This is a genomic window from Pseudomonas sp. C1C7, from assembly GCF_013359595.1.
GTDB lineage: Bacteria > Pseudomonadota > Gammaproteobacteria > Pseudomonadales > Pseudomonadaceae > Aquipseudomonas.
Genome location: NZ_JABFMP010000042.1, coordinates 1 through 47,937 on the forward strand (window position 1 = coordinate 1; position 47,937 = coordinate 47,937).

Here is a 47,937-nt window from a genome sequence, read left to right on the forward strand (position 1 = left end):
AGATTAAATTCCGAAACCCCAATTGCGAAAGCAGTTGGGGTTTTGTTTTTGCGCGAGAAAAATGGTGCGCGAAAAAAGGGCAGCCCAACGACTGTCCCAGCACATCAGTGAAACTTCGGCAGTACGTGTTCTGCGATCTCCTCGATGATCTCCCCGACCGGACGTTCGCTACGGCGTAGATGCAGGCCAATATGCTGCACTCCCGCCTCTCGCAGTGCCTGGAGTTCATCAATCAGCGCCAGGCGCCCGGTGCTTGCGCCGAAGTGAATACGCCGCATCGGCGCATGTGGATTGGCCGCCAGATCCAGATGCACAAAGCTGATGTAAGGCTTGTCACCGCCCACCTCACGCCACAGCCCGACCCGACGACGATGTTCATCCGGCGTCCCCGGATAAGCCAGCCAACCATCCATGTGCTGACCAATCCAGTCTGGAGATTGCTGCCCAAGACCCGCCACCAGCATAGGCGCCGACTGCTCGCGCTCCGGAAGCAGACGCGCACCCGCCGGCAAACGACCTTCCCCCTGACTGCGCAACAACTCAACCGTCTCGCGAAAAACTTCGCCACGCTGATCGTAATCCACGCCAAACAATGGATATTCCATCGGCCGATCACCGCTGGCCACGCCCAGCAGCAGGCGTCCATCGCTCAACTCATCGATGCTATTGGCCGACTTGAGCGTCAACCAGGCCTGCCGCAACGGAAGCACGACCGCCGCCGTCCCCAACATGATGTTGTCGGTAATCCCGGCCAAATAACCCAAGTATGAAAAGGTCTCGAACACCTGCGCAGCATCGCCGAAGTGAGGGTCGTAGACCGGTACATCCCGAACCCACAAGGCACGGAATCCGGATTGGTCAGCCAGGCGCGCCAAGGTGGAGTGCTGTTTCAGATCAGGCACACCAAAGGGGCGACCCTCGGCAACCCGTAATCGCTGGCCATCACTCGACCAGTCATTATCAAGCGGTAGCTCAAGTCCGATGGAAAACCCTTTCGAACCCAGTAATCGTTGAAATCGTGGATGCATGAACGTCTCCAAAAAACGCAATAACAGGCATCCAGTATCTCTAGCGCAATCACCAGGAAAAACGCACGAATGGGAATATCAATCTTGAGTAAATCGCACGAATCTCGACACCAGGTACATTAAAGAAATCTCACAAAGTGACCGGACCGTTTTTGCTATGGTGCAGCTCATTTTTTCCACGGAATGATTCAAGCCCCAAGGATTGGCGCCTCCTTCAAAAGAGTTGCAACAGAAATGCCCGAAGCAATCCCCATCAAGGACCACGAAAAAGAGACTCGCCTGGTCAACAAAAGACTGATGGCCTGCGCCCTGTTCGTTGTCGCCATTACCTGTGCGCTGGTAGTGCGCATGTATGTCCTGCAGGTGGTCGAGTTCGACTATCACTCCACCATCTCCGAAAACAACCGCGTCCACGTCCTGCCGATCACTCCCACCCGTGGGCTGATCTATGACCGCAATGGCGTGGTGCTCGCGGACAACCGCCCCAGCTACAACCTGACCATCACCCGCGAACGGGCCACTGACGTCAAGCAGGAGCTGGACGAGGTGGTCAACCTGTTGCACCTGCCGCCTGAAGATCGCACGGTCTTCGACAAGGCCATGAAACAGGCCCGCCACCCATTCGTACCGGTGACGCTCTTCTACGAGTTGACCGAAGAGCAGATCGCGATACTGGCCGTAAACGAATTCCGGCTCCCGGGCATCGACGTCGAACCGCAATTCGTGCGCCATTACCCGTACGCAGAACACTTCGCCCATTCCATCGGCTACGTCGGCCGCATCAATGAGAAAGAATCCAAGACACTGGATTCCGTTGAGTACCGTGGTACGCAATCCATCGGCAAGACCGGCGTGGAAAAATTCTACGAATCCGAACTGCACGGCCACGTTGGCTACGAGGAAGTCGAGACCAACGCCCAGGGCCGCGTGCTGCGAGTGCTCAAGCACACCGATCCGATTCCGGGCAAAAACATCGTACTGAGTCTCGACGTCAAACTGCAGGAGGCCGCCGAGCAGGCCCTGGGCGATCGTCGCGGCTCTGTCGTCGCACTCGATCCGTCGACCGGTGAAGTGCTGGCCATGGTCAGCAAACCCAGCTTCGATCCGAACCTGTTCGTCACCGGCATCAGCTTCAAGGAATACGCCGCGCTGCATGACTCCATCGACCGGCCGCTGTTCAACCGCGTGCTACGCGGCCTCTACGCCCCGGGTTCGACCATCAAGCCGGAAGTGGCCATTGCCGGACTGGACGCCGGCATCGTCACCCCACAGACCCGCGTCTTCGACCCCGGCTACTACCAGCTCCCCGACTACGATCACAAGTACCGCAACTGGAACCACAGCGGCGATGGCTGGGTGGACATGGACGCGGCGATCATGCGCTCCAACGACACCTACTTCTACGATCTGGCCCACAAGCTGGGAATCGATCGCCTGCATGACTACATGGCGATGTTCGGTCTGGGTGAGAAAGTCTCCCTGGACATGTACGAAGAATCCCCGGGTCTGATGCCTTCCCAGGCCTGGAAGCGCGCCACGCGCCGTCAGGCCTGGTTCCCCGGCGAGACTGTGATCCTCGGCATCGGTCAAGGCTACATGCAGGTCACGCCGCTGCAACTGGCCCAGGCCACGGCGCTGATCGCCAACAAAGGCGTGTGGAACCGTCCGCACCTGGCGCAGACCGTCGATGGCGTCGCGCCTGTGGACGAGCATCCGATGCCGAACATTCTGCTCAAGGACCCTCGCGACTGGGAGCAGGTCAACCACGGCATGCAGATGGTGATGCACGATGCCCGCGGGATCGCCCGGGCAGCGGCGGCGGGGGCGCAGTACCGCATCGCCGGCAAGAGCGGCACGGCGCAAGTGGTGGCGATCAAGCAGGGCGAGCGCTACAACCGCGAGAAAACCCGCGAGCGTAACCGCGACAACGCCTTGTTCGTCGGCTTCGCTCCGGCGGAACATCCGAAGATCGTGATTTCGGTGATGATCGAAAACGGTGAGGCCGGTGGTCGCGTTGCCGGCCCCGTGGTGCGGCAGATCATGGACGCCTGGTTACTCGATCAGGACGGTCACCTGAAACCGCAATACGCCGCCCCGAGCAAAACCCCGGGCGATCCTCACGTGTAAACAGACGAGAGCTTCACAGCACCGGCTCACGAATACTGAGCATGTGCTGGAAGCTCTCCAGAAACACCGTTTCCGCCTGACTCATCTTCTGCTCGCGATTCCACAGCAGCTGGATATCGAAATCCACCACGCCATTTTCCGGTGGCAAAGGCCACAGCAGGCCCTGTTCCACATCCCGGCGCACCAGATGCGTCGGCAAACAGCCAATGCCGTAACCTGCGCAGATCAAGCGGTAAATTTCCTCGAAACTGGTGGAGGAGGCGACGATCTTGCCGGTGAAGCCTTGTTGATCGCGAAACAGTGTCAGCGGTGACAGATTGCCGCCCAGCTGATCACTGGTGAAGCTGACGAAGTTCTCCGCCGACAACTGCTCCAGGGTCAGGTTCTCCTGCCCGAACAACCGATGCCGCTGGCCACAGAAGTAGGCGTAGGTCTCACGAAACAGCACCCGTTGTTCCAGTCGCGGTTGCGGCAAACGGCACAGACCGACGCCGACGGTCGCGGTCTTTTGCAGCAGCGAACTGATGATGTTCGAGCTGCCCATCACCTCGACTTCCAGTTCGATTTTCGGGTGGGTTTCATGGAAGTCCGCAAGGAATTCATCGTAGTGCCGCGCCTGCACGCCACTGACGGTGAGGATGCGGATCTTGCCCACCACGTCGTCATGACGGCTCTCCACCACCGTGCCCAGACGCGAAATATCGCCATAGATATCCGCCGCAATGCGCAGCACTTCCTCACCGGTTTCCGTGAGATCGAAGCGTCGCCCGCTGCGGGCAATCAGCACGCATTCCAGCTGTTCCTCAAGCCGTTTTAGCGCCTGGCTCACCGCCGACTGCGTGATGTGCAGCCGAGCGGCGGCGCGGCTCATGCTGCCTTCCTGACCAATCACCAGATAGGTGCGCAGCAAATTCCAGTCAAGCCGGTCATTCAGAAAACGCCGGCCGACCCAAGGGTTGGCGCCAGAAGACATAAAACTCCATGTAGTAGCAGAGCTAATAGTAAGGATAAGGATTTGAAAATTGACTAATCCTGGCACGGAAGCGATAAAGCCCACAAGCGCCACAGAGCGCAACCGTCAGCCGCCTTAACACCTGCCCAAAACTATAAGTACACAGGGTCCTTGCATGCACACTACGCCCCAACCGCGCCGAGCCGCGGCCGCCGCCTTCATTGGCACGACCATCGAGTTCTACGATTTCTACATCTACGCCACCGCGGCGGCGCTGGTGCTTGGGCAAGTGTTTTTCCCCAGCAGTGATCCGGTGATGAGCACCCTGGCGGCCTTTGGCAGTTTCGCCGTTGGCTTCATCGCCCGTCCCATGGCCGGGATGGTGTTCGGGCATCTGGGCGATCGCCTGGGCCGCAAGAAAATGCTGCTGGTGACCATGGCCCTGATGGGCGTCGCCACGGCGGGCATCGGCATGCTGCCCAGCTACGCCAGCGTCGGCATCTGGGCCCCCGTGGGCCTGATCGTGCTGCGAGTGATCCAGGGCATTTCCGTTGGCGGCGAGTGGGGCGGTGCGGTGCTGATGGCCAGCGAACATGCGCCGGTCAAACGCAAGACCTTCTACGCATCGTTCGCCCAGCTCGGCAGCCCCGCGGGTTTGCTGCTGGCCCTGATCGCCTTTCGCCTGGTGACGTCACTGGAGCCGGATGAATTTCTCGCCTGGGGCTGGCGTCTGCCGTTCCTGTTCAGTGGCGTGTTGATGATGGTCGGGCTGTTGATTCGCTCCGGGGTTCACGAGTCGCCGGAGTTCGCCAAGGCGCAGACGAACAACGAGACCGCCAAGTACCCGGTGATGGACGTGATCCGCACCTGCTGGCGGCAGATCCTGTTCGCGGCCGCCGCCGTGACCATCGGCTCGGCCGGGTTCTTTTTCACCAACACCTTCATGATCACCTACGTGACCCAGTACCAGGGTATCGCGCGCTCGACCATTCTCGATTGCCTGTTCCTGGTGACCATCATCCAGCTGCTCTCCCAACCGATCTCGGCGCTGCTGGCCGAACGCATCGGCGAAGACCGTTTCCTGAAATTGGTCGCGCTGCTGTGCATGGTCACGCCGTACCCGATGTTCCTGCTGGTGGGCACGCAAAACATCCTGCTGATGACCCTCGGCATCGCCATGGCCGTGGTGATTCTGTCGGCGCTGTACGCGGTGATCGCCGGCTACATGACCCAGGCTTTCCCGGTGCATCTGCGTTACTCGGGGATTTCCATCGCTTACCAATTGGCCTGCGCCGTGGCCGGTGGCACCACGCCGCTGATCGGCACGCTGCTGGCCAGCAAGTTTTCCGGACAATGGTTGCCGCTGGCGGTGTTCTTCACCTTGCTCTCGGCCCTGTCCCTGATCGGTGTTTGCGGCCTGGCCCGCCTGCGCGCCAACCCGGTCGTCACCCACGCTGTCAAAGAGGTGTATTCGTGAGTAAACCCGCACACATCGACCCGGTCGAATGGCAAGCACGTTGCGAACTGGCGGCACTGTATCGCCTGGTCGCGCACTTTCGCATGACCGATCTGATCGACACCCACATCACCCTGCGCATACCCGGGCCGGAGCATCATTTCCTGATCAACCGCTACGGGGTGATCTTCGACCGCATGCGTGCTTCGGATCTGGTGCGCATCGACCAGGAAGGCCGCGTGGTGGACCCTGAATACACAGGCCATCGGGTCAATGCCGCAGGCTTCGTGATTCATTCGGCGATCCACATGGCGCGCCCGGACCTGAACTGTGTGATCCACACCCACACCGCTGCGGGCATGGCGGTGGCGGCGCAGAAACAGGGCCTGCTGCCGATCACCCAGCACGCGCTGAAGTTCTACGGCAAGCTGGCCTATCACACCTACGAAGGTATCGCCTTGTCGCTGGACGAGCGTGAGCGTCTGATCGCCGACCTCGGCCCGCATCGGGCGATGATCCTGCGCAACCACGGCTTGCTGGTCGGTGGCTCGAGCGTGGCCCAGGCCTTTCAGGAAATTCACTTTCTGGAGCGTGCCTGCCAGGCGCAGGTCCAGGCGCTGGCCGGTGGTTCGGAGCTGCATTACCCCTCGCCGGAAGTCTGCGCGCACACCGCCGAGCAGTTCGACCGCGATGAGCAGGACAACATCATCGACCTGGCGTGGCAGGCGGCTTTGACCCTGATCGAATCCCAGCGTGAGTCCTATCAGTCATGAATACCGTGGTCCTGCTGTCCCGCGACAATGTGCTGCTCAAGCAACTGCAGGCCGCGTTCGCCCGCAGTGCACCGCAACTGACCACGGTGCTGGCCGATGACCCGCGGGCCGTCGACGCACAGATGGCCGCGTGTTGGTTTCCGTTGCCGGGCAGCCTTGCAGTGTTGCCCAACCTGCAGGTGATTCACTCGGTGGCGGCCGGCATCGATCACCTGGATCACGACCCGTCGTGCCCGGACCTGCCGATCTGCCGCGTGGTCGATCCCGGCCATCGCCAGGGCATGACCGAGTACGTGCGCTGGGCGGTGATTCACTATCACCGGGGCTTCGATCAGGTGCTGGCGCAACAGCGCGAGCAGCGCTGGGAGCGGCCGCTGCAACAGACGGCGGGGCAGTTCAAAGTCGGCGTGATGGGGCTCGGTTCGCTGGGCAGCGCCATCGCCCTGGACCTGGTCGCAGCCGGTTACGACATACGCGGCTGGGCGCGACGCTGCAAGGATCTGCCGGGCGTGCGCACCTTCGCCGGGGCGCAGGAACTGAACGGTTTTCTCGACGGCGTCGAGTTGCTGATCAACCTGTTGCCGCTGACCAATGAGACCCGCGGCATTCTCGGGCGCGACACTTTCGAAAAGCTGGCCAACGGCGCGGTCCTGGTCAATTGCGGTCGTGGCGGTCACCTGAATATCGACGACCTCGAACAGGCACTGACCCGAGGACAGCTGCGCGGCGCCTTGCTGGATGTCTTCGAGCAGGAACCGCTGCCGGTCGACGACCGCCTGTGGACGATGCCCGGCGTCACTATCACCCCGCACATGGCCTCGGCAGCTTCCCATGACTGCATTGCCGAACAGGTGGCGGAAAACTTCCGTCGATTGCATGTCGGCGAGCCGTTATTGAATTGCGCCGACCGCCTTTTGGGTTATTGAACTCACTGTTATTGAAGCAAGCGTTACTCCAACAACAACCAAGCCCTGCGAACTCGCCCACTTAATTAGTTGGGCGAGCCATAACAACACACTTCGCCTCAACCGTTTTACTGCCAGTTCAAAACAATTAAATAAATTCCTGGAGACAGTGATGAGCGATCTATCGTCCGCAGAAAAGTCCGGCGCACCGCCGCACGTTGCCATCAGCATGAAGAAAGTCGCGGTGGCCAGCGTGATCGGCACCACCGTGGAGTGGTACGACTTGTTCGTGTTTGCCACGGCCTCGGCGCTGGTATTCAACAAAGTGTTCTTCCCGGATTTCGTGCCGCTGATCGGCACGCTGCTGGCCTTCGGCACGTTCGCGTCGGCGTATCTTGCACGGATTGTCGGCGCGGCATTGTTCGGGCATTTCGGGGACCGTTTGGGACGCAAGTCGATGCTGTTGATTTCGCTGCTGACCATGGGCGCCGCCACTTTCGCCATCGGCCTGTTGCCAGACTTTGCCACCATCGGCATCTGGGCGCCGATCCTGTTGCTGCTGCTCAGGGTCGTTCAAGGATTGGCCCTGGGCGGCGAGTGGGGCGGAGCGGTGTTGATGGCGGTGGAACATGCGCCGGCCAACAAGCGTGGCCTCTACGGTTCCTGGGTGCAGATCGGAGTGCCCGCCGGGACCCTGATCGCCAACCTGGCCTTCCTGCTGATTGCCGCCTGCATGTCCCCCGAAGACCTGTTGGCCTGGGGCTGGCGCATTCCGTTTCTGGCCAGCGTGCTGTTGATTGCCGTCGGTTTGTACATCCGCCTGAACATCTCGGAAACCCCGGCCTTCAACAAGGTCAAGCAAGCCGACGTGCAGGTGAAAATGCCGCTGGCCGAAGTGTTCCGCAAGTACTGGAAGCAAGTGGTGCTGGGCGGCGTCGCGACCATGTCCACCGGCGCATCGTTCAACATCATCGTCGCCTTCGGCCTGACCTACGGCACGCAGAACCTGGGCTTCAGTCGCAGCCTGATGCTCGGCGTGGTACTGCTGTCCTGCGCCTGGTGCATCGTCATGTTGCCGGTGTTCGGTGCGCTCCCCGACCGCTTCGGGCGCAAGCCGATCATCGTCGGCGGCATCCTCGCCGAAGCGCTGGTGGCGTTCCCGATGTTCTGGTTGATGGACACCAAAGAGCTGTCCTTGGTGGTCTTCGGCTACCTGTTGCTGATGACCGCGTTTGCCGCCAACTACGGCCCCATCGCGACTTTCCTTGCCGAACTGTTCGGCACCCGCGTGCGCTATTCCGGGTTGTCCATCAGCTACATGCTCTCCGGCCTGCTCGGCAGCGCGGCTACGCCAATCGTCACCACCGCCTTGCTGGCCGCTACCGGCAAAGGCTCATCGGTGGCTTGGTACATGATCGGCGCCGCGCTGATTTCCCTGGTGGCGCTGTTGCTGCTGACCGAGACCTTCAAGCAGGACATCAGCGAAATCCCCGAAGCCGCCGCCAAAGACGACACGACCCTCGACAAACCTTTCAAATCGGCTGCGGCCTGACTCAAGGAACCCATCAGCATGCGCAGAATTCAATCGGCCCCGGGCTACATCGGCCCGGTCGGTCCTTACTCACAGGCGGTGGTCAGCGGCCACCTGGTGTTCACCGCCGGGCAGATTCCGGCCCGCGACAACCTTGACGAGCAGCCCGCGGATTTTCCCGAGCAGGTGCGGCAAACGCTGCGCAATCTGGAAGCGATCCTGATCGAAGCGGGTTCGGATTTCAGCCACGTGATCAAGGTCAACGCCTACCTGACCGATCCGGCGCAACTGGAGCCGTTCAACGCGGTGTATCGCGAATTGCTCGGCCACGCGCCACCGGCCCGCACCACTGTCTGCGTGGCGCTGTGGGGCGTTTCGCTGGAGATCGACTGTGTCGCCGAATTGATAAACTGGGAGCCGCAACATGGATGAGTCGCAACTGATCGAACAGCTCAAGGCGGTGAGTTTTCCGACCCTGGGGCATTTTCTCGAAGAGGGTTTCGCCGACCCGCAACTGCGCGCGATGGTGCCCAACGTGAAAGTGGTGGGCCGCGCATTGACCCTGAAACTGAGGGGCGCCGACGCCATCGCCGTCAATCAGGCCCTGGCGCAAATCAGACCGGGGGATGTGCTGGTGATCGACACCGATGGCGATCATCGTCACGCTCCGGTCGGTGCGGTCACCAGTTGCGCGGCGCAATGCGCAGGGGCGGTGGCGATTGTGGTGGACGGTGCGGTGACCGACCTGTTGGAACTGCGCGAAGGCGGGCTGCCGGTGTTCGCCCGTGGCACCAGCCTGTTGACCACCAAGCAGCACGGTCGCGGCGACAGCCTGATCAATCAGCCGATCCACTGCGCGGGCGTGATGGTGAAGGCAGGGGATTGGGTGTTGGCTGACGACAACGGCGTGTTGTTCCTCGACACGGCAACTGCAGCAGAAGTCATCGAGCGGGCCCTGGCTTCGGATCGCGCCGAGCCCCGCCTGCTCGAACGCCTGCGGGCTGGTGAGCCGATCGGGCAGGTGTTGCGCGTCTAGTCGGTGAGCCGTTGCTGCAGGCTTTCGAGAAAGATCGTCTCGGCACGGCTCATGCGCTGTTCGCGGTTCCACAGCAGATGAATGTCCACATCGGCAATGCCTTCGTGGGGCGGCAGGCGCCAGAGCAATCCGGCGTCGACGTCGGCCGCCACCACGTGTTCGGGCAGGCAGCCGATACCGAAGCCGGCGATCACCAGTCGCCGGACTTCCTCCAGGCTCGGCGATGAGGCAACGATGCGTCCGCTGAAGCCCTGCTGATCACGAAAGATCGTCAGCGGCGAGAGCATGCCGCCGATCTGGTCGCTGGTGAAGCTGACGAAATTCTCCTTCTGCAAATCCCCTTCGACGACGTTCTGTCGGCCGAACATCCCATGGTGCTTGCCGCAGAAAAACGCATAGCGCTGGCGCAGGAACAAGCGCTGTTCCAGACGCGGTTGCGGGCGGCGGTTGAGGCTCAGGCCCAGGGTCGCGGTCTTTTCCTGAAGGGCGCTCACGATGTCGGAGCTGCGCATCACCTCGACCTCCAGATCGACTCGCGGATGTTGTCGATGGAAGTCGGCGAGGAAGTCATCGAAGCGCTCGGAAAAGATCCGGCTGATGATCAGCAGGCGTACCTTGCCCATCACTTCGTCCGCTGGCTGTTCCAGCGCGCTGCTGACCTGGGACAGCTGGCCGTAGATCTCACCGGCCAGGGCGAAGATCTGCTCGCCGGCTTCGGTCAGGGCAAAGCGCGGTCCGCGACGGGCGATCAGTTGCCGGCCCAGCTGTTCTTCCAGACGCTTGAGCGCCTGGCTCACCGCCGGTTGCGTCAGGTGCAGGCGGGCGGCGGCGCGGCTGATGCTCAGCTCCTGGCCGATCACGCGGAAGGTGCGCAGCAGGTTCCAGTCCAGGCGGTCGTTGAGCAGGCGTTGCATAGGCGGTCATCAAAATCCGGGAAATGAAGGATCCCCGACCCGTTGCAAGCGCAGGGGAGGGTCGCAGGATCCTAGCATTGTCAGGCGTGCAGCACAGGGGGATTCAGTTGGTGACCAGCAGCTCGGGGCCCAAGTAGGCGTTGATCTGATCGATATCGTCATCGCCCAGACTGCCCACCGAAGAGGCCAGGCGCAGGCGCGACATCAGGTAGCGCAGCTTGGCTTCGAACAGATCGTGGCGGGCGACGAACAGCAGCTCTTCGGCGTTGAGCACGTCCGAGTTGGTGCTGGTGCCGCCTTCCTTGAAGCCCTTGCGGGTCGAGGCCAGTGAGCGTTCGTTGGACAGCACGGCTTTCTCCAGCGCACGCACCCGTTTGGCGCCGCTCTGCACGCCGGCATATTCACGAGTGGTGCCGGAGATCACTTCCTGACGAGTCGCGTCGAGTTCGTCCTGGGCCTTGTAGCTGTTGGCGGCCGCCTGGCGAGTCAGGGCGCTGACACCGCCACCGCTGTACAGCGGGAAATTCACTTCCAGGCCGATCGAGCCATAGTGGTTGCGTTGATTGATCTCGGTGATCGATTGGCTCTCGCCCGCGGTATAGCCGGCGATGAAGTCCAGTGTCGGCCAGTGCCCGGCCTTGGCCCGCTTCACTTCTTCATCGGCGAGGTTCTGACTGTAGCGACGCGCATGAATCAGCGGGCTGTCGGCCTGGGCCTTGACCAGCCAGTCCTGCAGGTTGCTCGGCATCAGCGGCGGGGTGTCGAAGCCCGGTTGCAGGGTGGTCAGCGATTCAGGGGTTTCGCCGATGTATTCCACCAGCTTGCGCAGGGCGTTGACCAGGTTGTCCTGGGCTTCGATCAGTTCGGCGTCGGCCAGGTCACGGCGCGCGGCCGATTCGTCGACATCGGTGATGGTGCCGGCGCCCAGTTCATGGCGGCGTTTCGCCGAAGCCAGCTGCTCCTCGAAAGCGGTCAGCTTGGACCGGGCCAACGTGATGGTTTCACTGGCCAGCAGCGTATCGAAGTAGCTTTGCGCCAGACGCACCGCGGCGTCCTGGCTCTTGGCATCGAACACCGCGACGCTGTAGTCGGCGCGTTGCTGACCCTGGCGGTACTCGGCCATTTTCTGTTTGTTGAACAGCGGCTGGCGCAAGCGCACGTTGGCGCCCTTGGAGTCGTAGTGCAGATCGTTGTCGACGCCGTTCTGGCGTTGCGAGCCATTGACCTTGTTGTTATACGCCGAGGCGTTGACCTGCGGCAGCAGGCCGGCGGTGCCGATGGCGCGGTTTTCCGCACCGGCTTGCTTTTCGTGGATGGCGGCCTGATAGATCGGACCCTGGTACTGCAACAGATCCCAGGCTTGCTTGAGGTCCATGGCGGGGGCTGGCAGGGACAGCCCCAGAAGGCAGAGGAGCAGGCAATGACGTTCCATTTCATTGTTCCTTGAAGGAGCTGTCCACACGTTCGAGCATCGGTTTGAGAAGATAGCTCATCAAATTGCGCTCGCCAGTCTTGATGGTGACGCTGGCGGGCATGCCCGGGCGAATGTGATTGCTGCCCAGCAGATTCATGCCGTCGGAAGTGACCTCCACCTGGGCCAGATAGAAGGGTTGCTTGCTTTCCTCGTCCATCAGGCGGTCGGCGGAAATGGTTTTTACCCGGCCGGGAATGTTCGGCGTGCGGGCATGGTTGAAGGCCGGGAAGGAGATGTCCACGTCCAGGCCCGGGACCATCTTGTCGATGGCCTGCACGGGAATCATCGCGTCGACCTGCAGCGGTTCGTTGACCGGCACGATTTCCATGATCTTGAAGCCCGGCTGGATGATCCCGCCGACGGTGGCGATGCTCAAAGACTGGACCATGCCGTCGATGGGCGAGCGGATCACCGTGTGGGTCACTTCATAATCCAGCGCGCGCAGGCGGTCGGCCAGGGTGGTGTTTTCCTTGGCGGTATCGGTCAGCTGCGATTCGACTTCTTTCAGGTAATCGTGCTGGCGCTGCAGGATGCGTAATTTGATTTCGGTGGTCTGGCTGCGCACCCGGGCGATGTTGTTGAGGTTCTCGGCCTGGTTGGCGGAGAGGTCGGCATTGCTGCGTTCGAGTTCCAACAGGCGGTTGCGCGGCACATAACCTTCGGCCGCCAGGACGCGGGTGCCTTGCAGTTCCTGGTTGAGGAAATTGATCTGCGAAGCGCGGGCGCCATACACCTGTTGCAGGCCCTTGAGCTGCACCGCCGAGGCCGCGAGGTTTTCCTTGAGGATGCTGATCTCGCCGGCAAGACCGGCGCGCCGGGTGTCGAGCAGGCGCTGTTGCAGGTCCATGGCGGCCATGAGGCGATGGTCGCCCTGGTATCGGCTGAGCAGCTCGGGGTCGTAAGTCACCTCATCGCGATCGTCCCGCTCAGCTTCCAGGCGATTTTCCACGGTCTTGCTGACGATGTACTGGGCGCTGATCGCACCCTGTTCGGCGATGGCCCGCAGTGAATCGAGGCGCACCACCTCCTGGCCTTTTTTCACCACATCGCCTTCGCGCACGAGGATCGCTTCCACGGTGCCGCCGGTCAGGTGCTGCACCGCCTTGCGATTGCTGGTGACCTTGACCGTGCCGGTGGCGACCACACCGGCATCCAGCGGCGCCAGCCAGGACCACAGCAGGAAGCCGCCGAAGCCGGCGATCACCAGCCACATGCCCCAGATCGCGGGCCGGGCCGCGTTCAGATCCACCAGGCTCTTGGCGTCGGCGGGAATCATCTCGGTGTGTTGAGTCATCTGCATGATCAGTCACTCCCGTGCCTTGGCCGAAGCCAGCGGGGTCGGTGCGGCGGCAGGCATGACAGCGGCCTTGCGCAGCGCGGTGAATACTTCGTCGCGGGTACCGAGCATCTGCACGCCGCCGTCACGCAACATCAGCACTTTGTCGACGGCGCACAGTACGTTGGGACGGTGGGAAATCAGAATGACGGTGGCGCCGCGGTTCTTCAGTTCGGCCAGCGCGTCGACCAGGGCTTTTTCACCGACGTCGTCGAGGTTGGCGTTCGGTTCGTCCAGCACGATCAGATTGGGTTCGCCGTACAGCGCTCGGGCCAGGGCGATGCGTTGCTTCTGGCCGCCGGACAGCGGGCTGCCGTCGGTGTCCAGGCGGGTGTCATAGCCTTGGGGAAAGCGCAGGATCATCTCGTGGACGCCCGTGGCCTTGGCGGCGCGAATGACCGCATCGCTGTCCACTTCACCGAAGCGCGCGATGTTGTCGGCGATGGTGCCCTCGAACAGCTCCACGTCCTGTGGCAGGTAGCCGAGCCAGGGGCCGAGCTCGCTCTTGTTCCAGTTGAAGATGTCGGCGCCGTCCAGGCGCACCTTGCCGGCCTGCGCCGGCCAGACGCCCACCAACAGGCGGGCGAGGGTGGATTTGCCCGAAGCGGACGGGCCGATCACCCCAAGGCTTTCGCCCGGCACGAGGCTGACGCTGACGCCGCGCAGAATGGTGGTGTTGGTACCGGGGGCGCCGGCGTACACATTCTCCACGGCGACCATGCCTTGCGGCCGTTGCAGCGACATGCTCGGTGGCCGCCTCGGAAACTCGAACAGCATGTCGTTGAGCCGGCCCCAGGCCGAACGACAGCCCAGCAGTTGCTTCCAGGAGGCGATGACCTGTTCCACCGGACCCAGCGCGCGGCCGGTGAGGATCGAGCAGGCGATCATCATCCCCGGAGTGATCTTGCCTTCGATGGCCAGCAACGCACCGGCACCGAGGATCAGCGACTGCAGGGTGATGCGCACGAAGCGTCCGGTGCTGCTGATCAATGCGGCGCGGTCGGAGGCCAGGGTCTGCATTTCCAGAATGCGCAGATGACTCTGGAACCAGCGCTTGCTGATCGACGGCAACATGCCCATGGCCTCGATCACTTCGGCATTGCGCAGGTTGTTGTTGGCGTAGAGCGAAGAGGAGAGGGCGGCATGGTTGGCTTCGGCCAGCGGTTTTTGCGTGGCCTTTTCGGTGAGGTAAGCCAGAGCCACCAGAATCATCGAGCCTGCCAGCGTCAGCAGGCCGAGCAGCGGGTGAATCAGATAAGCCACGAACAGATAGATCGGCGTCCATGGCGCATCGAAGAACGCGAACAGGGCATTGCCGGTCAGGAACTGGCGAACCTGCGACAGGTCCTGCAGGGCCTGGGCCGGATTGCCGCCGGCGCGGCTGAGGTTGCGCTCGAAGGCAGCGGTGAAGATGCGTCGGTTGAGTTCCATGTCCAGGCAATTGCCGACCCGGATCAGCACACGGGTGCGGACCATTTCCAGGGTCGACATCAGCAGGAACAGACCGATGACCAGCACCGTCAGCATCGTCAGTGTGGTGACGTTGCGACTGACCAGTGCCCGATCGTAGACCTGCAACATGTACACGGCGGGTGTCAGCATCATGATGTTGATCACGCCACTGAACGCCGCCAGTGAGTAAAAACTGCGGCGCAAACGAAAGAGCGCATCTGCCAATTCGGAGCGAATGCTTGGCTGCTTTTGCATATGGCCCACCCCTCATCAAAGAGCCAGCTGCCCCTAATGTGCAACAGCTAACTAATGTCAAAAGTAACTCCTTCTCATTCGGGTCGCTCTGGTGGCGATACTCCGAAAGCGCTGCGTTGCTCCCATAAGCTGGAGCGTAGTTCCGGCGCGGTATTGTGAAATATCTTTTCGCTCTAAGGCCTCTCTCATCTTTCTATAAGTCTTTTGAAAACAGCTATTTGTCAGACTTAATGCCGATCGTCAGGTTTTACGCCATTGAATTGACAACCCTTTGCTATGGAACTTTAGTCTTATGTGTTGGGCGAGCCATCCGCCTGATGCCTGCCATCTTTCTGGCGGTGCGCTGTGAGGTGGTTTTCCCGCGGGAGCAGAACATGTCGATCATTTCGTTGGTTCGCAGAGTGAAGGGGCATTTCAGTACTTTCGCCTTTGCTTCCCGATTCCATGGCCCGCCAAGGGTTCTCTTTCGCTTTGCCTGATCGCTAAGCGAACGCTCATTTTTCGCAAATTCCAGGTGTGTATTCCGGGTGCCCGCTGACGGCCTTCCCGCGACAGCCTTCGCCTGAAAATTGATTCAAAAAACAAAACAAAAGCCAGCAACTGACGGGCGTGAGCGGTTATTCCGTTCAGTGCCCTTTTTCCGGATATAGCGAGGGAAATCAAAATGGCCAACTTCACCAAGGCGGACCTGGAGTTCATCCTCAAGCAGATCTTCATTGCCGAGGCCCATGCCAGGGGCGAAGATCTCACTGATCTGCTCCCAAACAGCCAGGTGCCATGGGGGCTGCGGACTGTCGACGGCAGCTACAACAACCTCGTCGCCGGACAAAGCGAGTTCGGCGCCTCGGACAATTCCTTTCTGCGTCTGCTCGATCCCCAGTATCAGTCGCCGGCGTACGCCGGTACCGGCAACGTGGTCGACCCGGCGCCACGGACCATCAGTAACCTGATCGTCGACCAGACCCCCAACAACCCGGCAGCGGTTGCCGCCAACGGTGGCGCACCGACGGTGATGAGCCCGGGCCTGGATGGCGTGTTCGGCACCGCCGACGACAAGCCGGTCTTTCTCATCCCCAACCAGTCGCCGGACGTTGGCCTGACCGCCAGCTTCAACGCCTGGATGACCTTTTTCGGCCAGTTCTTCGACCACGGTCTGGACCTGGTCACCAAAAGCAGCACGGCCATGGTGGTGGTGCCGCTGCAGCCGGACGATCCGCTGTTCGTACCGGGCAGTCCGACCAACTTCATGGTGCTGTCGCGTGCCGTGCATACCGCTGGCGCGGACGGTATCGTCGGGACCGCCGACGACGGCCAGCAGAACACCACATCGCCCTTCGTGGATCAGAGCCAGACCTACAGCTCGCACCCTTCGCACCAGGTATTCCTGCGTGAATACATGCTCAATGCAGCTGGCGAGCCCGTTGCGACCGGGCGCCTGATTACCAATCGCGACCTCGGCGCCGACGGCATATTCGGTACGGCCGATGATGGCGACGCCGAAAACGGCGGCATGGCGACCTGGGCTGTGGTCAAGGCCCAGGCCCGCGACATTCTCGGTATCAACCTGACCGACGCCGATGTGCACAGGGTGCCGTTGCTGCTGACCGATGACTACGGCAACTTCATCCCCGGCGCTAACGGTATGCCGCAAGTGGTGATACGTATCAGCAATGGCCCTGACGGCATCGCGGGGACCGCCGATGACGTCACGCAGCTGGTCGAAGGCAACCGGGCCTCACCGATCAGCCTGGCCAGCGCCATCAGCACCGGCCATGGCTTCCTCGACGACATCGCCCACAATGCCGAGCCGGTCATTACCGGCGGGGTTCTGCAAGCCGATGGCGACACCGATGTCGGCAATGCGCAACCACCGGGCCCTGGCGGCACCAACCTGACCTACGACAACGAACTGCTCGACGCCCACTACATCGCCGGCGATGGCCGGGCCAACGAAAACATTGGCCTGACCGCCGTGCACCATGTGTTCCACTCCGAGCACAACCGGCTGGTCCAGCAAACCAAGGACACCCTGCTGGCCGCTGGCGACGTCAACTTCCTCAATGAGTGGCTGGTCGATGATGTCGCCGCGATTCCAACCACGGCGGAAGGCATCGCCGCGCTGGTGTGGGACGGCGAACGCCTGTTCCAGGCTGCCAAGTTCGGTACCGAGATGCAGTACCAGCACCTGGTGTTCGAAGAATTTGGCCGGACCATCCAGCCACAGATCGACGAATTCCTCGCGCCCAACGGCTACGACACCTCGATCAATCCGGCCATCCTCGCCGAGTTCGCCCACGTGGTGTACCGCTTCGGGCACTCGATGCTGACCGAGACCGTCGACCGCTTCGATCCCGAGTTCAATCCACTGATCAACGATCCGGACAATCCGCAACTGGGCCTGATTGCCGCCTTCCTCAATCCGCTGGCATTCGCCAGCAGCGGTGCGACGGCGGATGAAGCCGCAGGCGCGATCATTCGCGGTGTGACCCGTCAGGTCGGCAACGAGATCGACGAGTTCGTCACCGAGGCGTTGCGCAACAACCTGCTGGGGCTGCCACTCGACCTGCCGGCCCTGAACATTGCCCGCGGTCGCGATACCGGTATTCCCACGCTGAACGAAGCGCGCCGCGAGTTCTTTGCAATGACCGGCGACAGCCAACTCAAGCCGTACATCAGTTGGGTTGACCTGCTGGAACACCTCAAGCACCCCGAATCGCTGGTCAACTTCATTGCAGCCTACGGCACCCACGGCGCATTGACCGCGGCTGACGTCAATACCGTGGACGAGAAGCGTGCGGTTGCCGCTGCGCTGGTCCTGGGTGGCAGCGCGGTGATCAACGTCGGTACCCCTGAAGAGCGTGTCTTCACCGCCAATACGGCCGATCGCCTGGCATTCCTCAACAGTGAGGGCATCTACGCCATGGTCAATGGCGTCACCACCACCGGCGTCGATGACATCGACCTGTGGGTCGGTGGTCTGGCCGAAGAGAAAATGCCGTTCGGCGGCATGCTCGGCTCGACCTTCAACTTCGTGTTTGAAACTCAGATGGAGGCCCTGCAGAACGGTGACCGGTTCTACTACCTGTCACGTACCGCGGGGCTGGATTTCGGCGCCGAGCTTGAGAACAACTCGTTCGCCAAGTTGATCATGCTCAACACCGATGTCGCCCACCTGTCGAACACCGTGTTCCTGACGCCAACCTTTACCCTCGAGGTCGATCAGACCAGGCAATACACTGGCCTGGGCGCGGATGGCCGCGCCGATCCGACGGGCGGCCTGGAAATCAACGGCGTGGAAATCGTGCCGCTGGTGATTCGCGACAACCCCGACACCCCCGGCGCCGACACCAACTTCCTGCACTACACCGGGGAAGACCATGTCGTGCTTGGCGGTACCGCCGGCAATGACATCATCATTTCCGGTGACGGCGACGACACTCTCTACGGTGACGAGGGCAACGACCGCCTCGAAGGCGGCGCCGGTAACGATGCGGTGCTCGGTGGCGACGGCGATGACATCATCACCGACGCCTTCGGCGACAACCGTCTGGAAGGCAACGGCGGCAACGACGTGATCATCGCCGGCGCCATGCTTGTCGGGGGCAACCTGATCCTGGGCGGCGACGGACAGGACTTCATCGTCACCACCGAAGACATCACCACCACCTTCGGTGGCAAGGGTGACGACTTCATCCTCGGTGCCAAGACCAACCTGCCACCGACCGGTAACGAAGGTGACGACTGGATCGAGAAGGGCACCCAGGACGGTGCGCCCGGCGATAACTTCTCGCCATTGCTCAATGACGATGTGATCGGCAACGACATCTTCGTCGGCGGCGGTGGCTTCGACGAAATGATCGGCGAGGGTGGCGATGACATCTTTGTCGGCAGCGATGCCCAGGACAAGATGGACGGCATGTCCGGCTTCGACTGGGTGACCTACAAGAATGACAAGATCGGCGTGACCGTCGACCTGAGCCTGGCCGCGCTGGCGCAGCCACATGGCAACGCGCCAAACCAGAACGCCGGGGTGTTCAATCCGGTCGGCGCCTCGCCGGCCTCGATCCTCGACCGCTTTGCCGAGGTCGAAGGGGTGTCCGGTTCGCAATTCGGCGATGTGATCAAGGGCGATGACGTCGATGCGGTCACCATCCTCAACCACGGCGGTACCACGGGCAGTGCGCTGACCAATGTGGACCTCATTAACGGTCTGCGGCAGTTGCTCATCGATGCCGGCTTGCCCACCACCGGTTTTGCCACCGGCAACATTCTGCTGGGTGGCAATGGCAGCGATTTGATCGAGGGCCGGGGGGGCGATGACCTGATCGAGGGTGACAAGTGGCTCAATGTCAGGATCGCGGTCTATGCCCCGGGCGACACCAACCATACCGGTCCGGAAATCGCCTCGTTCAACAGCATGGAAGACATGATCTCTCTCATGCTCAACGGCACCTATAACCCCGGTCAGCTCAAGGCCGTACGGGAAATCCTGCCCGGCACCTCGACCGGCGGGGCGGCGTTCGACACCGCGATTTTCTCCGGGCTTCAGAGCGAGTACACGGTTACTCAGGACACCCGCGGCACCGCCAGTCTGGCGGACGATGTATGGACAGTGACAGACACCGTCGCCGGTCGCGACGGCACTGACACCCTGCTGCACATCGAACGCCTGCAATTCGCCGATGGCCAGCGAGTGCTGGTGCCCGGGCTCAACGCACAGCCGGTTGGCAGGCCGACCATTACCGATGTCAACGCCGGAGCAATCACCGTAGGCGACATGCTGACCGTCAGCGTCGCCGGCGTCACCGATGCCAACAACCCCGGAGGCAGTCTCGCCAACTCCTCGGTGTCCTACTACTGGCAGTTCGAGGCCGATCCGGGCAGCGGCGTGTTCGAAGACATCATCCTGCTGCCGGCCGGCGACCTGGCGTTCCAGAGCGCCGACGGCACGTCGTTCAAGGTCTCTCCCGACCTTGCCGGCTTGTCGCTGCGGGTCAAGGCGATTTACCAGGATGCCCATGGCACCACTGAAATCGTGTTCTCGCAGCCAACTGCCGCGGTAGTGCCCGGCGCACCGGTGGTACCGACCACGCCGACGTCCGTGGTCGATGCCAGTGAGGGAGGCGCGGGGCTGCACATGGTGCGCTCCGACCTCAACTTCATCCTCGCGCAGATCAAGATTGCCGAGGCTGATGCGGCTGGCGCGGACATCCTCTCGCTGATCCCCAACATCCGCGCGCCGCTGGGCTTGCGCACGGTCGACGGGTCGAACAACAACCTGATGAACCTCAACGGCAACGACCACACCGAATTCGGTGCCGCCGATAACACCTTCCCGCGCATCAGTGATCCGGTGCTCAATCCGGCGGAGGCGGGAACCTCATATACGCAAAACAGCGGCCTGGTGATCGACTCGCAACCGCGCACCATCAGTAACCTGATCGTCGACCAGACGGCGAACAACCCGGCGGCCTATGCCAACGCATACGACCCCGGCGCGGACGGGGTGCTCAATTTCGGCATACCGGCCGGCCAGCCAGGCAATGACGATGTGCTCAAGGATGGCGTGCGGATAGTCGCCAGCCCCGGCCTGGATGGTCAGTTCGGTACCGGCGACGACCGCGACGTGTACCTGTTCGAGAACACCGCGCCGGATGCCGGACTGTCGGCACCGTTCAACGCCTGGATGACCTTCTTCGGGCAGTTCTTCGATCACGGTCTGGATCTGGTTACCAAAGGCGGTTCGGGTACGGTCTTCATTCCTTTGAAAGAGGATGATCCGTTGTTCGTCGACGGCAGCCCCACCAACTTCATGGTGCTGACCCGTGCGACCAACCAGCCAGGCGCCGACGGCGTACTTGGCACGGCCGACGACATCCATGAGCACACCAACACCACCTCGCCGTTCGTGGACCAGAACCAGACGTACAGCTCGCATCCGTCGCACCAGGTATTCCTGCGCGGATACGTGATGACGGACGACGGCCCCATTGCCACCGGCCGACTGATCACCAACCGGGATCTGGGCGACGATGGCAAGTTCGGTACCTCGGACGACACCGAAATCGGCGGCATGGCCACCTGGAAAGTGGTCAAGGCGCAGGCCCGTGACATTCTGGGCATCAACCTGACCGACGCCGATATCGACAGCGGCCCGCTGCTGGCGACCGACGCCTATGGCAACTTCATCAAGGGGCCGAACGGCTTCCCGCAAGTGGTCATTCGGGTCAATAACGGCGCGGATGGCATTGCCGGTACCGCCGACGACGTCACCACCCTGGTCGAAGGCAATCCGCTCAATCCGGTCAACCTGACGAACGCAGTCCGTACCGGCCATGCCTTCCTCAACGACATTGCTCACAATGCCGTGCCGGTCATTTCCGGTGGGGTTCTACAGGCTGATGGCGACACGCTTGTCGGCAATGATCAACCGGTCGGCCCGGGCGGGAACAACACGACCTACGACAACGAACTGCTGGATGCGCACTACATCGCTGGCGACGGCCGGGTCAACGAGAACATCGGCCTGACCGCCGTGCACGCGATCTTCCACTCCGAGCACAACCGCCTGGTCGCCCAGACCAAGGACACCGTGCTCGATTCCGGTGACGTGGCCTTCCTCAACGAGTGGCTGCTCGATCCGGTTGCTGCGATGCCGGTCAATCAGGCTGAGATCGACGCACTGGTGTGGAATGGCGAGCGCCTGTTCCAGGCCGCCAAGTTCGGTACCGAGATGCAGTACCAGCACCTGGTGTTCGAGGAATTCGCGCGGACCATCTCCCCGAACGTCGACCTGTTCTTCGCCCCGACCCAGGTCTACGACGTGGACCTCGATCCTTCGATCGTCGCCGAGTTCGCCCACACCGTGTACCGGTTCGGCCACTCGATGCTGACCGAGACCGTCGATCGCTTCGATGTGAATTTCGACGTGATCAGCGATCCGAACAGCGCCAACCCCGACCAGCAACTGGGCTTGATCGCGGCGTTCCTCAATCCGCTGGCGTATGCCGCCAGTGGCGTGACGCCAGAGGACGCGACCAGTGCCATCGTGCGCGGGGTCACGCGCCAGGCCGGTAACGAAATCGACGAGTTCGTCACCGAGGCGCTGCGCAACAACCTGTTGGGCCTGCCACTGGATCTGCCGGCGATCAACATCGCCCGTGGCCGCGACGTGGGGATTCCCTCGCTCAACGCGTTCCGCCGCGACATCTACAGCCAGACCGGCGACACCCAGATGAAGCCGTACACCAGCTGGGTCGACCTGGTGCAGCACCTCAAGCATCCGGAGTCGTTGATCAACTTCATCGCGGCTTACGGCACTCACAGCACGATCACCGGGGCCACCACCCTGGAAGCCAAACGTGCCGCGGCGATCATGCTGGTGTTCGGTGATGGCGGGGTGAATGAACCGACTGACCGCCTGGCCTTCCTCAACGGCACCGGCGCCTGGGCCAATGGCGTCAACGGCGTGACGATCACCGGTGTCGATGCCATCGACATGTGGATCGGCGGCCTGGCCGAAGAGAAAAATCCGTTCGGCGGCATGCTCGGCACGACCTTCAACTTCGTGTTCGAGAACCAGCTGGAAAAACTCCAGGACGGCGACCGCTTCTACTACCTGGAACGTACTGCCGGCCTGTCGATGAACGCCGAGCTTGAAAGCAACTCGTTCGCCAAGCTGATCATGGCCAACACCTCGGCCACGCACTTGCCGGGCCTGGTGTTCTCCGATCCGGGCTACTACCTGGAAGTCGATCAGGGCAAGCAGTTCAACGAAGGCCTGGGCAACGCCGACCCGCTCAGCGAAAACAACCAGCAAGTGGTGTTCCGCGATAATCCGCTGACAGCGGGGCCGGACACCAACTACATCCGCTACACCGGCGATCAGCACATCGTGATGGGTGGTACCAACAATGCCGACATCCTCATCGCCAGTGAAGGCGACGACACCGTCTGGGGCGATGGCGGCAACGATCGCATCGAAGGCGGCGACGGCAACGACCAGCTGCGTGGCGGTGCCGGCGACGACATCATCACCGACGCGGGCGGCGACGATAACATCCAGGGCGGCGACGGCAACGACGTGCTCCACGGTGGTAACGGCGTCAACCTGATCATTGGCGGGTTCGGCAACGACTTCATCATCACCGGTGAAGACGCCTCCGAAGCCATTGGCGGCCAGGGCAATGACTTCATCCTGGGCAGCAAGGCCAACGAACAGGACATGGGTAACGAAGGCGACGACTGGATCGAGAAGGGCACCTCCGACGGTGCACCTGGCGACAACTTCGATCCGTTGGGCAACGACCCGATCATCGGCAACGATGTCTTCATCGGCGGCAACGAGAACGACAAGTTCAACGGTGAAGGCGGCGACGACATCATGGTCGGCAGCCTGGGCTTCGGCGACCGCTACATCGGTGGCTCGGGCTATGACTGGGCAACCTTCAAGGACCTGGCCCAAGGCGTCTCCATCGACTACACCGACCGCTTCTTCGATGTTCCGAAGGTGCCCGGCTCGGGAGCCTCGGCGCTGGTGCGGTTCGACATCATGGAAGGTCTGTCGGGTTCGTCCCACGGTGACTTCCTGCGCGGCGACAACGAGGACTCGACCTCGCTGCCTACCGCCGGTGCCAACGGCAGCGTGTTGACCAACATCGGCCTGATCAACGGGCTGTCCAGCCTGCTGCCAGCCGGCGCGACGTTCTTCGATGGCGGCAACATCATCCTCGGTGGCAGCGGCAGCGACCTGATCGAAGGTCGCGGCGGTGACGACATCATTGATGGTGACAAGTGGCTGAACGTACGCATCAGCGTGCGGCAGAACATTGATGGCACAGGTCCCGAAATCGCCTCGTTCAACAGCATGGAGCCGATGGTGCCGCTGATGCTCAACGGTACCTACAACCCCGGCCAGCTGGTCATCGTGCGGGAGATCCTGACCGGCAACGACCGCTATGACACCGCGGTGTACTCCGGTCTTGCCGATGAGTACCAGGTCACTGTGCAGGGCAACACTGTCATCGTTACCGACACGGTCGTCGGCCGTGATGGCGTCGATCGCCTGACCGGCGTCGAACGGCTGCAGTTCGCAGACCGTGCGCAGGCCTCTGGCGTGGGCACCGCTGTCAACGCCGGCCCCACCGGGAACCTGGCGATCCTCGACGATGCCACTGGCGTGCGGGACGATACGCCGGTCGCCGGCCAGTTGCTGCGGGTCAGCAATCTGTCGGTGCGCGACGCGGACAATGTCACGGCGGCCAACCCGACCGGTGCGGTAACCGGTCCGGTGGCCTACTACTGGCAGGTCGAGAACATTGCCGGTTCCGGCGTCTACGAAGACATCACCGTTGTCGCCGCCGGCGAGGCATCGCGGGCGACTGGCACCACCTACCGGGTGACGGATGATGTGGCGGGCCTGAACATCCGCGTGCGCGCGGTGTATGAGGATGCCAAGGGCACCCTGGAGATCGTCGACTCCAGGCCCAACAGCGCGGCGTCCGCAGCGCCAACCGTGACAGGGCTGGCGACGCAGAACCAGGTGTTGACCGTTAACCCGGCCACCATCGTCGATGTCGATGGCCTGAGCAATCCGCAGTTCACCTTCCAGTGGCAGATGACCAACGGAGTGACCTTCGTCAACATCCCGGGTGCCACCGGTACCACGCTCACGCTCGGCCAGGCTCAGGTCGGCACGCAGGTGCGCGTGGTGGTCAGCTACGTGGATGACTTCGGTGTGCACGAAACCGTTCCATCGGATGCAACCGATCCGGTGGCCAACGTCAACGACGCACCGACAGGCTTGCCGCTGATCAGCGATACCACGCCGGATCAAGGGCAGGTGCTGACCGCAGTGACCGCAGGGATTGCCGACGCGGACGGGCTCGGAACCTTCAGCTACCAATGGCAGCAAGGTACCGGCGTTAGCTTCACCAACATCAATGGCGCGACCAATGCGACCTTCACCCCGGGTTCGGCGCAGGGCAACCTGCAACTGCGGGTGATCGTGCGCTACACCGACGGCTTCGGCACGCTGGAAACGCTGACCTCGGCGGCTACGGCAGCGGTGGTGGTACCGGCCGGTGTGGTCCTGACGGGCACCAATGCGGCCAACACCCTCACCGGCGGTGCGGGCGCGGACGTGATACTTGGGCTTGGTGGTGCCGATACGCTCAATGGCCTGGGCGGTAACGACCAGCTGTTCGGTGGTACTGGCGCCGACGTCCTCAACGGGGGAGACGACAACGACACCCTCAATGGTGAGGATGGCGCCGACACGCTCAACGGTGGTCTGGGTGCGGATGTGATGAACGGTGGTGACGGCAACGACACCTTTGTGGTCGACAACGTCGGCGACATCGTCAACGAAGCCGCCAATAACGGTACCGATCTGGTGCAAACCACTCTGACGAGCTACCTGCTCGGTGCCAACGTCGAAAACCTGACCTACACCGGCACGGGCAATTTCACCGGCACTGGTAACGCTCTGGCCAACACCCTCACCGGCGGGGTCGGCAACGACCTGCTCAACGGCGGTGTGGGGGCCGACCGGATGGTGGGCCTGGCCGGCAACGATACCTACGTCGTCGATAACAACGGCGACGTGGTGGTCGAAGCGGCGGGCGGTGGTACGGATACCGTGCAGACGGCGCTGGGCAACTACTCGTTGAGCAACAACGTCGAGAACCTGCTCTACACCGGCGCCGGCAACTTCGTCGGTACAGGCAACGGCTCAAACAACGCCATTACCTCCGGAGCGGGTAATGACACCCTCAACGGCGGTGGCGGCGACGACATCCTCACCGGCAACGGTGGCAGCGACACCCTCAACGGCGACGGCGGCAACGACCAGCTGTTGGGCGGTCTCGGCATCGATGTTCTCAACGGCGGCGCGGGTGACGACACCCTTGACGGCGGTGACGGCGACGACGCCTTGAACGGTGGCGCAGGCAACGACTCGCTGCTGGGTGGGCTGGGCAACGACAACCTGGACGGCGGTAACGGCAACGATATCCTCGACGGTGGTGCCGGCAACGACACCGTGCTCGGCGGTGTCGGTGACGATACCTTGCTGGGCGGCATCGGCAATGACTTCATTGACGGCGGAGCCGGCAACGATACTGTCACCGGTGGTGCGGGGAACGACACGATGGTTGCCAGTACCGGCAACGACATCTTCAGGTTCTCCGCAGGCTTCGGAACCGATCAGATCATCGGCTTCGACGCCAACCCGGCAGGCGGCCAGGACCGGCTCGACATCACGGGCCTGAACATCACCGCGGCAACCTTTGCCGCCAACGTCACCGTCACCGATGTCGGTGCCGATACGCTGCTCAGCTTCGCGGGAGCAACGGACACCATTCGACTGGTGGGCGTGGGTGATGCGACGACCGTGACAGCCACGGACTTCATTCTGGCAACCTGAGGTGTTGATCGATCCTGTTACGGCAGGTAGATGAAAGAAGAAGGGAGGGCATTGGATGCTCTCCCTTTTTTTATGGGCGAATGATCGTTTGCCGTAGCAGGCACTTATTATAAGTCTGCTTAATAATCCGCATAACAAATAGAAAATTGACTAATCATCCCCCGGAACAAAAAATCCTCCCCACACCGCGCCACCAGAGCGCCCCTGATTCGCCGTTTCTCTCCTGCCAGAAAAATAACCAAAGGAGCCCGACCCATGAAGCCTCAAGCTTCGTCCCAGCCGCGCCGTGCGGCAGCTGCTGCCTTCATTGGCACGATGATCGAGTGGTACGACTTTTACATTTACGCCACCGCCGCCGCGCTGGTGTTCGGTGCGCTGTTCTTTCCTTCAGACGACCCGTTGTTCAGTACCATGGCGGCGTTCGGCACCTTTGCCGTGGGCTTTTTTGCGCGGCCGTTGGGCGGGATTGTCTTTGGGCATATCGGCGACCGTATCGGGCGCAAGAAGTCGTTGATCATCACGCTGTTGATGATGGGCGTGGTCACCGTGTGTATCGGCTTGCTGCCGACCTACGCGCAGATCGGCGCCACCGCGCCAGTGCTGCTGATCCTGCTGCGCATCGTCCAGGGCATCGCCGTGGGTGGCGAGTGGGGCGGGGCGGTGTTGATGGCCGGCGAGCATGCGCCTAAAGGTCGACGCAACTTCTTCGCCTCGTTCGCGCAACTGGGCAGCCCGGCGGGTTTGATCCTGTCGCTGCTGGCGTTCAGCGCCGTCACCCGGTTGCCGGAAGAGGACCTGATGAGCTGGGGCTGGCGCCTGCCGTTCCTCGCCAGTTCGTTGTTGCTGCTGGTGGGCCTGGCGATTCGCCTGGGGGTCAATGAGTCGCCGCAATTCCTCGCCAGCCGCGAGCAGGCGATCAAGAACACCCGCAAGGAACAGGCGCCGGTCATGGAAGTGCTGCGCACCGCATGGCGTCCGCTGTTGCTGTGCATGGGTGCCAACACCTTGGGCATCGCCGGGGTGTATTTCACCAACACCTTCATGATCGCCTACACCACCCAGCAGCTGGCGCTCCCACGCTCCCTGATCCTCGAGTGTCTGTTCTTTGTCGCGATCATTCAGTTCTGCATCCAGCCGCTGGCGGCGTGGATCGCCGAAAAAATCGGTGCGACCCGCTTTCTGTGCCTGGTGTCGCTGCTGGCCATGGCCTCGCCGTACCCGATGTTCGTGCTGGTCAGCTCGGCCCAGGCGCCGCTGATCATCCTCGGCATCGCCCTGGCGGTGGTGTGCATGGCGTCCTTCTATGCGGTGATCGCCGGCTATGTGAGCGGCATGTTCGAAACCCGGGTGCGCTACACCGCGATCTCCCTGGCCTATCAGATTTGCGGCGCGGTGGCCGGTGGCCTGACGCCGCTGATCGGCACGATGCTGGCGCACAAGTTCGCCGGCCAATGGTGGCCGATGGCGGTGTTCTACAGCCTGATCGCCGCGACTTCGCTGATTTGTGTCCTGTCCCTTGCCCGTCGCCATGCCCGCGCCGAACGCGTGGAACTGGCCAACGCGTGATCAACCGTTTTCTGGAGAAACCCATGTTGAAAATTAATGGCGAACGCCTGTGGGCGAGTCTGATGGCGATGGCGGAAATCGGTGCCACCGCCCGTGGCGGCAGCTGCCGTCTGGCTCTGAGCGACGAGGACAAGGCCGGTCGTGAACTCTTTGCCCACTGGTGCCGCGAAGCCGGCATGACCCTGAGCGTGGATGCCATCGGCAACCTGTTCGCCCGTCGCGAAGGCACCGACCCGGACGCCGCGCCGGTGATGATGGGCAGCCACCTCGACACCCAGCCCGAAGGCGGTCGCTTCGATGGCGTTTACGGCGTGCTGGCCGGTCTGGAAGTGGTGCGTTGCCTCAACGATCTGGGCATCCAGACCCGCAAGCCGCTGGAAGTGGCGGTGTGGACCAACGAGGAAGGCGCACGCTTCACCCCGGCGATGTTCGGCTCGGCGGTGTTCACCGGGATCATGGAGCTGGACGCCGCGCTGGCGGTCCGCGATGCCGACGGCATCAGCGTCGCCGAGGCCTTGCAGCGTTGCGGTTATGAAGGCGAGCGTCCGCTGGGTGGCGCGGTGGATGCGTACTTCGAGGCACACATCGAGCAGGGGCCGATTCTTGAGGACAACGCCAAGAGCATCGGCGTGGTCAGCGGTGGCCAGGCGATTCGCTGGCTGGACGTGCGCGTCGAAGGCATGGCCGCCCATGCCGGCACCACGCCCATGCCACTGCGCAAGGATGCCCTGTACGGTGTCGCGCGGATGATTCAGGCCATTGAAGGCCTGGCCACCGATTTTGCCCCCGAAGGCCTGACCACCGTGGGCGAGTTGAGCATCAACAAGTCCTCGCGCAACACCATTCCGGGGTTGGTGAACTTCACCGTCGACCTGCGCCACCACCGCGACGACGCCATCGCCGCCATGGAGCAACAGGTGCGTGCACGGCTGCAGGCCATTGCCGACAACCGCGGCCTGAACCTGACCATCACCCCGCACTGGATCAGCCCGGCCACGCCGTTCGACGCCGAATGCGTGGCAGCGGTTCAGCAGGCGGTGGATGGCCTGGGCTACGCTCAGCAATCGATCGTCAGCGGCGCGGGGCATGATGCGATTCACCTGGCGCGCTACTGCCCGACGGCGATGGTGTTCATTCCGTGCGTGGGTGGGTTGAGTCATAACGAGGCTGAGGATGTGTTGCCCGAGGATGTGCGGCAGGGGACGGATGTGTTGCTCAATGCCGTGCTTTCTCGAGCCAACCAATAAACCCACCTGACTCTATAAAACTTTTGAGGCAGGACATGTAGCAGCAGGCCGCCCATCACCACAAGTACTCATCGCCGATGGATTTTGTGTTTAACGTATTTTTTAGCCGACGGGAACCAACCCCATGCGCAGTTTTTTCCACCCCGAACAATTGCTCCACCACCCACGCAGCTACTATTCCCGCGGCCAGATGCGCACCCCTCAGGAAGTCCCCGAGCGCGCGCAGCGTCTGGTCCAGGCTTCGCACTCGCTGGGTTTTTCCGTCGAACAACCTGCCGACGCCGGCCTCGACCCGCTGCTGGCCGTCCACGGCGCGCCCTATCTGGCATTCCTCAAGGAAGCCCACCAACGCTGGAAGGAAGTCCCCGAGGACTGGGGCGACGAGGTCATGTCCAACATCTTCGTCCGCGAGCCCAACGCCCTGCGCGGCATCCTCGCCCAGGCCGCCCGTTACCTGGCCGACGGCAGTTGCCCGGTGGGCGAGCAAACCTGGCGTTCGGCCTACTGGTCGGCGCAAAGCGCGATAGCCGGCGCCCGGGCCCTGCTCGATGGCGAACCCGCCGCCTACGCCCTGTGCCGTCCGCCTGGACACCACGCCCGGGCCGAGGCCGCGGGTGGCTTCTGTTATGTGAACAACGCGGCGGTGGCAGCCCAGGTGTTGCGTGGCAAATTCGACAGGGTCGCGGTGCTCGACACCGACATGCACCACGGCCAGGGCATCCAGGAAATTTTCTACGACCGCGACGACGTGCTCTATGTCTCGGTGCACGGCGATCCGACCAACTTCTATCCGGGGGTCGCCGGCTTCAACGATGAGCGTGGCGTCGGCGCGGGCGAGGGCTTCAACCTCAACCTGCCGATGGCCCACGGTGCCAGCGAGGCGGATTTCCTCGGGCAGCTGGACGTGGCCTTGCAGGCCGTGACCGACTTCGGTGCCGAGGTACTGGTGCTGTCGTTGGGCTTCGACATGTATGAACTCGATCCGCAGAGCAAGGTGGCGGTGACCCGCGAAGGCTTTTCCACACTGGGCGAGCGGATTCGCAGCCTTGGATTGCCGTGCCTGATCGTGCAGGAGGGGGGGTATCACCTGGAGAGTCTGGAGGACAATGCGCGGGCGTTTTTTGTGGGGCCTGAGGTGTGGAAGCTCTAAATTGATCGGCGCCCGGTAAACCGCTTTCGCCAGCAACCCCGCTCCCACATTGTCCGGTGTTGAACGCCTGTTTTCGGTTCAACCCGGTCCAGTGTGGGAGCGGGCTTGCTCGCGAAGAACGATAATGCGATCCACCTGCCGAAACACAAGCGCTCTACGGCACTTGCCAGCCCCCTGACGTTAACGTCAAGATGGCTCTGGGCGCCGATGTATCAAGGCGCAGGGCGGACGACCCGGAGCGCTTGATGACGCTGATAAAAACAAACTCCCCCAAACTGCACCGCGAAGCCCGGCTGGCCCGGGAAAAACTGCACCTGGAAGGCGAAGTGCCGGACGGCGTGCTGCGCGCGGAAATCGATGCGTCCTGGCGACGCAGCCTCAGCCACGGCGTGCATTTCAACGCCAAGCACGAGCTGGCGCTGGAATCGGGCGCCAGCCTCGACGTGCTGCTGGCCAGCAACCGTCTGCTGATCGACGCCGCCTTGCCCGCCATCGATTACCTGGCCGAACGCCAGGGCAAGGAAGGGCTGATCATCCTCGCCAACTCCGACGCCACCATCCTCGCCGTCGAAGGCCGCGCCGACCGCCTCAAGGGCAGCGGCCTGCAAGACATCACCCTCGGCGCCTGCTGGAGCGAAGCCGCCCGCGGCACCAACGCCCTGGGCACCGCACTGGTCGAAGCCCGGCCGACCCTGATCGATTGCGGCGAACATTACCTGGATCGCCTCAGTGATTTTTCCTGCACCTCGGTGCCGATCCATTGCCCTCAGGGCGACATCCTCGGCGTGCTCGACCTGACCCGCGAAGGCCCGCTGGGGCGCGCCCACGACAGCACCGCGCTGCTGGCCATGGCAGTCAGCCAGATCGAAAGCCGGGTGTTCAACGCCAGTTACCCTGACGAAATCGTCCTGGCCTTTCACAGCCGTCGCCAATACCTCGAATCCCCCTGGCAGGGCCTGCTGGCGGTGAGCCTCGGCGGGCAGATCCTCGCCGTCAGCGCCCAGGCCTGTCAGTTGCTGCATGCCGAGCGCTCGGCACTGGTGGGCCGGCGCTGCGAAGAGTTTCTCGGCGTCGATGGCCTGCAATTGCTGGCGCGCCTGCATCAGGGCGGTGCCGGCAGCCTGCAGACCGCCAAGGGCGAGTTCTTCTACAAAACCCTGCGCGCGCCGCAGCGTGCCCTCAACGTCGGTACGCCACCGCGTACGCCGGCCAAACCGGCCAAAACAGCCCAACCGGACCTCGAATCCCTGGCCGGCAGCAACGAGCGTTATGCCCGCGCCCTGCGCATGGCCCGCCAGGGCCTGGCCAATCAGTTGCCGGTGTTGCTACTGGGGGAAACCGGCACCGGCAAGGAAGTCATCGCCCGGGCCCTGCACATGGCCGGCAGCCGCTGCGACAAACCCTTCGTCGCGGTGAACTGCGCGGCGATTCCCGAAGGCCTGATCGAGTCGGAACTGTTCGGCTACCGCGAAGGCGCGTTCACCGGTTCGCGCCGGGGCGGCATGGTCGGACGCCTGCAACAGGCCCACGGCGGCACGCTGTTCCTGGACGAAATCGGCGACATGCCCCTGGCCCTGCAAGCTCGCCTGTTGCGCGTGTTGCAGGACCGCAAGGTCGCGCCGTTGGGCGCCGGCGAAGAGCAGGACATCGACGTCGCCCTGATCTGCGCCACTCACCGCGACCTCAAGCGACTGGTGGAAGACAAACATTTCCGCGAAGACCTGTTTTACCGCGTCAACGGCATCAGTGTGATGCTCCCGGCCCTGCGCGAGCGCGAGGATTTCAGCGCGCTGGTCGGCCGCCTGCTGACGCGGCTCGAAGCGCCGACCGTGGTGCTGCATGACGACCTCAGTCGCCTTCTCGGCAACTACCACTGGCCGGGCAACATCCGTCAGTTGGAGATGGTCCTGCGCACCGCGCTGGCCATGCGCGAAGCGGGTGAGACCGTGCTGACCCTGGATCACTTGCCCGACAGCATGCTCGACGAGTTGACCGCCACCGAGCGGCCGCAGTCCGGCAGTATCCGTGAAAACGAACTGGAGATGATCCGTCAGTCTCTGGACAACCATCAGGGCAACGTTTCGGCCGCCGCCGACGCCCTGGGCATCAGCCGTGCGACCCTGTATCGCAAGCTCAAACAGTTGCGTTCGTGATGCGCCGCCTGATCGTTCGGCTGATCGACAGCCAGAACCCCGAAGTCCTGCACGCCTCGTTGCAGTGGCTCTACGGTTTCGTGCGCCCCCATCGGCTGGCGATCGCCGGCTTGCTCGGGCTTTCGGTGTGCGCCTCGGCGCTGGTGCTGGTGCAGCCATGGCTGACCAAACTGTTGATCGACGATGGCCTGCTGGCGCGCAATTTCCCGATGCTGGTGTTGATCGCCGTGCTGATGATCGTCGCCGGCTTGCTCGGTACGGCGCTGTCGGGGATCAACCGCTACCTGCACACGCGGCTGTCCGGGCGCATGCTGTTCGCCCTGCGCGATGACCTTTATCGCCACTTGCAGACCCTGTCCCCAAGCTTCTACGGCCAGCGACGCATCGGCGATCTGATGTCGCGCCTTGACGGCGACGTCGCGGAAATCCAGCGCTTTGCCGTGGACTCGCTGTTCTCGGCGGTGTCCAGCGTGATCGGCTTGGTCGTTGCCGTGGCGATGCTGCTGACCCTGTCCTGGAAACTGTCGCTGCTGGCGCTGGTGCTGATTCCCCTCGACGTGCTCTGGCTGCGCTGGATGCGGCGCAAGGTCGAGCGCGACGTGCGGCAGCTGCGCGAACGTTCGGCGGACATGTCGTCGTTCATGGTCGAGACCCTGCCGGTGATGAAATTCATCCAGTCCGCCGGCCAGCAACAGCGCGAGGCGCGGCGCCTGGAAAGCCTGGGCCAGGGCTACATGAGCCAATTGCTGCGCCTGCAGGTCACCGAGTTTTTCACCCAGGCCGTACCCGGCACCCTGACGTCGCTGTCCCGGGCCTGCGCCTTCCTGATCGGCGGTTACTGGGTGGTGCAGGGCACCTGGCAACTGGGGGCGCTGATCGCGTTTTCTACCTATCTGGGCATGGCGGTGGGACCGGTCCAGAGTCTGCTCGGGCTCTACGTGGCGATTCAGCGCATGACCGTCAGCCTCGGGCGGGTGATGGAGTTGCGCGGCGAGCAGCCGACTGTACTCAGCCCAGACATGCCCCAGCCGATGCCCGGCTCCGGCGAGCTGCGTTTCGAGGATGTGCACTTCAGTCATCCCGGTCGCTCGACCACGTTGCGCGGGATCGAGGCACGGATTCCCTACGGTCTGAAAGTCGCCCTGAGCGGCGGCTCCGGCGTCGGCAAATCGACCCTGATCGATCTGCTGCAACGCCACCACGACCCGCAATCGGGGCGCGTGCTGCTGGGGGAGGTGGATGTGCGCGAGCTGGATCTGTTCCAGTTGCGTCGACGCATCGCCGTGGTCAGCCAGGACATTGTGCTGTTCCGCGGCAGCCTGGCCGACAACCTCGCCTACGCGGTGCCCGACGCCAGTCGCGAAGCGATTGCCGAAGTGGCGCGCATGGCCCAGCTCGACAGCCTGATCGAATCCTTGCCCGAAGGCCTCGACAGCCCGTTGGGCGAGCGCGGCCAGCAGTTGTCCGGCGGGCAGAAACAACGCATCGCCATTGCCCGCGCGCTGTTGCAAGACCCGTTGATTCTGGTGCTCGACGAAGCGACTTCGGCGGTGGATGAAGCCACCGAACGGGAGGTGATCGAGGCCATCGACCGGCTGTTTGCCGAGCGCACGCGGATTCTCATCAGCCACCGTCCCTCGACCCTGGCCGATGCCGACCTGCGCTTCGAATTGCTCGACGGCGTGCTGATTTCAAAGACGGTGCTGCATGAAGCCTGAGTTGCGCATCGGCGTGGTGGACAGCGGACATTCGGCGGCGCAGCGGGTGCAGGTGATGGCCGGTCGGCGCTTTTCGCTGGTGGAGGACGGTCTGGCCGAAAGCGACTTGCGCGACGATCCGCTGGGCCACGGCAGCGCGGTGATCGAAGCCATCGGCCGGCGTGCGCCATCGGCGTTGTTTTGCGTAGCCCAGGTGTTCGACCAGCGGGGCGTGACCAGCGCCCTGCAAATCGCCACGGCGATTGACTGGCTGGTGGCGCAGGACGTGCGCCTGATCAACCTCAGCCTCGGATTACGCCAGGATCGCAGCCTGTTGCGGGCCGCCTGCGCGGCGGCGGTGGAGCGCGGGGTCCTGCTTTGCGCATCGAGCCCGGCCCAGGGCGAAGGGGTGTACCCGGCGAATTATCCACAGGTGCTGCGGGTCACGGGCGATGCGCGCTGCGCCGAACTCGAATGGTCCTGGCTCAACAGCGCCCAGGCGGATTTCGCCGCCTGTGTGCACGGCACTTATCCGGGGCAGTCCGGGGCGAGCCTGGGGTGCGCGGCGCTGAGCGGGCACATCGCGGCGTTCCTGGTGGAGCAGCCCGAGGCGGGTAATCAACAGGTCATCGACTATCTGCGGGACAACGCCCGTTATCGCGGTCCCGAACGGCGCTACGGACCATGACGCGCATCGTGATTCTCGGCGCGGGACCGGCGGGCGCGGCGGTGGCGTTGGGCCTGCGGCGTCTGGGCTATACGGTGACCCTGATCAGCGAGTGGCGACGCTTTGCCGCGCTGGAAGGGGTTTCCCAACGAGTGCTGGAAGCGCTGCGCGGGGCAGGGCTGCATCACGGGCTGGCGCAGGCGATCCTGCCGTCGCAGCGACAGGTCAACTGGAACGGCCAGCAGCACGCACAGAACGTCGAGTTTCTGCTGGATCGCCCGACCTTCGATCGCGGCCTGCGTGAAGACTTGCGTGGGGCCGGGGTCGAGCTGATCGAGGGCCGGGTGCTCTCGGTGCACAGCGCTGCGACAGAACATCGAATCGACATCGATGGACGCGAGCCGCTGATCGCCGACTTTCTGGTGGAAGCTCGCGGTCGCCAGGCGCCAGCCCTCGGCAAAGGACTGCGCGGACCGGAAACGGTCAGCCTGCTCAATCGCTGGCAAGCCACGCCGGGCATCACCGCCAGCGCCGTGGAAAGCCTCGCGGACGGCTGGGCCTGGATGGCACGGCGGGCCGACGGCCAGTGTTATTGGCAATGGACCGTGGACGTGGCCAGCGCCGACCTGCCGGGCAAGTCGCAGCTGCTCGACTATTGCCGGCAACGGCGTCAGGCATCGCTGTTGGCTCAAAGCTTTTTCGGCGGCGAACCCGAAGTCGACCTGCAACTGCACGCTCGCAGTAGCACTGCGATCCTCAACCCCCAGGTGTGCGGTGAAAACTGGATTCGCATCGGCGATGCGGCAATGGCCGTGGACCCGCTGTCGGGCAATGGCATCTTTCAATCACTGTCCTCGGCGCTGCAGGCGCCGACGGTGATCAACACCCTGCTGCGCAAACCCGAGCGCAGAGCACTGGCCCAGCGTTTTCATCAGCAGCGGGTGGAGCAGCTGTTCCTGCGCTTCGCAAGGATTGGCCGGGACTTCTATGCCGATGAGCAGCGCTGGCAGGACTTGCCGTTCTGGCAGGCGAGGCGGCAATGGCCGGACGCCGAAATCGCCCACGCCGAGGCGGATTTCCAGGCGCTGCGCATCGAACGGGCGCCGGTATTGCGCGATGGGTTCGTCGATGAGGCCGAAGTGGTGATCACCGCGGATCAGCCGTTGGGGATCTGGCATGTGCAGGGGGTTGAGCTGGCGCCGTTGGTGCGGCGGCTGCGCAGTGAGCCGGCGGGGCAGGTGTTGGCGGGGTTGACGGTGGAGCAGGGGAGGATGGTTCGTAGTTGGTTGTTGGGGCAGGGGTTCAAGCCCTGAGCTTTGCATTGGCTGATCTGGCGCCATCGCGGGCAAGCCCGCTCCCACAGGTTTTTGGGTGATTATTGAATCTTCGACATCACACCGTTCACTGTGGGAGCGGGCTTGCCCGCGATGGCGCCAGTAAGGGCGCAGCCAATTAAAGCTTGATCAACACCGACTTAAGCTCCGTGTAATGCTCAATCGCCGCATACCCCATCTCCCGCCCAACACCTGACATCTTGTACCCGCCAAACGGCAGCGCCGGGTCCAGGGCGCTGTGGCAGTTGACCCACACTGAGCCGGACTTGATCCGCGGGATCATGCGGTGCACCGCCGCCAGGTCGTTGGACCAGATGCTTGCGCCCAGGCCGTAAGGGCTGTCGTTGGCCAGGCGCAGGGCCTCGGCTTCGTCATCGAACGGAATGGCCACCAGCACCGGGCCGAAGATTTCTTCCTGTACCAGCGAATGCTTCTGATCGACGTCGACGATCACCGTCGGCTTGACGAAGAAGCCCGGGCCGAACTGTTCGCCGCCGCAGGCGATGGTCGCGCCGCTTTCCCGGCCTTTTTCGATGTAGCCGTAGACCCGCTCCTGCTGGCGCGCGGAAATCAGTGGCCCCATTTCCACGCTCGGGTCCAGCCCGTTGCCCAGCTTCATTGCGTTGGCGATACCGGCGATGTCCGCCACCACGTTGTCGAAATGCTTGCGCTGCACATACAGGCGCGAACCGGCGCAGCACACCTGGCCCTGATTGAAGAAGATCGCGCTGGCGGCACCGGCGGCGGCACTCGACAGATCGGCGTCGGACATGACGATGGTCGGCGACTTGCCGCCCAGTTCCAGGGTGACCCGGGTCATGGAGTCCATGGCGATCTTGCCGATCTGCTTGCCCACGGCGGTGGAGCCGGTGAAGGTCAATTTGTCCACCAACGGGTTGTGGGTCAGGGCGGAGCCGGCGGTGATGCCGGTGCCGGTGACCACGTTGAACACGCCTTCGGGGTAACCGGCTTCCTGCACCAGTTCGGCGAGTTTCAGCGCGGTCAGCGGGGTTTCATCGGCGGGTTTGAGCACCACGGTGCAACCGGTGGCCAGGGCCGGGCCGAGTTTCCAGCAGGCCAGCAGCAGCGGGAAGTTCCAGGCGACGATGGCACCGACCACGCCCACCGCTTCGCGACGGATGAAACTGTGGAACTGATCGTTGGGCATCAGCGGCGCCGAGACATCGACGGTGGAGCCTTCAATCTTGGTCGCCCAACCGGCCATGTAACGCAGGAAGTCGATGGCCAGTTGCACGTCCATCACCTGGGCGACGGCGGCGCTCTTGCCGTTGTTCAGGCATTCCAGTTGCGCCAGCAGCTCGGCGTCGCGCTGCATCAGGTCGGCGAGTTTCCACAACAGGTTCTGCCGCTCCCGCGGACGGGTACGGGTCCAGGCCGAATCATCGAATGCCTGGCGCGCGGCGAGCACCGCGCGATCGACATCCTCCGGCGTAGCCCTTGGCACCACGCACAGCACTTCACCGGTGGCCGGGTTGTGCAGGGGCATGGTCTGGCCATCGGCGGCCTCGACCCAGTCACCGCCAATGAGCATGCGCGGAGCGCGCTGGATAAACGCCGTCGTGGCGGGAAGCAGGTTTGGGAGCGACATGTTGAAACCTCGTCTTGTTCGTGTGCCGAGGTCTTTCGCAATGGCTGTGCCAGTTGTGGATTTGTGCGCCGAGAGCCCGAGCGGGCGGGGCTGGCGAGTTTTTTCGGGATCGGCAGGAAGCCTGCAACCGTCGCAATTTGCGACGGCGTGAGACGGCCCGTACATCACACCCTGTAGGAGCGAGGCTTGCCCGCGAAGAAGTCCCCGCCGTGTATCAGCAGAACCGCGCCATCGTTGTTCGCGGGCAAGCCATGCTCCTACAGAGGTCTATGCTTGTCTCAGGTTGCAACAGGTGTCGCGAAATAAAACGTGCAACACCCGCGTTGCCCCCGCCAAAACCCGACCTTTTCCTCACAAGCCGTTGATTATTCAAGACATTCGCAAGCTGGCACGCTCCGTGTATTGCTCATCGCAGACGTTTCTCTTGCCTCCGTCAGCGGCCCGCCGCCGACGGCAGAAACCATAAAAACGATCAGCAACAAAAATAAGAAAGCACCGTGCGAGGTTCGACGTTGATGAAGAGAAAACTCCGATCAGGCCTGAGTGTCAGTCTGCTGGCCGTGGCCGCCTGTGTGGCGCTGCATTCGCCTGACAGCCTGGCAGCCCGCGACGCCCAGACCATCCTCAAGGAAACCTGTCAGGGCTGTCACACCCCCGAAGCCAATAACGCCCTGAGCCGCATCAGCCACCAGCGCAAGACCCCGGAAGGCTGGCTGATGAGCATCGCCCGCATGCAGACCATGCACGGTCTGCAGATCAGCGATGAAGACCGGCGCACGCTGGTCAAGTACCTGGCCGACACCCAGGGCCTGGCGCCGAGCGAAACCGATGGCGTGCGTTACGCCATGGAGCGCCGGCTCAACACCGTCGAGCAGTTCGACGAGAAGACCAGCCAGATGTGCGGTCGCTGCCACTCCGGCGCGCGGGTCGCCTTGCAGCGTCGTCCGGCTCAGGAATGGGAGCGTCTGGTGAACTTCCACCTCGGCCAATGGCCGTCACTGGAATACCAGGCCCTGGCACGCGATCGCGACTGGTTCGACATCGCCCGCAAAGAGATGGTGCCGATGTTGGCCAAGCGTTACGCGCTGGACAACCCGGCCTGGAAGAAATGGCTGAGCACCGCGCCGAAAAGCGAGGCGCTGGTGGGTGACTGGAGCTTCAGCGGGCACTTGCCGGGCAAAGGCGAACTGGCCGGAGTGATGAGCGTCAGCGCCGACGGCAGCGACACCTTCAAGGTCAGCGTCAAGGGCCAGTACGCCGACGGCACGCCGTTCAACGGCGACGGCAGCGCGATTCTCTACACCGGCTACGAATGGCGCGGCAACGTAACCATCGATGGCGTGACCATGCGCCAGGTGTTCGCCGCCCAAGGCAATGCCATGCAGGGCCGGATGTTCGAGGCCGAGCACGACGAGCGCGGCCTGGATTTCGTCGCCGCCAAGCAGGGCAGCAATCGCTTGCTGGCGGTGCAACCGGGCTACGTGAAGGCGGGCAGCGAAACTGAAGTGACCCTGATCGGCAGCGGCCTGAGCGGCAAGCCGAACTTCGGCAAGGGCGTGGAGGTGGTCGAGGTTGTCTCGCAGACGCCCGAACAGATCAAAGTCAGACTCAAGGCCGCCGCAAACGCCCAGCCGGGCCTGCGTGCGGTCACCGTCGGCACGTTGAAAGGCCCTGACCTTTCGGTCTACAGCAAAATCGACTCGGTCAAAGTGGTGCCGGAATTCTCGGTCGCGCGGATCGGCGAGGGCGGTGGTTCGACGCCGAAGGTCCAGGGTCGGTTCGACGCCGAGGCCTGGGGCAAGGGCGCCGACGGCAAGCCGTATCGCATCGGTGTGTTCCCGGCGCAGTGGAAGGTCGAGGCCTTCGACGATCGCGCCAAGGAAGACGAAGACGTCAAGTACGCCGGCACCATGCAGGCCGACGCGGGCGTGTTCACCCCGGGCGATGCCGGGCCGAACCCTGCACGGAAAATGTCCACCAACAATGCCGGCAACCTCAAGGTGATCGCCGCCGTCGACGACGCAGGGAAATCCCTGACCGGCGAAGGCCACATGATCGTGACCGTGCAACGCTGGAACAATCCACCCATTCCATAAGGCTGGCCCGACACGGTTTCAGACACTTTTCGGAATGACCGCAAGCCCTGCGTGACGGGGCTTGCACAGGAGGTTTGCCATGGGCGCTATCTTGAATCTGGTCGAACGCAACCTGCACGAAGTGCACGTTGATGCCGACCGCATGCTGTTCCACATCCCAAGCAGTTCGCTATTCGCCAGCGATGAGCTGACGGGCACCATCATCGACACCCTGCGTGGCCCGGGCTGTTCTTCGGACGACCTGATCCAGCGCCTGGCCGAGCGCTTCAACGGTGAAGAAGTCACCGAGACCCTGCGCGAGCTGATGGCCCTGGAGCTGGTCAGCGACGGCTCGCCGCTGACTCCGGACATCGCCACCAAACGCGTCGAGCGCACGGCGATCAATACCGTGGTGCTCAACGTCAACACCGGCTGCAACCTGAGTTGCACCTACTGCTACAAGGAAGACCTCGACAAGCCGTCCGCCGGCAAGAAGATGGACGTCGAAACCGCCATCGCTTCGGTGGAGATGCTGCTCAAGGAATCCCCGGACGAAGAACGTTTCACCGTGGTGTTCTTCGGCGGCGAACCGCTGAGCAATCGCAAGCTGATCGAGTACATGGTCGACTACTGCGAGAAACGCTTTGCCGAGGCCGGCAAGTTCGTCGAGTTCGTCATGACCACCAACGCCACGCTGCTCACCGAGGAGACCGTGGACTACCTCAACGCCCACCGTTTCGGCTTGTCGGTGAGCATCGACGGGCCAAAGACCGTGCACGACCGCAACCGCATCACCGTGGGCGGGCAGGGTACCTATGACGTGGTGCGGCGCAAGGCCGAGATGCTGCTGTCGCGCTACAACAGCCGTCCGGTGGGCGCGCGGGTGACCCTGACCACCGGCGTCACCGACGTCGAAACCATCTGGGATCACCTGTTCAACGAACTGGGTTTTGCCGAAGTCGGCTTTGCCCCGGTGACCTCCGGCGACATCAGCAGCTTCAACCTGACCAACGATGAGCTCAAACAGGTATTCGCCAACATGAAGGCCCTCGGCCGGCGTTACCTGGAGGCGGCGCTGGAACACCGCAACATCGGTTTTTCCAACCTGCACCAGTTGATCACCGACATCCACGAAGGCCACAAGAAAGCCCTGCCATGCGGTGCGGGCCTGAAGATGCTGGCGGTGGATCACAAGGGGGAACTGAACCTGTGCCACCGCTTTACCGGATCGTCCCTGCCGACCTTCGGCAACGTCCACAGCGGCGTGAAGCAGATGGAGTTGAACGACTTTCTGTCCGAGCGCCTGGACCGTACCAACACCGGTTGCAACGACTGCAACATCCGCAACCTGTGCTCCGGCGGCTGCTACCACGAGAGCTACGCCCGCTACGGCGACCCGGCCCATCCGACCTATCACTACTGCGAACTGATGCGTGACTGGGTCGACTTCGGCATCGAGGTCTACACCCGGATCATGGCCAATAACCCTGCGTTCATCAGCAGTTACATCACTCCGCGCAAGGCTCACTGATATGAAACATCTCAAGGCAATCAATAACAAAGCGTTGAAGCTGGATCAGGCCGCGGATGAAAACCGCATCGAAGAAGTGGTGGCCATGAGCTCGGTGGCAGGCTGCGCCTCGACCACTGACCCGGGCTGGGAAATCGATGCGTTCGGTGGCGTGTCGTCGCTGTGCCAGCCGATGGAGGCCGACCTGTATGGCTGCTCCGACCCGTGCTGGTGGCCGGCCCAGGTGCCCGACATGATGAGCACCTACCCGGACTGGAACAAGGACGCCCAGGCGTCCAACGACAACTGGCGCAACCTGGGCACGGTCTTCCCGAAAGACAAGTGATGCCCTCGAGAGCAGCGTACAAGAAGAAGGATTCCAGCATGCACAGCATCAAAGCCTGCGGCCTGGCCGCATTCGCCCTCCTGAGCGCCGCTTCGCTCAGTGCCGTGGCCGATGAAAACACTGCGTTGCAAGACGGTCACGAGTACATGTTGACCACCAACTACCCGAACAACCTGCACGTGATCGACCTGGCCACGGACACCGTGTTCAAGACCTGCAAGATGCCGGACGCCTTCGGCCCGGGCACCGTGCAACTGTCGCCGGACCGCAAGACCGCCTATGTGCTGAACAATCACTACGCGGATGTCTACGGCGTCGAACTGGACAGCTGCAAACAGGTGTTCCACGCCAGCATCACCCAGAAGCCGGGGGAGAAGGCCAAGTCGATGTTCGCCTTCACCCTGAGTCACGACGGCAAGGAACTGTTCACCATCGCCAACCCGACGCTGATGCTCAACGATCGGTATGAAGTGCAGCAGCCTCGTCTCGACGTGTACGCCACCAACGCCGGCATGGATGCCAAGCCGATCCGCAGCTTCCCGGCGCCTCGGCAGCTGACCATCATGCAGAGCGGTGACGACGGCACGCTGTACGTGGCGGGGGCGGATGTCTACAAGGTCAACGTGCAGACCGGCAAGTTCGACGTGCTGATCCCCAGCCGTCACTGGAAGCGTGCGAACTACAGCGCGCCGGACGTGCTCTACGTGTGGAACCAGCAGACCTATCGTCATGACTTCTCGCTGCTCTACACCGCGGCGAAATTCAAGGACAAGAAGCAGGACCCGGCCACCGCCGAGTACCTGTACGGCCTGTTCAGCGTGGACCTGAAGACCGGCAAGACCGAAACCACCGACTTCGGCCCGCTGACGGAAATCTACTTCAGCGGCATGCGCTCGCCGAAGGACCCGAACCTGATGTTCGGCGTGCTCAACCGCCTGGCCAAGTACGACATCAAGGAGAAGAAGCTGATTCAGGCGGCGACGCTGGATCATTCCTACTACTGCATTTCCTTTAACAAGGATGGCAGCAAGATTTATCTGGCGGGGACTTTCAATGATGTGGCGATCTTTGATGCCGACAGCCTGAAGCAGATTGGCAGCATCAAAATGCCGGGTGGGGATATGGCGATTACGACGGCGCAGATTTTTGTGCGGTAATTTGTGGCGTTTGGGCTGACGCTATCGCGAGCAAGCCCGCTCCCACAGGGGATGTCGGTGGACACAGATCTTGTGCCTGACCGAGAACCCATGTGGGAGCGGGCTTGCTCGCGAAGACGGATTTGAATCCACAGAAAATGTGTCGCCTGTCAAGGCCTCTTCGCGGGCAAGCCTCGCTCCTACAGGGTATTGGGTCGGGCACAAAATCGCCGATCGACGCAAAAAACCGTAGGAGCGAGGCTTGCCCGCGAACAGGCCCCAAAGCTTACCCGAGATTCAAACCCCCGGCACCGGACACCCCAGATCCCCCTCCTGACACTTCAAGTAAGTCTTGAACGTCTCAACCCGCGCCTTGGTCAATTCGGTCACGCAATTGCCATAGATCAGCGGATAAACACTCCCGCCCTCCACCCCGGACGCCGAAAACTTGCATTCGGCATCGCGAAACGCCAGCCACGCGCGCTGGGCGCTGAGCAGCAGCTTCTTGCTGTCGGGATTGCCCTTGAGCCGTGCGGTGATCTGCTGGTACAGCGCATTCAGCTCCTTGTCCGCCGCGGCATGCTGCACTGCCGCGCACTGGTTCATGTCCGCCTGGGTGGTGGCATTGTCGCAGTCCAGGGCATGGGCCGGCGGGGTGAACAAAAAGGGCGTCAGCGCCAGAAGAATGCGTACATGCATGGGGAATCTCCCTGTGAAAGTAGAACTCGTGAGCCAGTGTAGCGAAGCCGGCAGCGGCGCAAAGGTCACGTTTGCGACAGCTGACACCCCATTCAGACAACTTTCGGGCTGGACATGTGGTCTTACAGGCCTACTGTTGTTCAGTACAGGAGGTGACGTATGAAACCAGTACCCAATAGTTTTGAGCGCAAAATAATTCTCAAATCGCCGCGCTCCCATGTCTGGCGTGCCCTGGTCGATGCCGAGGCGTTCGGTCAATGGTTCGGCGTGGCACTTGAAGGCAGGCGGTTCATTGCCGGCGAGTGGACCCAGGGGCAGGTCACGTACCCCGGTTACGAACACGTGTTGTGGAACGTGCTGGTGGAGCGGGTCGAGCCGCAGCAGCTGTTTTCCTTCCGCTGGCACCCCTATGCGGTCAACCCGAAGATCGACTACTCCCAGGAGCCCACCACCCTGGTCAAATTCGAACTGGAAGACAACACGGTCGGAACCCTGCTCAGGGTCTGCGAGTCAGGTTTCGCGCACATTCCCGACATACGCCAGAAAGAGGCGTATTACATGGACAGCCGTGGCTGGGAAGAGCAACTGGGCCGGCTCGAACACTTTCTCGCCGAAAGCGCCAAGGCCCGTGAGCGCGAGAATGAGTGAAGGCAATACCTTCGACCCCTGGCTGCAGCGTTGGGCCCTGGTGCCGGACGGTGAACCCATCTTCACCCCCGGCAGCCACCTGCTGCCGGTGCGTCGGGGCGATGTGCCGGCCATGCTGAAAATTGCCGTGGATGCCGAGGAGAAGTTCGGCAACCTGTTGATGACCTGGTGGGATGGCGACGGTAGCGCCCGGGTCTACGCGCACCACGGCGACGGTCTGCTGCTGGAGCGGGCGATGGGCACCCGGTCACTGATGGAGATGGCCCTCAACGGGCAGGACGACGAGGCCAGTCGCATCCTGTGTGCGGCGCTGGCGCGATTGCATGCTCCCCGGCCGACGCCACCACCACCGCTGGTTCCCCTCAAGCCCTGGTTTGAATCGCTGCGATTGGCCGCGGCGCAGTATGGCGGTACCTATTCCCTGTGCCTGGCCATCGCCGAAACCTTGCTGGCCGATCCGCAGGACGTGGTGGTGCTGCACGGCGACATGCATCACGACAACGTGCTGGATTTCGGCCCTCGCGGCTGGCTGGCCATCGACCCCAAGCGGGTCGCCGGCGAGCGCGGTTTCGATTACGCCAACCTGATCTGCAATCCCGATTTGCCGACCGCGACGCAGCCACGGCGTTTCCAGCGGCAGATCGAAGTGGTCGCCGAGGCGGCCGGGCTCGAGCGGCGTCGCCTGTTGCAATGGGTGCTGGCCTTTGCCGGCCTGTCGGCGGCCTGGTTTGTCGAAGATGACGACCAGGCGTCAGCCGAAAGCCAGCTGCACATCGCAAAAATGGCGGCCACTGCCCTGATAACGATGGCGACCTGACAGCCGCGAACCCTGTAGGAGCTGCCGAACGCTGCGATCTTTTGATCTTGCTTTAAAAACAAAATCAAAAGATCGCAGCCTCGTTTCACTCGTCAGCTCCTACAGGGGTATAGCGAATGTCTTACACGTGATGGCACTTTTATCTTCTGTTACAGATTGGATCCGATACGTATTCTGGCCCCATCCACTGACGCACAGGGAGCGCGTCAGGATCAAGGATGATCGGCCATTTGCATGGAATGCTGACGACAGGGAGTCGTGATGGTCTTGGAAGAACCCGCTTCGGCGGGTTTTTTAATGGGCGCAGGAAAAGGCGGCGAGCAGTGTGTGCTCACCGCCTTTTTTCATTGCAGGTCGAGTTTGGCTGCGGCGCGTTCGGTGATTTGCCCGCGCAGTTTGAGTGAACTCGCCCCGCGCTGACGGGCCTCCTGCAGTACTTCGACCGGTGCGGTGTCCGGGCTGCCGGCCGCGAACGGCGGAGCTGGCGCGTATTCGAGCTGCAATTGCACAAGCTCGGCGGTCTCCCGGTCGAACAGCTCGGCGGCCAGGGTCAGGGCGAAATCGATGCCGGCGGTGATGCCGCCACCGGTCAGCAGATTGCCGTCGCGCACCACCCGATCCTTCACCGCAATGGCCCCCAGCGGCGCCAGCAACTCGTGATAGGCCCAGTGGGTGGTGGCGCGCTTGCCCTTGAGCAGGCCGGCCGCGCCAAGCACCAGCGCGCCGGTGCACACCGAGGTGACATAACGTGCCGTCGCGGCCTGGGCTTTCAGGAATGCCAACGTCTCATCATCCTCCATCAACGGCCCGACCCCGCTGCCGCCGGGCACGCAGATCACATCCAGTTTCGGGCAGTCATCGAACGTGGTGGTCGGCTTGAGCACCAGGCCGGTGCTGGCGGTGACCGGCACCAGATCTTTCCAGATCAGGTGCACCTTCACATCCGGCAGCGAAGCCAGCACGTCGTAAGGGCCGGTCAGGTCCAGTTGCTGCACCTGTGGAAACAACAGAAAGCCGATCTGCAAGGTCATGGTGTTTTTCTCCTGGAAGTGGGTGGACGTCTTCACTGTAGGCGCCTAGGATTTGGCGCATACGCCAATAACCCCTCGAATTACGCCAAAATGCCCAAGCTCATCCACGTTCTCGCGTTCGCCAATGTGCAATTGCTCGATGTCACCGGGCCGTTGCAGGTGTTCGCCTCGGCCAATGACATCGCTCGACAGCGGGGATTGCCCGTACCTTATCTGCCATCGGTGATCGCCAGTTCGGGTCCGGCGGTGACGTCGTCGGCAGGCTTGGCGATGCTGGCCGAGCCGCTGCCGGAGCAGGGCAGCGATACCCTGATCATCGCCGGCGGCTGGGGCGTTTACGCGGCGGCGCAGGATCCGGCGCTGGTGACCTGGGTGCGCGAGCATGGGGAGAAGTGTAGGCGGGTGGCGTCGGTGTGCACCGGGGCGTTCCTGCTGGCGGCCAGCGGATGGCTCGATGGCCGGCGCGTGGTGACCCACTGGACGCGCTGCGATCAACTGGCGCAGCAGCACCCGCAGTTGCAGGTCGAACCCAATCCGATCTTCATCAACGACGGTCCGGTCTGGACCTCGGCCGGGGTCACCGCCGGTATCGACCTGGCACTGGCGATGGTCGAAGCCGACCTGGGCCGCAACATGGCCCTGGAAGTCGCCCGGCAACTGGTGGTGTTCCTCAAGCGTCCCGGCGGCCAGTCGCAATTCAGCGTGACCCTCTCGTTGCAGCACGAAGGCAACCGCTTCGACGAACTTCACGCCTGGATCAGCGAAAACCTCACCAAGGATCTGGGCATCCCGACCCTGGCCCTGCAGGCCGGCATGAGCGAACGCAGCTTCGTACGCCACTACCGCGCCGACACCGGCCAGACCCCGGCCCGGGCCATCGAACTGATCCGCGTCGAAACCGCCCGGCGCCTGCTCAGCGACACCGGTGTGCCGATCAAGCGGGTCGCGGTGCAATGCGGTTTCGGCAGCGAAGAGACCTTGCGCCGCAGCTTCCTGCGGGCCATGGGGGTGACGCCGCAGGCTTATCGCGAGCGGTTTTCCGTAAGTGCTGAAGCAGATCCAGTCATGCCTTGAGGTGGTCGCCGGGCCAAAACACGCCCCTTGTAGCAGCTGGCTTCGTCAGCTGCTACAAGGGCTAGGCGTCGGATGTCTGGTTGAAGTATTTGCTGCGATCCGGGGTAAAGGTCACGACCATTTTCGTGCGGGAACAGGTCAGGGCCCGTTCCTCGGTCAGATCCACGTCCAGGTCTTCGCCGCGCAGGCCCTGCCATTGGGCGAGGTATTTGAGGGAGCCGTACTTTTCGAGTTTCTTCAAGCTGCGGCTGACGCCACCTTTCCAGCCCAGCACCGGCAGTTCGCCGTCGAGGCATTGGCGGGCGAGGTCGGGAAAACGCGCGGCGCGCTGGCGACCGATCTCCCAGCATTTGATCAGGCCCTTGTCGTGCTCCTCCCACAATTGATCGCGGCCGAGGCCGGTGCGAAGAGGGAGGTCGATGCTGCGGTGGATGCGCTGGGTCATTTCTGTTCCTTGAATTCGGGTTTTGTTGGACAGCTCCGCTGTGCCCGTCGGGGCGGGATGTTAGGGGGG

General features: G+C 62.7%; 32 protein-coding genes. 22 read left to right on the forward strand and 10 right to left on the reverse strand.

Features of this window, described 5'->3' with window-relative positions:
- Positions 1-104 precede the first annotated feature (104 nt).
- Positions 105-1,028, reverse strand: coding sequence for a TIGR03571 family LLM class oxidoreductase (locus HNO86_RS25645; RefSeq protein ID WP_175379717.1), 924 nt, complete (start codon positions 1,026-1,028; stop codon positions 105-107).
- A gap of 234 nt (positions 1,029-1,262) precedes the next feature.
- Between HNO86_RS25645 and mrdA the strand changes: the two genes are divergently transcribed.
- Complete coding sequence (gene mrdA / locus HNO86_RS25650; protein WP_175379718.1) at positions 1,263-3,155, forward strand: penicillin-binding protein 2; 1,893 nt, start codon at positions 1,263-1,265, stop codon at positions 3,153-3,155.
- 13 nt (positions 3,156-3,168) lie between these two features.
- Here the strand turns inward: mrdA and HNO86_RS25655 are convergent, their stop codons facing one another.
- A complete protein-coding gene (locus tag HNO86_RS25655) occupies positions 3,169-4,128 on the reverse strand; it encodes a LysR family transcriptional regulator (RefSeq protein WP_175379719.1) in 960 nt (319 codons plus the stop codon).
- Between the two features lie 154 nt (positions 4,129-4,282).
- Here HNO86_RS25655 and HNO86_RS25660 point away from each other — a divergent pair, with 154 nt between their 5' ends.
- The 6 genes from HNO86_RS25660 to HNO86_RS25685 all read left to right on the forward strand — a co-directional run bounded on the left by HNO86_RS25660 (position 4,283) and on the right by HNO86_RS25685 (position 9,808).
- Positions 4,283-5,584 carry an MFS transporter gene (locus HNO86_RS25660; RefSeq protein WP_175379720.1) on the forward strand — a complete coding sequence of 434 codons (1,302 nt, stop codon included), beginning with the start codon at positions 4,283-4,285 and terminating at the stop codon, positions 5,582-5,584.
- Positions 5,581-6,336 carry a class II aldolase/adducin family protein gene (locus tag HNO86_RS25665; RefSeq protein WP_175379721.1) on the forward strand — a complete coding sequence of 252 codons (756 nt, stop codon included), beginning with the start codon at positions 5,581-5,583 and terminating at the stop codon, positions 6,334-6,336. The genes HNO86_RS25660 and HNO86_RS25665 overlap by 4 nt, the downstream gene beginning before the upstream one ends.
- On the forward strand, positions 6,333-7,262 hold the full coding sequence (locus tag HNO86_RS25670) for a glyoxylate/hydroxypyruvate reductase A (protein ID WP_175379722.1): 930 nt from the start codon (positions 6,333-6,335) through the stop codon (positions 7,260-7,262). Before HNO86_RS25665 ends, HNO86_RS25670 begins: the two co-directional genes overlap by 4 nt.
- 151 nt (positions 7,263-7,413) lie before the next feature.
- Positions 7,414-8,793 carry an MFS transporter gene (locus tag HNO86_RS25675; RefSeq protein ID WP_175379723.1) on the forward strand — a complete coding sequence of 460 codons (1,380 nt, stop codon included), beginning with the start codon at positions 7,414-7,416 and terminating at the stop codon, positions 8,791-8,793.
- Positions 8,794-8,811: 18 nt separating this feature from the next.
- A complete protein-coding gene (locus HNO86_RS25680; protein WP_175379724.1) occupies positions 8,812-9,204 on the forward strand; it encodes a RidA family protein in 393 nt (130 codons plus the stop codon).
- On the forward strand, positions 9,197-9,808 hold the full coding sequence (locus tag HNO86_RS25685; RefSeq protein ID WP_175379725.1) for an RraA family protein: 612 nt from the start codon (positions 9,197-9,199) through the stop codon (positions 9,806-9,808). Before HNO86_RS25680 ends, HNO86_RS25685 begins: the two co-directional genes overlap by 8 nt.
- On the opposite strand, the gene HNO86_RS25690 is transcribed toward HNO86_RS25685, so the two are convergent.
- The 4 genes from HNO86_RS25690 to HNO86_RS25705 all read right to left on the reverse strand — a co-directional run bounded on the left by HNO86_RS25690 (position 9,805) and on the right by HNO86_RS25705 (position 15,239).
- Positions 9,805-10,722, reverse strand: a complete 918-nt coding sequence (locus HNO86_RS25690) for a LysR family transcriptional regulator (protein ID WP_175379726.1) — start codon at positions 10,720-10,722, stop codon at positions 9,805-9,807. The genes HNO86_RS25685 and HNO86_RS25690 overlap by 4 nt on opposite strands.
- 103 nt (positions 10,723-10,825) lie before the next feature.
- Positions 10,826-12,154 carry a TolC family outer membrane protein gene (locus tag HNO86_RS25695; RefSeq protein ID WP_175379727.1) on the reverse strand — a complete coding sequence of 443 codons (1,329 nt, stop codon included), beginning with the start codon at positions 12,152-12,154 and terminating at the stop codon, positions 10,826-10,828.
- 1 nt (position 12,155) lies between these two features.
- Positions 12,156-13,496 (reverse strand): HlyD family type I secretion periplasmic adaptor subunit, encoded by a 1,341-nt coding sequence (locus HNO86_RS25700; RefSeq protein ID WP_175379728.1) that lies wholly within the window; start codon positions 13,494-13,496, stop codon positions 12,156-12,158.
- 6 nt (positions 13,497-13,502) lie between these two features.
- Positions 13,503-15,239 carry a type I secretion system permease/ATPase gene (locus HNO86_RS25705; RefSeq protein ID WP_175379729.1) on the reverse strand — a complete coding sequence of 579 codons (1,737 nt, stop codon included), beginning with the start codon at positions 15,237-15,239 and terminating at the stop codon, positions 13,503-13,505.
- A 664-nt stretch (positions 15,240-15,903) separates the two neighbouring features.
- Here HNO86_RS25705 and HNO86_RS25710 point away from each other — a divergent pair.
- From HNO86_RS25710 to HNO86_RS25745, 8 genes are all read left to right on the forward strand, one after another.
- Positions 15,904-26,664 (forward strand): peroxidase family protein, encoded by a 10,761-nt coding sequence (locus HNO86_RS25710; protein WP_175379730.1) that lies wholly within the window; start codon positions 15,904-15,906, stop codon positions 26,662-26,664.
- Between the two features lie 255 nt (positions 26,665-26,919).
- Entirely contained in the window at positions 26,920-28,230 is a 1,311-nt protein-coding gene (locus HNO86_RS25715) for an MFS transporter (protein ID WP_175379731.1), read from the forward strand.
- A 23-nt stretch (positions 28,231-28,253) separates the two neighbouring features.
- Positions 28,254-29,477, forward strand: coding sequence for a Zn-dependent hydrolase (locus tag HNO86_RS25720; protein WP_175379732.1), 1,224 nt, complete (start codon positions 28,254-28,256; stop codon positions 29,475-29,477).
- A 124-nt stretch (positions 29,478-29,601) separates the two neighbouring features.
- Complete coding sequence (locus tag HNO86_RS25725) at positions 29,602-30,627, forward strand: histone deacetylase family protein (protein ID WP_175379733.1); 1,026 nt, start codon at positions 29,602-29,604, stop codon at positions 30,625-30,627.
- Between the two features lie 245 nt (positions 30,628-30,872).
- Positions 30,873-32,780, forward strand: a complete 1,908-nt coding sequence (locus tag HNO86_RS25730; RefSeq protein WP_175379734.1) for a sigma-54-dependent Fis family transcriptional regulator — start codon at positions 30,873-30,875, stop codon at positions 32,778-32,780.
- Entirely contained in the window at positions 32,780-34,498 is a 1,719-nt protein-coding gene (locus HNO86_RS25735; protein ID WP_175379735.1) for an ABC transporter ATP-binding protein, read from the forward strand. The genes HNO86_RS25730 and HNO86_RS25735 overlap by 1 nt, the downstream gene beginning before the upstream one ends.
- Complete coding sequence (locus HNO86_RS25740; RefSeq protein WP_175379736.1) at positions 34,488-35,165, forward strand: S8 family serine peptidase; 678 nt, start codon at positions 34,488-34,490, stop codon at positions 35,163-35,165. Before HNO86_RS25735 ends, HNO86_RS25740 begins: the two co-directional genes overlap by 11 nt.
- Positions 35,162-36,457: an FAD-dependent monooxygenase gene (locus HNO86_RS25745; protein WP_175379737.1), complete on the forward strand. Its 1,296-nt coding sequence runs from the start codon at positions 35,162-35,164 to the stop codon at positions 36,455-36,457. The genes HNO86_RS25740 and HNO86_RS25745 overlap by 4 nt, the downstream gene beginning before the upstream one ends.
- Before the next feature lie 139 nt (positions 36,458-36,596).
- On the opposite strand, the gene HNO86_RS25750 is transcribed toward HNO86_RS25745, so the two are convergent.
- The gene (locus HNO86_RS25750) at positions 36,597-38,087 is read right to left on the reverse strand and encodes an aldehyde dehydrogenase (protein WP_175379738.1); all 1,491 of its coding nucleotides are present in this window, start codon (positions 38,085-38,087) and stop codon (positions 36,597-36,599) included.
- A 515-nt stretch (positions 38,088-38,602) separates the two neighbouring features.
- On the opposite strand from HNO86_RS25750, the gene peaA reads away from it, so the two are divergent.
- From peaA to peaD, 4 genes are all read left to right on the forward strand, one after another.
- Positions 38,603-40,183, forward strand: coding sequence for a quinohemoprotein amine dehydrogenase subunit alpha (gene peaA, locus HNO86_RS25755; RefSeq protein WP_175379739.1), 1,581 nt, complete (start codon positions 38,603-38,605; stop codon positions 40,181-40,183).
- Between the two features lie 79 nt (positions 40,184-40,262).
- Complete coding sequence (gene peaB / locus HNO86_RS25760) at positions 40,263-41,693, forward strand: quinohemoprotein amine dehydrogenase maturation protein (protein ID WP_175379740.1); 1,431 nt, start codon at positions 40,263-40,265, stop codon at positions 41,691-41,693.
- A gap of 1 nt (position 41,694) precedes the next feature.
- Positions 41,695-42,018: a quinohemoprotein amine dehydrogenase subunit gamma gene (qhpC, locus tag HNO86_RS25765; RefSeq protein WP_008016081.1), complete on the forward strand. Its 324-nt coding sequence runs from the start codon at positions 41,695-41,697 to the stop codon at positions 42,016-42,018.
- A gap of 38 nt (positions 42,019-42,056) precedes the next feature.
- Positions 42,057-43,175: a quinohemoprotein amine dehydrogenase subunit beta gene (gene peaD / locus HNO86_RS25770; RefSeq protein WP_175379741.1), complete on the forward strand. Its 1,119-nt coding sequence runs from the start codon at positions 42,057-42,059 to the stop codon at positions 43,173-43,175.
- Between the two features lie 276 nt (positions 43,176-43,451).
- Here the strand turns inward: peaD and HNO86_RS25775 are convergent, their stop codons facing one another.
- Complete coding sequence (locus HNO86_RS25775) at positions 43,452-43,853, reverse strand: lysozyme inhibitor LprI family protein (RefSeq protein ID WP_175379742.1); 402 nt, start codon at positions 43,851-43,853, stop codon at positions 43,452-43,454.
- Positions 43,854-44,012: 159 nt separating this feature from the next.
- On the opposite strand from HNO86_RS25775, the gene HNO86_RS25780 reads away from it, so the two are divergent.
- Positions 44,013-44,501, forward strand: coding sequence for an SRPBCC family protein (locus tag HNO86_RS25780; protein ID WP_175379743.1), 489 nt, complete (start codon positions 44,013-44,015; stop codon positions 44,499-44,501).
- On the forward strand, positions 44,494-45,318 hold the full coding sequence (locus HNO86_RS25785) for an aminoglycoside phosphotransferase family protein (RefSeq protein WP_175379744.1): 825 nt from the start codon (positions 44,494-44,496) through the stop codon (positions 45,316-45,318). The genes HNO86_RS25780 and HNO86_RS25785 overlap by 8 nt, the downstream gene beginning before the upstream one ends.
- 344 nt (positions 45,319-45,662) lie before the next feature.
- On the opposite strand, the gene inhA is transcribed toward HNO86_RS25785, so the two are convergent.
- Positions 45,663-46,349, reverse strand: coding sequence for an isonitrile hydratase (inhA, locus tag HNO86_RS25790; protein WP_175379747.1), 687 nt, complete (start codon positions 46,347-46,349; stop codon positions 45,663-45,665).
- Between the two features lie 90 nt (positions 46,350-46,439).
- On the opposite strand from inhA, the gene HNO86_RS25795 reads away from it, so the two are divergent.
- Positions 46,440-47,423, forward strand: a complete 984-nt coding sequence (locus tag HNO86_RS25795; protein WP_175379745.1) for a GlxA family transcriptional regulator — start codon at positions 46,440-46,442, stop codon at positions 47,421-47,423.
- A 61-nt stretch (positions 47,424-47,484) separates the two neighbouring features.
- Here the strand turns inward: HNO86_RS25795 and HNO86_RS25800 are convergent, their stop codons facing one another.
- The gene (locus HNO86_RS25800) at positions 47,485-47,868 is read right to left on the reverse strand and encodes a hypothetical protein (RefSeq protein WP_175379746.1); all 384 of its coding nucleotides are present in this window, start codon (positions 47,866-47,868) and stop codon (positions 47,485-47,487) included.
- Between the last annotated feature and the right edge of the window lie 69 nt (positions 47,869-47,937).

Excerpts from the sequence above, each read along its gene's own strand:
- HNO86_RS25645 (WP_175379717.1), bottom strand. The coding sequence starts at position 1,028 with ATGCATCCACGATTTCAACGATTACTGGGTTCGAAAGGGTTTTCCATC.
- mrdA (WP_175379718.1), top strand. The coding sequence starts at position 1,263 with ATGCCCGAAGCAATCCCCATCAAGGACCACGAAAAAGAGACTCGCCTG.
- HNO86_RS25655 (WP_175379719.1), bottom strand. The coding sequence starts at position 4,128 with ATGTCTTCTGGCGCCAACCCTTGGGTCGGCCGGCGTTTTCTGAATGAC.
- HNO86_RS25660 (WP_175379720.1), top strand. The coding sequence starts at position 4,283 with ATGCACACTACGCCCCAACCGCGCCGAGCCGCGGCCGCCGCCTTCATT.
- HNO86_RS25670 (WP_175379722.1), top strand. The coding sequence starts at position 6,333 with ATGAATACCGTGGTCCTGCTGTCCCGCGACAATGTGCTGCTCAAGCAA.
- HNO86_RS25675 (WP_175379723.1), top strand. The coding sequence starts at position 7,414 with ATGAGCGATCTATCGTCCGCAGAAAAGTCCGGCGCACCGCCGCACGTT.
- HNO86_RS25680 (WP_175379724.1), top strand. The coding sequence starts at position 8,812 with ATGCGCAGAATTCAATCGGCCCCGGGCTACATCGGCCCGGTCGGTCCT.
- HNO86_RS25685 (WP_175379725.1), top strand. The coding sequence starts at position 9,197 with ATGGATGAGTCGCAACTGATCGAACAGCTCAAGGCGGTGAGTTTTCCG.
- HNO86_RS25690 (WP_175379726.1), bottom strand. The coding sequence starts at position 10,722 with ATGCAACGCCTGCTCAACGACCGCCTGGACTGGAACCTGCTGCGCACC.
- HNO86_RS25695 (WP_175379727.1), bottom strand. The coding sequence starts at position 12,154 with ATGGAACGTCATTGCCTGCTCCTCTGCCTTCTGGGGCTGTCCCTGCCA.
- HNO86_RS25700 (WP_175379728.1), bottom strand. The coding sequence starts at position 13,496 with ATGCAGATGACTCAACACACCGAGATGATTCCCGCCGACGCCAAGAGC.
- HNO86_RS25705 (WP_175379729.1), bottom strand. The coding sequence starts at position 15,239 with ATGCAAAAGCAGCCAAGCATTCGCTCCGAATTGGCAGATGCGCTCTTT.
- HNO86_RS25710 (WP_175379730.1), top strand. The coding sequence starts at position 15,904 with ATGGCCAACTTCACCAAGGCGGACCTGGAGTTCATCCTCAAGCAGATC.
- HNO86_RS25715 (WP_175379731.1), top strand. The coding sequence starts at position 26,920 with ATGAAGCCTCAAGCTTCGTCCCAGCCGCGCCGTGCGGCAGCTGCTGCC.
- HNO86_RS25720 (WP_175379732.1), top strand. The coding sequence starts at position 28,254 with ATGTTGAAAATTAATGGCGAACGCCTGTGGGCGAGTCTGATGGCGATG.
- HNO86_RS25725 (WP_175379733.1), top strand. The coding sequence starts at position 29,602 with ATGCGCAGTTTTTTCCACCCCGAACAATTGCTCCACCACCCACGCAGC.
- HNO86_RS25730 (WP_175379734.1), top strand. The coding sequence starts at position 30,873 with ATGACGCTGATAAAAACAAACTCCCCCAAACTGCACCGCGAAGCCCGG.
- HNO86_RS25735 (WP_175379735.1), top strand. The coding sequence starts at position 32,780 with ATGCGCCGCCTGATCGTTCGGCTGATCGACAGCCAGAACCCCGAAGTC.
- HNO86_RS25740 (WP_175379736.1), top strand. The coding sequence starts at position 34,488 with ATGAAGCCTGAGTTGCGCATCGGCGTGGTGGACAGCGGACATTCGGCG.
- HNO86_RS25745 (WP_175379737.1), top strand. The coding sequence starts at position 35,162 with ATGACGCGCATCGTGATTCTCGGCGCGGGACCGGCGGGCGCGGCGGTG.
- HNO86_RS25750 (WP_175379738.1), bottom strand. The coding sequence starts at position 38,087 with ATGTCGCTCCCAAACCTGCTTCCCGCCACGACGGCGTTTATCCAGCGC.
- peaA (WP_175379739.1), top strand. The coding sequence starts at position 38,603 with ATGAAGAGAAAACTCCGATCAGGCCTGAGTGTCAGTCTGCTGGCCGTG.
- peaB (WP_175379740.1), top strand. The coding sequence starts at position 40,263 with ATGGGCGCTATCTTGAATCTGGTCGAACGCAACCTGCACGAAGTGCAC.
- qhpC (WP_008016081.1), top strand. The coding sequence starts at position 41,695 with ATGAAACATCTCAAGGCAATCAATAACAAAGCGTTGAAGCTGGATCAG.
- peaD (WP_175379741.1), top strand. The coding sequence starts at position 42,057 with ATGCACAGCATCAAAGCCTGCGGCCTGGCCGCATTCGCCCTCCTGAGC.
- HNO86_RS25775 (WP_175379742.1), bottom strand. The coding sequence starts at position 43,853 with ATGCATGTACGCATTCTTCTGGCGCTGACGCCCTTTTTGTTCACCCCG.
- HNO86_RS25780 (WP_175379743.1), top strand. The coding sequence starts at position 44,013 with ATGAAACCAGTACCCAATAGTTTTGAGCGCAAAATAATTCTCAAATCG.
- HNO86_RS25785 (WP_175379744.1), top strand. The coding sequence starts at position 44,494 with ATGAGTGAAGGCAATACCTTCGACCCCTGGCTGCAGCGTTGGGCCCTG.
- inhA (WP_175379747.1), bottom strand. The coding sequence starts at position 46,349 with ATGACCTTGCAGATCGGCTTTCTGTTGTTTCCACAGGTGCAGCAACTG.
- HNO86_RS25795 (WP_175379745.1), top strand. The coding sequence starts at position 46,440 with ATGCCCAAGCTCATCCACGTTCTCGCGTTCGCCAATGTGCAATTGCTC.
- HNO86_RS25800 (WP_175379746.1), bottom strand. The coding sequence starts at position 47,868 with ATGACCCAGCGCATCCACCGCAGCATCGACCTCCCTCTTCGCACCGGC.